Origin of the sequence: Neolewinella aurantiaca, assembly GCF_008014675.1 — a bacterium.
GTDB classification, from domain to species: Bacteria; Bacteroidota; Bacteroidia; order Chitinophagales; family Saprospiraceae; genus Neolewinella; species Neolewinella aurantiaca.
The window spans coordinates 57,414-115,084 of record NZ_VOXD01000002.1 but is presented as its reverse complement, the minus strand read 5'-3'; the positions used below and the strand labels follow the sequence as shown (position 1 = coordinate 115,084).

At 53.8% G+C, this 57,671-nt stretch carries 47 protein-coding genes (2 of these 47 cut by a window edge); 21 read left to right on the top strand and 26 right to left on the bottom strand.

What is annotated here, in order from left to right; translation table 11 throughout:
* A protein-coding gene (locus tag FUA23_RS01695) for an endonuclease III domain-containing protein (protein ID WP_147928975.1) crosses the window boundary here: on the bottom strand, nucleotides 1–557 show its 5' portion. It extends 142 nt beyond the left edge of the window; 557 of the gene's 699 nt are visible here — the first part of the coding sequence; the start codon lies at nucleotides 555–557; its stop codon lies off the left edge, out of view.
* An 83-nt stretch (nucleotides 558–640) separates the two neighbouring features.
* Between FUA23_RS01695 and FUA23_RS01690 the strand changes: the two genes are divergently transcribed.
* Complete coding sequence (locus FUA23_RS01690; RefSeq protein ID WP_147928974.1) at nucleotides 641–1,414, top strand: DUF481 domain-containing protein; 774 nt, start codon at nucleotides 641–643, stop codon at nucleotides 1,412–1,414.
* Here the strand turns inward: FUA23_RS01690 and FUA23_RS01685 are convergent.
* The 3 genes from FUA23_RS01685 to FUA23_RS01675 all read right to left on the bottom strand — a co-directional run bounded on the left by FUA23_RS01685 (nucleotide 1,404) and on the right by FUA23_RS01675 (nucleotide 3,894).
* Nucleotides 1,404–1,760: a hypothetical protein gene (locus FUA23_RS01685; protein WP_147928973.1), complete on the bottom strand. Its 357-nt coding sequence runs from the start codon at nucleotides 1,758–1,760 to the stop codon at nucleotides 1,404–1,406. The genes FUA23_RS01690 and FUA23_RS01685 overlap by 11 nt on opposite strands.
* Before the next feature lie 286 nt (nucleotides 1,761–2,046).
* Nucleotides 2,047–2,868, bottom strand: coding sequence for a type 1 glutamine amidotransferase (locus FUA23_RS01680; protein ID WP_246143987.1), 822 nt, complete (start codon nucleotides 2,866–2,868; stop codon nucleotides 2,047–2,049).
* 162 nt (nucleotides 2,869–3,030) lie between these two features.
* Complete coding sequence (locus FUA23_RS01675; protein WP_147928972.1) at nucleotides 3,031–3,894, bottom strand: CPBP family intramembrane glutamic endopeptidase; 864 nt, start codon at nucleotides 3,892–3,894, stop codon at nucleotides 3,031–3,033.
* Between the two features lie 203 nt (nucleotides 3,895–4,097).
* Between FUA23_RS01675 and FUA23_RS01670 the strand changes: the two genes are divergently transcribed.
* Both FUA23_RS01670 and FUA23_RS01665 read left to right on the top strand, forming a co-directional pair.
* Nucleotides 4,098–4,679 carry a Dps family protein gene (locus FUA23_RS01670; protein ID WP_147928971.1) on the top strand — a complete coding sequence of 194 codons (582 nt, stop codon included), beginning with the start codon at nucleotides 4,098–4,100 and terminating at the stop codon, nucleotides 4,677–4,679.
* A 254-nt stretch (nucleotides 4,680–4,933) separates the two neighbouring features.
* On the top strand, nucleotides 4,934–5,809 hold the full coding sequence (locus tag FUA23_RS01665) for a DUF6503 family protein (RefSeq protein WP_147928970.1): 876 nt from the start codon (nucleotides 4,934–4,936) through the stop codon (nucleotides 5,807–5,809).
* Nucleotides 5,810–5,880: 71 nt separating this feature from the next.
* On the opposite strand, the gene FUA23_RS01660 is transcribed toward FUA23_RS01665, so the two are convergent.
* Nucleotides 5,881–7,029: an NAD(P)/FAD-dependent oxidoreductase gene (locus FUA23_RS01660; RefSeq protein ID WP_147928969.1), complete on the bottom strand. Its 1,149-nt coding sequence runs from the start codon at nucleotides 7,027–7,029 to the stop codon at nucleotides 5,881–5,883.
* Between the two features lie 129 nt (nucleotides 7,030–7,158).
* Here FUA23_RS01660 and FUA23_RS01655 point away from each other — a divergent pair, with 129 nt between their 5' ends.
* Nucleotides 7,159–7,425 carry a hypothetical protein gene (locus FUA23_RS01655; RefSeq protein ID WP_147928968.1) on the top strand — a complete coding sequence of 89 codons (267 nt, stop codon included), beginning with the start codon at nucleotides 7,159–7,161 and terminating at the stop codon, nucleotides 7,423–7,425.
* Nucleotides 7,426–7,431: 6 nt separating this feature from the next.
* Here the strand turns inward: FUA23_RS01655 and FUA23_RS01650 are convergent, their stop codons facing one another.
* From FUA23_RS01650 to hemL, 3 genes are all read right to left on the bottom strand, one after another.
* Nucleotides 7,432–8,604, bottom strand: a complete 1,173-nt coding sequence (locus FUA23_RS01650) for a PLP-dependent transferase (protein ID WP_147928967.1) — start codon at nucleotides 8,602–8,604, stop codon at nucleotides 7,432–7,434.
* A gap of 132 nt (nucleotides 8,605–8,736) precedes the next feature.
* Nucleotides 8,737–8,880 (bottom strand): DUF2614 family zinc ribbon-containing protein, encoded by a 144-nt coding sequence (locus FUA23_RS23030; protein WP_187270846.1) that lies wholly within the window; start codon nucleotides 8,878–8,880, stop codon nucleotides 8,737–8,739.
* A gap of 29 nt (nucleotides 8,881–8,909) precedes the next feature.
* Nucleotides 8,910–10,217 carry a glutamate-1-semialdehyde 2,1-aminomutase gene (gene hemL / locus FUA23_RS01640; protein WP_147928966.1) on the bottom strand — a complete coding sequence of 436 codons (1,308 nt, stop codon included), beginning with the start codon at nucleotides 10,215–10,217 and terminating at the stop codon, nucleotides 8,910–8,912.
* Between the two features lie 97 nt (nucleotides 10,218–10,314).
* On the opposite strand from hemL, the gene FUA23_RS01635 reads away from it, so the two are divergent.
* Nucleotides 10,315–10,692, top strand: coding sequence for a VOC family protein (locus tag FUA23_RS01635; protein ID WP_147928965.1), 378 nt, complete (start codon nucleotides 10,315–10,317; stop codon nucleotides 10,690–10,692).
* Here the strand turns inward: FUA23_RS01635 and FUA23_RS01630 are convergent.
* The 5 genes from FUA23_RS01630 to FUA23_RS01610 all read right to left on the bottom strand — a co-directional run bounded on the left by FUA23_RS01630 (nucleotide 10,684) and on the right by FUA23_RS01610 (nucleotide 21,035).
* Nucleotides 10,684–11,079, bottom strand: a complete 396-nt coding sequence (locus FUA23_RS01630) for an HIT family protein (protein WP_147928964.1) — start codon at nucleotides 11,077–11,079, stop codon at nucleotides 10,684–10,686. The two genes, FUA23_RS01635 and FUA23_RS01630, sit on opposite strands and share 9 nt — an antisense overlap.
* Before the next feature lie 71 nt (nucleotides 11,080–11,150).
* A complete protein-coding gene (greA, locus tag FUA23_RS01625; RefSeq protein WP_147928963.1) occupies nucleotides 11,151–11,624 on the bottom strand; it encodes a transcription elongation factor GreA in 474 nt (157 codons plus the stop codon).
* 286 nt (nucleotides 11,625–11,910) lie between these two features.
* Nucleotides 11,911–12,957 carry a PorV/PorQ family protein gene (locus FUA23_RS01620; RefSeq protein ID WP_147928962.1) on the bottom strand — a complete coding sequence of 349 codons (1,047 nt, stop codon included), beginning with the start codon at nucleotides 12,955–12,957 and terminating at the stop codon, nucleotides 11,911–11,913.
* Nucleotides 12,958–13,226: 269 nt separating this feature from the next.
* On the bottom strand, nucleotides 13,227–17,315 hold the full coding sequence (locus tag FUA23_RS01615; protein ID WP_147928961.1) for a hypothetical protein: 4,089 nt from the start codon (nucleotides 17,313–17,315) through the stop codon (nucleotides 13,227–13,229).
* 33 nt (nucleotides 17,316–17,348) lie between these two features.
* The gene (locus tag FUA23_RS01610; RefSeq protein ID WP_147928960.1) at nucleotides 17,349–21,035 is read right to left on the bottom strand and encodes a carboxypeptidase regulatory-like domain-containing protein; all 3,687 of its coding nucleotides are present in this window, start codon (nucleotides 21,033–21,035) and stop codon (nucleotides 17,349–17,351) included.
* Nucleotides 21,036–21,233: 198 nt separating this feature from the next.
* Between FUA23_RS01610 and FUA23_RS01605 the strand changes: the two genes are divergently transcribed.
* Both FUA23_RS01605 and FUA23_RS01600 read left to right on the top strand, forming a co-directional pair.
* On the top strand, nucleotides 21,234–22,262 hold the full coding sequence (locus FUA23_RS01605) for a LacI family DNA-binding transcriptional regulator (protein ID WP_147928959.1): 1,029 nt from the start codon (nucleotides 21,234–21,236) through the stop codon (nucleotides 22,260–22,262).
* 13 nt (nucleotides 22,263–22,275) lie between these two features.
* The gene (locus FUA23_RS01600; protein ID WP_147928958.1) at nucleotides 22,276–23,382 is read left to right on the top strand and encodes an NAD(P)/FAD-dependent oxidoreductase; all 1,107 of its coding nucleotides are present in this window, start codon (nucleotides 22,276–22,278) and stop codon (nucleotides 23,380–23,382) included.
* A 95-nt stretch (nucleotides 23,383–23,477) separates the two neighbouring features.
* On the opposite strand, the gene FUA23_RS01595 is transcribed toward FUA23_RS01600, so the two are convergent.
* The 3 genes from FUA23_RS01595 to FUA23_RS01585 form a co-directional block, all read right to left on the bottom strand.
* Nucleotides 23,478–25,031 (bottom strand): ABC transporter substrate-binding protein, encoded by a 1,554-nt coding sequence (locus FUA23_RS01595; RefSeq protein WP_147928957.1) that lies wholly within the window; start codon nucleotides 25,029–25,031, stop codon nucleotides 23,478–23,480.
* Complete coding sequence (gene guaA, locus FUA23_RS01590) at nucleotides 24,988–26,529, bottom strand: glutamine-hydrolyzing GMP synthase (RefSeq protein WP_147928956.1); 1,542 nt, start codon at nucleotides 26,527–26,529, stop codon at nucleotides 24,988–24,990. Before guaA ends, FUA23_RS01595 begins: the two co-directional genes overlap by 44 nt.
* 112 nt (nucleotides 26,530–26,641) lie before the next feature.
* Nucleotides 26,642–27,508, bottom strand: a complete 867-nt coding sequence (locus FUA23_RS01585; RefSeq protein ID WP_147928955.1) for a DUF6089 family protein — start codon at nucleotides 27,506–27,508, stop codon at nucleotides 26,642–26,644.
* A gap of 124 nt (nucleotides 27,509–27,632) precedes the next feature.
* Here FUA23_RS01585 and FUA23_RS01580 point away from each other — a divergent pair, with 124 nt between their 5' ends.
* Nucleotides 27,633–29,465: an ABC transporter ATP-binding protein gene (locus FUA23_RS01580; protein ID WP_147928954.1), complete on the top strand. Its 1,833-nt coding sequence runs from the start codon at nucleotides 27,633–27,635 to the stop codon at nucleotides 29,463–29,465.
* Nucleotides 29,466–29,545: 80 nt separating this feature from the next.
* On the top strand, nucleotides 29,546–30,562 hold the full coding sequence (gene murB, locus FUA23_RS01575) for a UDP-N-acetylmuramate dehydrogenase (RefSeq protein WP_147928953.1): 1,017 nt from the start codon (nucleotides 29,546–29,548) through the stop codon (nucleotides 30,560–30,562).
* Between the two features lie 117 nt (nucleotides 30,563–30,679).
* Here the strand turns inward: murB and FUA23_RS01570 are convergent, their stop codons facing one another.
* Nucleotides 30,680–31,306, bottom strand: coding sequence for a hypothetical protein (locus FUA23_RS01570; RefSeq protein WP_147928952.1), 627 nt, complete (start codon nucleotides 31,304–31,306; stop codon nucleotides 30,680–30,682).
* Between the two features lie 186 nt (nucleotides 31,307–31,492).
* Between FUA23_RS01570 and FUA23_RS01565 the strand changes: the two genes are divergently transcribed.
* From FUA23_RS01565 to FUA23_RS01550, 4 genes are all read left to right on the top strand, one after another.
* Complete coding sequence (locus FUA23_RS01565) at nucleotides 31,493–32,902, top strand: phosphohexomutase domain-containing protein (RefSeq protein ID WP_147928951.1); 1,410 nt, start codon at nucleotides 31,493–31,495, stop codon at nucleotides 32,900–32,902.
* Nucleotides 32,903–33,104: 202 nt separating this feature from the next.
* Nucleotides 33,105–34,559, top strand: coding sequence for a pyridoxal phosphate-dependent decarboxylase family protein (locus FUA23_RS01560; protein ID WP_187270845.1), 1,455 nt, complete (start codon nucleotides 33,105–33,107; stop codon nucleotides 34,557–34,559).
* Nucleotides 34,560–34,656: 97 nt separating this feature from the next.
* Nucleotides 34,657–35,319, top strand: coding sequence for a phosphatidylserine decarboxylase family protein (locus FUA23_RS01555; RefSeq protein WP_147928949.1), 663 nt, complete (start codon nucleotides 34,657–34,659; stop codon nucleotides 35,317–35,319).
* Between the two features lie 103 nt (nucleotides 35,320–35,422).
* Nucleotides 35,423–35,797: a 2TM domain-containing protein gene (locus FUA23_RS01550; RefSeq protein ID WP_147928948.1), complete on the top strand. Its 375-nt coding sequence runs from the start codon at nucleotides 35,423–35,425 to the stop codon at nucleotides 35,795–35,797.
* Between the two features lie 65 nt (nucleotides 35,798–35,862).
* On the opposite strand, the gene FUA23_RS01545 is transcribed toward FUA23_RS01550, so the two are convergent.
* Nucleotides 35,863–37,071 (bottom strand): C40 family peptidase, encoded by a 1,209-nt coding sequence (locus tag FUA23_RS01545; RefSeq protein ID WP_147928947.1) that lies wholly within the window; start codon nucleotides 37,069–37,071, stop codon nucleotides 35,863–35,865.
* A gap of 352 nt (nucleotides 37,072–37,423) precedes the next feature.
* Between FUA23_RS01545 and FUA23_RS01540 the strand changes: the two genes are divergently transcribed.
* The 3 genes from FUA23_RS01540 (at nucleotide 37,424) to FUA23_RS01530 (ending at nucleotide 41,930) form a co-directional block, all read left to right on the top strand.
* On the top strand, nucleotides 37,424–38,074 hold the full coding sequence (locus FUA23_RS01540; RefSeq protein WP_147928946.1) for an RNA recognition motif domain-containing protein: 651 nt from the start codon (nucleotides 37,424–37,426) through the stop codon (nucleotides 38,072–38,074).
* Nucleotides 38,075–38,246: 172 nt separating this feature from the next.
* Nucleotides 38,247–41,342, top strand: coding sequence for a DUF4961 domain-containing protein (locus tag FUA23_RS01535; RefSeq protein ID WP_147928945.1), 3,096 nt, complete (start codon nucleotides 38,247–38,249; stop codon nucleotides 41,340–41,342).
* 150 nt (nucleotides 41,343–41,492) lie between these two features.
* Nucleotides 41,493–41,930, top strand: coding sequence for a hypothetical protein (locus FUA23_RS01530; RefSeq protein ID WP_147928944.1), 438 nt, complete (start codon nucleotides 41,493–41,495; stop codon nucleotides 41,928–41,930).
* Nucleotides 41,931–42,156: 226 nt separating this feature from the next.
* Here the strand turns inward: FUA23_RS01530 and FUA23_RS01525 are convergent, their stop codons facing one another.
* A complete protein-coding gene (locus FUA23_RS01525; protein WP_147928943.1) occupies nucleotides 42,157–45,111 on the bottom strand; it encodes a proprotein convertase P-domain-containing protein in 2,955 nt (984 codons plus the stop codon).
* 486 nt (nucleotides 45,112–45,597) lie between these two features.
* Between FUA23_RS01525 and xseB the strand changes: the two genes are divergently transcribed.
* Complete coding sequence (gene xseB / locus FUA23_RS01520; protein ID WP_147928942.1) at nucleotides 45,598–45,783, top strand: exodeoxyribonuclease VII small subunit; 186 nt, start codon at nucleotides 45,598–45,600, stop codon at nucleotides 45,781–45,783.
* 118 nt (nucleotides 45,784–45,901) lie between these two features.
* Nucleotides 45,902–46,759: an SDR family NAD(P)-dependent oxidoreductase gene (locus FUA23_RS01515; protein WP_147928941.1), complete on the top strand. Its 858-nt coding sequence runs from the start codon at nucleotides 45,902–45,904 to the stop codon at nucleotides 46,757–46,759.
* Between the two features lie 8 nt (nucleotides 46,760–46,767).
* Here the strand turns inward: FUA23_RS01515 and FUA23_RS01510 are convergent, their stop codons facing one another.
* The 7 genes from FUA23_RS01510 to FUA23_RS01480 form a co-directional block, all read right to left on the bottom strand.
* Nucleotides 46,768–47,685, bottom strand: coding sequence for a carbon-nitrogen hydrolase family protein (locus tag FUA23_RS01510; RefSeq protein WP_147928940.1), 918 nt, complete (start codon nucleotides 47,683–47,685; stop codon nucleotides 46,768–46,770).
* 62 nt (nucleotides 47,686–47,747) lie between these two features.
* Entirely contained in the window at nucleotides 47,748–48,596 is an 849-nt protein-coding gene (locus tag FUA23_RS01505; protein WP_147928939.1) for an SDR family NAD(P)-dependent oxidoreductase, read from the bottom strand.
* Between the two features lie 115 nt (nucleotides 48,597–48,711).
* A complete protein-coding gene (locus FUA23_RS01500; protein WP_187270844.1) occupies nucleotides 48,712–49,803 on the bottom strand; it encodes a flavin-containing monooxygenase in 1,092 nt (363 codons plus the stop codon).
* Nucleotides 49,804–49,879: 76 nt separating this feature from the next.
* Nucleotides 49,880–51,985 carry a 3-hydroxyacyl-CoA dehydrogenase NAD-binding domain-containing protein gene (locus tag FUA23_RS01495; RefSeq protein WP_147928937.1) on the bottom strand — a complete coding sequence of 702 codons (2,106 nt, stop codon included), beginning with the start codon at nucleotides 51,983–51,985 and terminating at the stop codon, nucleotides 49,880–49,882.
* Nucleotides 51,986–52,053: 68 nt separating this feature from the next.
* The gene (locus tag FUA23_RS01490; protein ID WP_246143985.1) at nucleotides 52,054–53,286 is read right to left on the bottom strand and encodes an acetyl-CoA C-acyltransferase; all 1,233 of its coding nucleotides are present in this window, start codon (nucleotides 53,284–53,286) and stop codon (nucleotides 52,054–52,056) included.
* A 398-nt stretch (nucleotides 53,287–53,684) separates the two neighbouring features.
* Nucleotides 53,685–54,221, bottom strand: a complete 537-nt coding sequence (locus tag FUA23_RS01485) for an RDD family protein (protein ID WP_147928936.1) — start codon at nucleotides 54,219–54,221, stop codon at nucleotides 53,685–53,687.
* 30 nt (nucleotides 54,222–54,251) lie between these two features.
* On the bottom strand, nucleotides 54,252–55,154 hold the full coding sequence (locus tag FUA23_RS01480; RefSeq protein ID WP_147928935.1) for a DUF3137 domain-containing protein: 903 nt from the start codon (nucleotides 55,152–55,154) through the stop codon (nucleotides 54,252–54,254).
* Between the two features lie 345 nt (nucleotides 55,155–55,499).
* On the opposite strand from FUA23_RS01480, the gene FUA23_RS01475 reads away from it, so the two are divergent.
* The 3 genes from FUA23_RS01475 to FUA23_RS01465 all read left to right on the top strand — a co-directional run.
* Nucleotides 55,500–56,333 (top strand): outer membrane protein assembly factor BamD, encoded by an 834-nt coding sequence (locus tag FUA23_RS01475; RefSeq protein ID WP_147928934.1) that lies wholly within the window; start codon nucleotides 55,500–55,502, stop codon nucleotides 56,331–56,333.
* Nucleotides 56,299–56,643, top strand: coding sequence for a DNA-directed RNA polymerase subunit omega (locus tag FUA23_RS01470; RefSeq protein ID WP_147928933.1), 345 nt, complete (start codon nucleotides 56,299–56,301; stop codon nucleotides 56,641–56,643). The genes FUA23_RS01475 and FUA23_RS01470 overlap by 35 nt, the downstream gene beginning before the upstream one ends.
* A 126-nt stretch (nucleotides 56,644–56,769) precedes the next feature.
* Nucleotides 56,770–57,671: the 5' portion of a bifunctional phosphopantothenoylcysteine decarboxylase/phosphopantothenate synthase gene (locus tag FUA23_RS01465; protein ID WP_147928932.1), read on the top strand. It continues 373 nt past the right edge of the window; only the first 902 of its 1,275 coding nucleotides appear in the window; the start codon lies at nucleotides 56,770–56,772; the stop codon falls past the right edge of the window.

Below are 57,671 nucleotides of genomic sequence, written 5' to 3'. Positions count from 1 at the left end.
CCGTCCCAATCTTCGGGGATGAAAGCCTGCAGGATGCGGGCTGTTTTGTCCAGGCTTGATTTTGCCGGCACCAGGCCCAGCCGCAGGGCTACCCGATGGTGGTGGGTATCGACCACCAGAGCTGGCATTCTGAGGTGGCTGAAGCTCAATACTGCCGCACTGGTTTTAGCGCCAACACCGGGAATGGCCTCGAGCCACGAACGGGCTTCCTCCACGCTCACTTCGTGCAGTCCTTCAAGGCTGAGTTCCCCCATGTTGCGGGCTGCGACTTCGCGCAGCGCCTGCTGAATTCGCGGCGCTTTTACCTCCGGGAAGGTGACGCCCCTGATGGCTTCCTCAACTTCGTCGGTCGGAGCTTCGATTACCTCCTCCCAGGTAGCAAACCGCTCTTTCAGGTTCAGATAAGCCACTCGGGTTACGGCGTTCCTGGTGCGGTGCGACAGCATTGCGCTGACCAACTCACTCAGCGGGTCGCGGTAGCTGAAAGGAATGAAGGGCGCGCCGTAATGCGCGGCAAGAATTTCATCAATAAGCAAGGTTTTTTCCTGGGGCGTCACTTTTTTAGAGTTATAAAGCGAGCCCGCGCAGCTGCGTTCGTTACGCCGCTGCCATTTATCTTGTGTTTTAATACTGAATACTTATGATTTTCTTTATCCGTGCTTTTGTTCTTGCATTGCTCTCTGTTCTGACACCCTGCACCTGCGCCCGCGCCCAAATCGTGAATATCGAAGACAAGCGTAAGGCCCTGGACTCCCTGGGCTGGTTCGGGCAGCTGGACGTAAACGGAAGCCTCACCAAAAACAACAACACCGTTATCACCGTAGGCGGGGCTTTACGCCTCGACCGGCTGGGGCAGCGGGGTAATGTCCTTTTTCTCAGCGATTATAAACTCGTACAGGTCAGCGGTGATAACGCAACCAACGCCGGGTTCCTGCACGCGCGGTACGGCTGGGAGATAAAGGATGGATGGCGCTGGGAGACTTTCACCCAGGTGCAGTACAACGAGCAGCTACGCCTCAATCTCCGCTTTCTGGTGGGAAGCGGCATCCGGAGGAGGCTCTACCGTAACGGACAATCGCGCGCCTACCTCGGCGTCCTATACATGCACGAATACGATGAAATGACCGATTCTGAAATCGTGTACCGCGACCACCGGATGAGCAATTACTTCACCATCCGGGCCCAGCTGACGCCCACAATTTCGCTGGCGAGCACCAGCTATTATCAGCCGCGCCTTCCCGATTTTACCGTCCCCCGTATTTCTTCGGTGGCTAGTGTTGCCGTGACTTTCAGCAATTCCCTGCGGTTCACATCAAATTTCTCCCTGACCTACGATGAGCGCGTGAACCGGGATTTCCCCGAGGTTCCGGCAACGGTTTTCACGTGGCTAAATGGTCTGCGGATTATTTTCTGACCGGCTCCCCGGCAGTATCATGGCCTTCGGCATCCGAAGGTGCGACCGGCTTTTTCTTCTCTTCCACCCGCTGCGCAGCGATAGCCATCAGCTCGTCGATGCCTTCGGCGGGATCTGCCACCGGCCTGCGTTCCATTTTGCGAACTGCACGGGCGCTTCGCCACTCTTTCCTGGCGAGAAAGAACAGGAAGAAAGCCGGGACTCCCGGAGCGAAAGACTCAATGGTCATGTTCTTTCCGTCGGTGAAGTAATAATAAGCTGCAACCGCCAGAAAGGAGGCGAAAGTCAGGCTGAAAAGACCGAAAATAGCGAAGTTGATGTAATGCTTGCGGGAGGATCTTGCCACGGGATGATAGTATGGTTAGCGATGCATTTATACCGGAAACGAAGTGGTTTGGGACAATTAGCGCGCCGTTAGCGTGGTGGCTGGTAAGGCGCTGAAAGCCGCGCCTGGCCTGAGCCAGGTAAGGTTTTCAGCAACGCCGCCAGGCGCCGCGATAACAAGCGATAAAGTCCCAAACCACTTTGGTTCCGGTATATACAGGCAAACAATACGGGAAACCACTTTGGTCGACCGCTTGGGGGCTTAAATTTCAGTGAATCAGAATACCCCCGCTCTCCTGCTGTCGGCATTACATGGTAGAGACCTCTTTTTCTTCGAGCAGTGCGGAGGTTGCCCGCTCGAGGAATCCCGGAATAATTGCGTCGTGGGTGCGGCGGATGGCCTCAGGGTTGCTGAGGTCTTCCATCAGTTGCATCCACTTTTCGCGGCCGTGATCGGCAATGATCTCAGCTTTGATTTCGGGGCGGCTGAAGTGCACCAGCATCCCGTCGGCATCCGCCTCGGGGTGAAACTGAACACCGACAACTTCTTTGCTCCAACGTACGGCCATCAGGGCCCGCTCGAGGTCTACGTGCGGCCGTATTTTTTCTTTAGCCAGGAAGACAGCCCCAACTTCTTCCAGTTTCTCGTCGTCGGGCTGGATGGCCTGGAAGTGACGGAAATCGGCAGCGACGAAGGGATTGTCGAGCCCGCGGAAGATTGGATCTTCTTTACCCTCTTTGGTCATATGAATCGGGAAAGTTCCGAAGCTGATGCTTTTACGGGCGGTCACCTCGGCGAGCTGAAAATGGTGAACGGCCATCTGGAAGCTGTGGCAGATGAAGAAAACGTACTTCTTGCGGTCGTTTTCAGCGTTGAAGGCCATCACGTTGTCTAACCAGTCAGTCCATGCTTTGTACCATGCTCCGTCGACTTCGCGCGGATCACCGGGTCCTCCGGAGCTGATGAATATGTCGAAATCCATCCCGGGGGTAACGCCGTCTACCCTGACGTCGAAGACTTCGTAGTCAACGCGGTCAGCGAAGCGGCCCACCAGTTCACGGATGCAGCGCATTCCCTGGTTAGGGATGCCGTTGTAGAGGTCGAGGATAGCAAGGCGGAGACGGCTCATAACTGATTTGGTTTCGTGAGGTCGGGGGAAAGGATCACGGCTTAAAAGACGTTAAACCGGCGGTAAAGTAACCCGGTTTACCTGAAAACCAGGAATAATAGGATGTTAACGTTTTGGCCAGACTAAATGCTGCCTGCCTCGTAACCTCCTCCGGTTCGGTCTCTAAAGCTCCGCCAGGGCCGGAGCATCTTTCGGTTCCAGGTCTTCAGGCGGAGGAGGGGCCAGCGGATAATTCCGGGCCAGAAACCAGAGTAAACCAACTCCCGCCAGCGTCAGTACGGCAGCCATACCCAACACGCCCAACGGGCCGGTGCCCAACAACTCTTCGCTGCTTTCCGGTGCGTCGGCCTGCATGCCGTAGTAGTAGCTTATCGCATTATTGATGAAGTGAATCAGAATCACCAACCCCAGCGAGCGGGTCCGGTAGTAAACGTACCCGAGACAGAACCCCATGATGCTCGCGAAAAAGACATGCACAGGATAGATGTGCATCACCCCGAAAATCAGACCAGAAAAGAGAATAGACTTAAAGGGTGTTGTTTTACGCAGGTAGCCGCGCATTATCAGGCCCCGCAGCAAAACTTCTTCAAATATTGGCGCTACCACCACAACGGCAAGTGCAATGCCAATTCCGGGAACCATCATATCCTCCATCATTTCGGCAAAGCCTTCGTAACCGGGCAGGTATTCGGCCGTAGCGGAAACTCCGTTAGAGACCAGCAGCGTACCGAAAATACTGAGCAACGCCGTAACGACCGTAACGTTTTCGAAACCAAGTGACCAACGGGGCTTACCCATCTTCTTCCAGGCGTAAAGGATGCAAAGCACCAGCGGAGTACCGGAGGCGATGAAAGCCCAGCGGCTCATGCTAGCGCTCATGTCGAGCCCCTGCGCCAGGTCTTCCATATTCACCCCACTGGCCATCGTATCGATGATTAACGGGATGGCTCCCAGGATGGAGCCGCCGATGAAAATGAGAGCAAGGATTACAATGTGGTTCCAGTCCGGGAATTTAGGGTCGCGCATCAGCTTAGGCGTTTTAAGGTTTCAAAAAGTGGTTAAATATAAAGGCGCGGGCGCGGGTGCAAGGTGTGTTTAAGGTCTGCCCGTGGCTACAATCTCTCCATTTCCCCTTGCGGCAAGGCTCTTGTTGCAACAGTTTTTTCGGCCAAACCGAACTCTGAAAAGCGGGCTCCCGTTGCAACAAAGAACCAAAAAACCATTATACAATGCAAAAGCTTAGAAAAAAATCTGCTTACGAAGGAAACCCCGTTGGTCTTAGTGATAAAGCCTGTAAGGCCATCGCTGCCGATCTCGACAAACACCTTGCTTCACTCTGGATCATGTACGCGCAGTACCACAAGCACCACTGGTTGGTGGAGGGGCCACAGTTCCGCGACATCCACCTGTTCCTGCAGGGCCACTACGAGGAAGTAAACCTCCAACTCGACGCAGTAGCAGAAAGAATGACGCTGTTGGGTTACACTCCAACCACCCGTCTTGAAAACTACGTAAAACTCGCCTACATCGAGCAGGAACCAGCCGATGTTTACCACATCCGTGACGGTTTCGAGAACAACATGAAGAACGAGCGGAAGATCGCCGTTGAGTTCCGTAAAACCATCGAACTCTGTATCAAGCACGGAGACTACGGTACGAAATCTATGCTCGAAGGCTTCCTGTTCAAAATCGAAGACCGTTGTCACCACCTCGAACACTTCCTGGGCGAAGACAGCATGGCCGTTGGCTTGCTGCACAAGCCAGAAGAAATTGACGAGGAAGAGAACAGCAAGAAAAAGAAGAAAAAATAATTTTCTTCCTTTCCTCTTTCTGAACCGAAAGACACAATCGCCGCCGTTGCCATTAATTTGGCAGCGGCGGCTTTTTAGTCTTCGATTGTTTTGTGCCTGCCCCGCAAAAAAAAGCAATGACCTGAATCCGGACCAGGTGACGTCCGGGATTTCACATGACGCAAATCCGTGTAAAAGTCCTGAGCCGACACTTTCAGGGTTGCCAGCCAAACAATCGCCTTTCAAAAGACCTATTTAAAGCAAACCTCCAACAAATGAAAAATTTTTTCTTCCTTCTTCTCGCCGTAGCCTTCATGGCTTGCGGTAACGAAACTGCCGTTGAGTCAGCAGAACCTACTCCTTCAACTGAGCCTGCACCTGCGCCCTTCGCCCAACGAATCGAAGCTGCAACCGAACGTCTCAGCGGAACCGACGCAGGTAAGCTCGTACTCGCCAGCATCGACGCTCACGGCGGACTCGACAAATGGTACAGCCAGAGCCCACTCTACTACCACTTCCAGTACCTCCCCACCGACGACAAAACGATCCGCGACTCCTACATCCTCAACGATTATGTCAACGCCCGCGCCGTACATACCTCGGCCAATCAGGAAGGCGTCACCTACGGCTTTGATGGCCAGGATGCATGGCACGCCCCCGCCGACGTGAAGCCCACCGTCAGCCCCCGCTTCTGGTCGCTTACGCCCTACTACTTCGTTGGCCTGCCGTTTGTTCTTGCTGACGAAGGCATCAACTTTGAGCAACTTCCCGACGCTGAATGGGAAGGAACCACTTACAACAAGATAAAGGTGACCTACGAGCAGGGAACCGGCGATGCCGACGGTGATTACTACGTACTCTGGATCAATCCTGAAACCAAGCAGATGGACGCACTCAACTACATCGTCTCCTACCCCGGTTTTTTCAAGGACGAAGGTCATTCTCCGGAAAAGTTGATGGTCCTCAGTGGCAAAACCACCGTAGACGGCATTACCCTACCGACGGGTTACACCACCCGCTGGTCTGATAAGCCAACCGAAGTAATCACCAACATTTACGTCAAAGACTACGAGTTCCGTCCGGACACCGAGGATGAAGCTTTTGCTAAGCCCGCAGGAGCAAAGGTTACAACCGATCTTCCGGGTAAGTAATCATCTTTTTCTTACGCTATAAAAGAATAGCGCCCGGAGGCTCTCCGGGCGCTATTTTTCATGGCGCAAATTCAGGATTCACTTATCATTTTTGCAGCCCGGCTGGCAAGGGCCGCACTGAGCGCAACTCCCATTCCGGCAAGGCGTCCGGCAACCAGCACATTATTGTTGGCGTACCGGAGCACCGGCGATTTACCGTCTCCCTGGGCAATGATGCCACTCCAGCGGGTTGGGAAATCGGCATCGGTCCATTTGCGTTCAGGGAACCATTCGTTCAGTTTATCGATCAGAAACGCTTCGGGGACTCCGTTCGGGCCAAAAACATCCGTTTCCGAAGCTTCACCAGCCCGGTGCCGGGCACCACCAATCAACATACGGTCTTTACCGACGTTGCGGAAGTACACGTATCCCTCGTGGTAATGGTAGCAACCGCGCAGCTTAAAGTCCGGCAAGGAATCACTCAGCAAAATCTGGTTGCGGACTGGCCGGATGCTTTCGGGAAACTCAGCGGGGAGCAGATCACGGGCGAAAGCATTTACGGTTACCAGTGCCTGTTTAGCATCTACTCTACCCCATCCTGCTCCTTCAACCGTCACCGCACCCGCGGTCGCGCCCACATGATCCACCTGGCAACCGAAAAGGAAACGCACCCCCGCACGATGACAATCTTCCAGCAACAACGACACCAATTTACCTGGGTGCAACTGAGCCTCGAGCCGGTTATGAAGGCTCAGTTTTATACTTCCTGACCAGCCAGAATCCGCAACGACCGACCAGGTATCTTTCAGTTCCGTCACCTCCGCTAAGAGCGCATTCAGTTCCGGCAGGCGCTCACTGACCATCTCCGCCGTTTTCTTATCATCGATAACTTCGTAGCCACCGTGCTTGCGCCAACCGATGTTCCGCTGCGAGTAGTCACGTTCCAGCGCGAGAATGCCCGCAAACCGCTCGCGGACCGTAGCCAGGGTAGATGCTGCACCGTAGGCATCCATATCGGCTAAGAGTTCGGTAGGCCCGCCAAAGCAGGCGAAACCAGCATTGCGCGTGCTTGCTCCGCGCGGAACGGCAGCACGTTCAACCACGAGAACATCGCACTTCGGATTTGCCTGCTTCAGGGCGAGTGCCGCCTGCAGGCCGGTCAGCCCCGCTCCGATTACGACTACATCTGGCGAGCGAAAGAAAGTTGTTTGCTCCCAGTAAGAAGGGCGGAACATATTCATAGCATGATCTTTATTGGGATGAAGTGCATCAGGTAACGAATACACGAAAGTGGCCGCCGAAGTCCAGAAACCGAAGGACAAACCGAACTCCGATGGTGCTTACTCCCGTTTTAGCGAAAAATACAAATTATGATCCTGCAACCGACCATCGACGCCGCTCTTTTCGAAATTGCCGAAGACTCCGGCCGCCACGAACTACGTTCCGCCATTTGGGAAGATTACCTCCGCCCGGTGTTCCTCAAGAATGACCCGGCGGAAGGAGCCAGGATTTTTGCGGAAGTAAAGCAAAGCCCAAACGAACACATTGATCTCATCAAAACTACCCTGCGGGATCATTTGCGGGACAAGCCTGAAGCACTCCATAAACTTCAGCACCTGTTGGAGATCAGTGAATAGAAAGCGCTACATCTCCCCTACCAGCTTCAGGTCATTCTGAATGTCTACGACAGCTTCCAGTCCTACGCTCATCCGTACAAGGCCATCGGTGATGCCCACCCGCGCGCGTTCTTCGGCGGTCAGTTTGGAATGTGTTGTGGTGGCCGGATGTGTCAGGATGGTCCGCGTATCGCCGAGATTGGAACTGCGGGTGCACAACTCTGCGGAGTTGAGCAGCCGTTGCGCTGCTTCGATACCGCCTTTGAGCTCGAAGGTTACGATGCCTCCGCCGGCCGACATCTGTCGCTGCGCCAACTCGTACTGCGGATGGCTCGGGAGGTAAGGGTAATGCACCCTGGCAACGCCACTCTGTTTCCCCAGCCATTCGGCCATCACGAGCGCTGAACGACAGTGCGCATCCATTCGCAGGTGAAGCGTCTCGAGGCTTTTGCTGACCGTCCAGGCGTTGAAAGGTGACATGGCCGGACCCGTATGCCGGCAGAAGGCAGTAACCTTTTCCATCACTTCCTCAGTACCCAACAGCAGGCCGCCGAGTACGCGGCCCTGACCGTCCATCCATTTAGTAACCGAATGGGTAATCAGATCCGCACCGAATTCAGCAGGTCGCTGTATCACTGGAGTAGCAAAGCAATTATCAACTACGAATAAGAGGCCATGCTCTTTGCAGAGTCTGCCCGCGGCTTCGAGGTCTACCAGCTTCAACCCCGGGTTAGATGGCGTTTCGGTGCAGAAGAGCACCGTATTGTCCTGTACCGCGGCCGACCATGTTTCGGGCTGATCGGGCTCAACGTAGGTAAAAGTCACCCCCCATTTGGGCAGAAAATTGGTCAGTAGTTGGTGAGTGCTGCCGAAGAGCGCGCGGGTTGCAACAATGTGGTCGCCCTGCTTTACAAGCGCAGCCAGGCTGGCAAAAACGGCAGCCATGCCGGAGGCAGTGGCGAAACCGGCCTGGGTTCCTTCCAGAGCGCAGGCTTTTGCAATCAGTTCATCTACTCCCGGATTGCTGTAGCGGGAATAAATCAGTCCTTCCTGTTCTCCGGCAAAGACAGCGGCCATTTCTTCGGCGGAGCCGAAGGTGAAACTGCTCGTCAGGAACAGCGGCGTAGAGTGCTCGCCGTATTGCGTTTTGTCCATCTGTCCGCGGATAGCGCGGGTCTGGGGCTGCCAGTTTTTATTCATTAGGCAAAGGTAATTGGTTCGTTGGTATTTGGGTTCGTTGGAGCGTTGGTTCGCTCCCCAAAAGGTTTTCAGAGGCGACATTTGCAAGCACCTCGATAATTTCAAATACACGTAGAGGGTCTCGAAGCGCGCTTAAAACGCAGCGGAGCGGAGCATTTTAAGCGTCTTCGAGCGCCCGGGACAACAGACCTTCACGTCACGACGAACCAACAGGCCAACGATCCAAAATACTAATGCAGACGCGGTCGCAGGTGCACAGATTCGGATAAAGAGCAACGATTGAACCTCGGCTTGCCGCGCGGTCCTTACCCGAAAGCTACATCCATGGCCGCACAGATTTTACGAACCGCTTCTTCCAGGTCGGCAACGGAGTGCGCCCCCGATACGAAACCTACCTCGTAGCCGCTTGGCCCAAGGTAAACGCCCGTTTGGAGCAGCTCGTGGTGAATCACCTTGAAGTACTCCATGTTAGCCGGGTCGATCTGATCTGAGCGGGTAATACGCTCGTTGCCGAAGGCCAACCAAAAAATAGAGCCGATGTGGGGAACGTGGAGAGGATATCCCTTCTCTTTGGCGTAAGCTTCGATGGCGGTAGCCATCGCGTGAGTCTTCTTGGCCTGTAGTTCGTAGAAGCCTGGTGTAAGACATAACTCCAGCGCTGCCAGTCCTGCCGCCATGGCAACGGGGTTGGCGCTGAGTGTACCTGCCTGGTAAACCGGGCCTACCGGCGAAATATGATCCATGATCTCCGCGCTGGCAGCGTAGGCTCCTACGGGGAAGCCACCACCGATCACCTTACCGAAGGTAATGATGTCTGGCTTCACGTCGTAATAGCCTGCTGCGCCGGTGAAGCCTACCCGAAAGCCAGAAATCACTTCGTCAAAGATCAACAGCACGTTGTGCTTGTCTGCTTTGGCGCGCAGGCATTCCAGCCATTCCTTGTCCTGAATAAGGAGGCCGTTGTTAGCGGGAACGGGTTCTACGATGATGCATGCAATGTCATCGGCGTACTTGCCGAGCGTTTCTTCCAGCAATTCAGGCTTATTGAGCGGTAGAATGAGCGTATCCTTTGCTACCGCCTCAGGGACGCCCGCAGAGGAACTTGTTCCGAAGGTGGCCAGCCCTGAACCGGCCTTCACCAGCAAACTGTCCACGTGGCCGTGGTAACAGCCATCGAACTTCAAAATCTTGGTTTTGCCCGTCACCCCACGGGCCAGGCGTATTGCGCTCATCACAGCCTCCGTACCGGAGCTCACAAAGCGGATGCGTTCTATGTAGGGATGGTTGTCCAGGATGAGCTTACCGAGGCGGTTACCCATCCGGTTGGGTGTACCGAAGCTGGTGCCCTTGCGGACCGTTTCGATCACCTTTCCTTCGATGTAATCGTTGGCGTGGCCGTGGATGAGTGGCCCCCAGGAACAACAGAAGTCGAGAAAAACGTTGTCGTCTTCGTCCGTCATCCGGCTTCCTTTACCTTCCTTGATGAAAAGTGGCGGGCCACTTACACTTCGGAAAGCACGCACCGGACTATTGACACCACCCGGAAAGTATTCCTTAGCTTCGGTAAAGAGATCGGCGGAGGTCTGGCGGGGAATGCGTTGTTCGAACTTCATGGGGCAAATATTTTGTTGCGCGAAGGTAAGCCGTTGTTAAGCTAGGAATCGTCAGGGCAGTTTAATCTTTAGTAGCTGCCGTACAGTTTTATTTTCAATGAATCTCAATCAAGTAACCTTACCCACCCTCGATCTTGCCCAAAGCATAAGCTTTTACGAGACCCTTGGCCTCCGGCTGATCGTTCATGCGCCGCCGCGTTATGCCCGCTTTGAATGCCCCAACGGAGACTCCACCTTTTCCCTCCACCTGGTCGACGAGCTTCCTTCGGGAGAAGGCAGTTATACATACTTTGAATGTGAGGACCTCGACGAAAGAGTGGTCGCCCTCCAAGCCGCAGGCCTGGATTTTGACACCCAGCCTACCGATGAAACATGGCGCTGGCGTGAAGCACGCCTCCGTGACCCGGACAATAACCGGTTGATTTTGTTTTGGGCCGGAGAAGACCGCAAGAACCCACCCTGGCGCTTAGGCTGAATAAGCGGCAGCAATAGCGTCCCTGATTTCTGCCATCCGCTCAGCGGAAACCTCGACGGACTTCCCGAAGCGGAAGTCTCCTTCAGCAGTAACGGGCACAAGGTGAACGTGAGCGTGGGGAACTTCCAGCCCAAGTACTCCAACCGCAACGCGGTTGCAATCGATCACTTCTTTTATGGCCTTGGCAACGGCCTTAGAGAACAGCGTTAGTCCGGTAATTTCTTCATCCGTCAGGTCGAAGTAATAGTCTACTTCTCGTTTAGGAACACAGAGGATATGGCCTTCTTTCATCGGCCGAACGTCAAGAAACGCAATAAACTCCTCTGTTTCTGCCACTTTGTGGCTGGGGATTTCCCCGTCAATAATTTTTGTAAAAATACTTGGCATGATGCTGGTGTTGTACCGCTGGCCTGAACCAGCGTGGTGCCGGTTCAAGCCGGCGCTACAGGTTCCGGTTTTTAAATGCTAATCGAGACGATCTCAAACTGAATTGTTCCGTTCGGCGTCACCACTTCAGCGATGTCGCCGGGCTCTTTGCCCAACAGGCCAGCCCCCATTGGGCTGTTGACTGAAATTTTCTTTGCCTTCAGGTCTGCTTCAGATTCGGCTACCAGCATATAGGTCATTTCTTTCTTGACCTTAACGTTGCGGATGGTGACTTTACTCATCACCGTTACCTTACTGGTGTCTAACTGGCTGGCATCGAGAACGCGCGCGTTGGCCATTACTTTTTCCAGCTCGTTGATCTTCATTTCCAGAAGGCCCTGGGCATCCTTGGCTGCATCGTACTCGGCATTTTCGGAGAGGTCTCCCTTCTCCCTTGCCTCGGCGATGGCTTTAGCTACGTTCTGCCGGCCAGTGGTTTTGAGCTCTTCGAGTTCAGCGGTAAGTTTGTCGAAACCTTCCTGTGACAGATAGTGGGTTTTGGACATAGTAGAATTGTTTGGGGCAGAGGCTAAAGTCCTCCTTTCTTCCCCGGGAGGGGAAGCAGTAAAGACCCGGCTTGCCGTTCATTTAATGGTTCCCTACGAAACAGGTTCGGAGGGTTAAGGGTAAAAACAAAGACGTTCCTACCTCATGGTAGAAACGTCTTTGTTCCGATCTTAGTTCCAAAGATAATTAAATAGTAGATAGTTAGGTAGCCGGTCGTGCACGAAGCGCTGTTAAATACTGCTGCCTTTTGTTAGACACGCTCTTAGCTTACTTAACGGTAGAATACTAAATATTTATCCCGATACCGATGTTATGTGTACCGTTGAATACACGGGTATTTCTCCACGCGTAATCGATGCTGAAGCTACGGCTGGGGTCACCTTTTTTGAAAGGTACGCGGATGCTGGCACCAGCACTGAGGCCATCGTACAGCGGTACTTCCGTAAGCTCGCTCTGCTCGATGTCTGAACGATAGCCCACACGTGCAATGAACTGTTCTTTGAAGGCGTACTCTGCGGCAACACCTAACTGATCACGGCCAAAGGAGTTGGCGGTGAAGTTACCCATCAACGTCAGGCGGTTCTTGGATCCTTCGGCTTTCGTGAGCAGATCATAGGATGCACCTACGTTGAGCAGGGTTGGCATTTCGAAAGCGAAAGAGCGCTCCTGCAGGGCGCGGGAATCACCTTCTGATGCCTGAGCGGTAACGGTGATGCCCTGGCCACCGTAGCTCATGCGAGAGCCGATGTTGCGCAGCGACAGACCAAATTTAAACTCATCGTTTTCGCCAGCCACGTACTGCACACCGGCGTCGACAGCAAACCCAAACGAAGATACATCGCTGGTTCCTTCGCTGACACCGCGGAGGGTAACACCTACCGATACCGCTTCTTCGAAAGTATAGCTGTAAGTAAGGCCGATGTTGAGGAAGTTGATGTTGAGGTCACCACCGGTACCTTCCGGCTGTGCGGTAGTAGTAACCGGGATATCGCCAAAGTCGAGGCTCATAATACTAAAGCCGATAGCGCCACCTTTTCCGTTGGAGCTGGCAACACCAATCGCCTGCATGGCGATGTCGGTTCCCTGCAGGTAGTTGGCGTATCCGAGTTTCACCTCGGTACCGTTGAAGCGGGAAACGCCTGCGGGGTTGATCCGCATAGCTTCCACACCGAAGACACTTGAGGTATTCATTGAATGAAGACCAGCAGAGGTAGCCCATGGGTTCATCAGCAATTGTGCTGCCCCGGCTTCGCCCTGGCGGTCAGGGTTTCCGGCAAAGGCGACGGAGGTCGCCAGACCGAAACATAATGCGAGTAGGTAGATTTTCTTCATGCTACTTGAGTGGTTAGTTGTCTCCCTGGTATTTACAGGGGAGAAGATTTTATGTGAAGCGACTAATCGCTGATAGTTGATTTGGGCGCTGACGCAGGTACAGGGTGTGTTTTTTAAGAGCAATGTTTCCGGTGCGGATATACTTCACCGGATGTTCTTGCCTGCTTAAAACCTTCATTGCACCTGCGGCCTCGCCCCTTTTCGGGGCCGAGATAAATGCACCGCCCGTTCCGAATTTCGTATTCGGAACGGGCGGCAGCAAAGGCCGTTTAGAGGCCGGTAGGATCGAACTGGCGCTGAACGCCGAAGAATTTCAGCGTACGCTCACCAAGTCCCGGAGCTTCAACGTGGATGAGATAAACACCACCTGAAACCGGAATCTGCTTGAAGTTCTTAAGGTCCCATTCCAGTGCCGGAGTAACCTGACGTGTACCGATCGGGCGGCTGTCGGAACGACGCAGTGCCGTCGGCGCTTCATCACGCTCGTATTTGCGGATGAATTTACCGTCGAGCGAGTAGATCGTCACCGTAGCCTTAGCGGGCAGGTTGGTGATCTTCACGATGGTCTCCAGAGCACTGTCTTCGTAGCTGCTGAAGCCATAGTACGGGTTAGGAACGATGTTGATCATGTCCAACTCGCGCTCATTGGCAGCAGCATCGTTGTCGTCAGCGGCTTTACCGTCGATGCTGAAGCGGTACGTTGGGTAACCAGTTGCGTCTTCGGTGCCTTCGCGGAAGTCGTACTTATTGTTAACCCGCAGTTTGATGGTTGCGTCGTTCGGGACGATACCGTCCTCGTAAGACAGAAGCTCGGAACCAGGAGACAGCAGCGGGAATCCTGCCCAAATGATTTCACGGATACCGTTCACCTTACGGCTGGCGGATGGGTGAGGGTTGAGGCGGCTTTCTAGGTACTCACCACCATCGTAAGGTAGTTTGGTCACGTAGAAGTAATGCTGACCACCACCAACAAAAGTGTAGGCGTTCAGGTCAGATTCCGGTACTGGCTCCAGAATTACGTCTGAAGGGTTCCAGATCATATCGTTACCGTTGCTTTGCGCGGTGAAGTCTCCGCTACCGATGCTGCGACCGTCGTAGAGACTGTTCTCACCCCAGAAGATTTCGAGGCGCTGACCGGTTTCCACATCAACAGCATAGCCGGGGAACCAACCCATTCCTGTTTCCATTGCAGGGTCAATGTCTGTGTCTACTTCAGGTAAACCATCGCTGCCTGCGTTCTTCGTGACGCTTGGTGCGTCACGGGTGTCGAACATAGGGCGGTCGTCGTCAGTCTTCACTGGTGTTCCGTTGATGATGGCGTCCTCATAGAAGATGTTGGACGTTTCGATTACCGGACAACGAGACCAGAGGTCTTTGTTGGAAGTCAGGACGATGTCTACGTTGGTGAGGTCCTCCAAAGACATCCGGGTGTTAGCCGTACCGTTGGTACGGTTGAGCCAAACCGGAGAGAAGAACGGGAATCCGCTCGCGCGTTCCTCCCAGTTCATCAGGCGGTACGGGTAAATACCGGGGAACAGGTTGTTGAAGTCCTGGTTCGGATCATCTTCTTCAAATTGTTCCATCACGCCGTTATTGACGTAGTTGAATAGTTCGTCCCGCAGTTGAACCGGAAGGTTCAGGCCGATGTCGAGACCGTCGGGCAGGAAGCCCAACCATTTGTCTCCGTCCGGGTCGTCGTAGGAGATACTACCACCAATGACACCATTGCCTTGTTCTGCAAGGGCAGGATCACTTGGTTCTTCCACGTCACCGATGTTCACAGAGAAACCGTATTCACCAATAATTTGCTCGTTGCGCTGGCTGATAGGGCGTTCGCTCATCACAGTCATCGCACCGGGGTCAGAGAGGTTGCGAAGAATCCAGTTGACGGGTTCGTCGAAGTTTTCATCGCTCATGTCTGCGTCAACGAAAGTAAGTTCGTAATCTCCATCTACAACTCCAAGTGGGTTGACAACGAATACATCGATAGGAGCTGCTCCGGTTTCGTAGGTGATTTCGGGGAAGACAGTTTCACCGGCAGCGAAAGCGTTTTCCATCTCTTCGCGTGTCTCGTCGTTAATGTCCAGGAAAGTACCGTTGTTACCCTCACCTGCGATACGGGTAACGATGGCTCCGTCACCGTAATCTGCCATCAGTTGACGGTCCAGGATCGGACGCGGGATTACCTGGTAGAAAGGACTTCCTGTGAGGTTGTCTCCAATATTCCGGCTGGAAGCCTTGTATTGCTGCGGCTGGCCCGGGAGATCGGTATTCAGCGGATCGTACTCTTTGTAATTGTTGTAACCATAGGCGACTACGGTAAAGTAGTAACGCCGGTGGTTGATCAGGCGCGTGTCACCACTACTTGCAAAGGCATCCTGCGTGATCCGGAGGCTGTGGCGGATACCGTTATCGGTTCCGGTAGCGACCAGCTCGGGTGCCAGGTAGGGCTCAAGCAGCGGGTTGTCGTCTTCGTTAATCGGATTCCAGTTGAAGACTTTGGTAATGCCGTTGTTAAGGTCGAACTGTGCGATTTCGCGCACACGCTCAACGTTTCCTTCTTCTGCGAGGGATACGTTAGGCCCAGAGAATTGGTACACACGGTAGCCTTCGAAGCGGTAAAGGCTGTCGAAACCTTCGGGAACACCAAGACCCGGTTCTACGTAAGCTTCTTCGTAATTGTTGCTGGCGATGTTGTTGCTCAACAGGAGGATAACCTCACGGTCGAGTTCGATAACGTCAACATCCGGTGCATCCGGTCCGTCACAAATGTCGAAACAGTTGTCGAAGAGGCTCTGAGCGAGGTCATCGGCCTGCTGCAGACGCTGGATGGAAGGGTTAGGGTAAGTTTGGTCCGGAACCCAGACCACACCAATAATAAGTTCGTTTACCGCACCAGGCTGAAGGGTAAAGGGGCCAGAAGCCTGCAGAGTACGAGGGTCACGAGGGCCGAGATCGGCGGTAACCATGTTGAAGCCATTCGTTACGTTGGGAGCGTCAGAGAAAACGTAGCGTGTCTCTTCTGCACCTGCTTCGTCATAGCCGTCACCGGTATTTTGCAGTGTACTACCATCGAGCCAGCGGCCCTGCAGGTAGTTGTAGTATTCCTGAGCCGTGTTAGGGTCCGTAGTACCCGGATCCGGGCTACCCGGAGAAGAGTTGTAAATGGTGATGAAAGAACTCATTCCGAGTTCTTCTTCACCAATCTGGTTGCCATCTTCATCAAAGATCGGCTTCCGTGGGCCACGGAAGTAATCAACACCCAGAATTGGAATTTCATCACAGTAGGTGTTCGCGCCGTCACAGTCACAACCGGTACCAATACCATCGAGAACATCGGAGTTGTAAACGTAGGCTAAAGAGCGCGTAGTGTCGGTACCCACGTAGTCATCCTGAGAGCAACCAAGGTCAGCATCCACCCACATCGCGAAGTAAGTATCAAAAATGTCCTCCGTCGCACGGTTGATCAGCTTGTAGCGCTGAAAAGTCATGCTGTTGATGTCGTCAGAAGTAGTGTAAGCGAAAGCCTGCACCTGAACTTCCATCTGAATCTGCTGGGGAATATTAGACTCACGGTGAGTGTTACCCGCATCGTTATAGATCCAGAAGGTCATTTCCTCCGGGAACTGTGGTGTTTCGCCACAGCCACGGATTTCGATGATTGGGTAATCTCCCAGGGTAGGATCGTATATACCATCTAAGTCTTCGTCCCAGAAACCGGCGAGTCCCTGTGTGGTGTTAGGGAGTTCAAAGCGGTGTACATCGAAGAAGTACTGGTTTCCGGTTGCCGGCCAACCGAGAATTTCGTCGGGGAGAGTAGAGGGGTCCAGTCGCCCGTTGGGGTCTTCACGAACAAGCTCGTAAGCAGCACGCAGTTCCCGGATTGCTTCACCGCTAACGGTAAAGAAACGGTCCCAGCGGGCACAAGTGTCTTTTGATGTCAAACCTTCATCAGTAAGCGGGCCGGTGTAAAAATCGAAGTTACCACTTCCACGGCCGTACTGCTGGGCGGCAACTTTCAGTCCACCCCCCGGGTCTTTACCACCCAGCCAGACTGCTCCGGCAAAGATTGAGCTTACCTCATCTACGCCGGTTGGCACTTTAGGTACTACATAGCGGCCGGCAGATCCGTTCCACCATACGTCACCGCCTGTGGTCAGGCGGGCGCGTACATTGTTAACGTCCATATCGGTTTGGGCCGTCGCGTTGTCACAGGCAGCCCGGAAATCAATCTGTTGCTGCTGAGAGGCCGTCATTGCTGGTCGGCCTCGATCGGGGCCTTCCTTGGCCCACAACGCTGTAGGGGCAGCAAACCCCACCAGCGCGATCAGAGAAAGTATGAGTTGATTAACTCGCATAACTTAAATTTTATTAATTGGCGGAAGTAAGGTTTAAAGGCTGAACTGAGCACCGAGGTACATACGACGCGGCAGCGTGTAAAAACCAGGATTGATCACGTTCCACTGGTAGGCAGCAAGGAAGCTTTCCAGGGAACGGCTACCGGCTTCGATGTTTTCGATTTCATCACGGCCGAAGCTCGACTGCAAGTACCCAGGGTCTGAATCAGAACCCGTAGAAGAGTAAACGTTCAGTACGTTACGACGATCCAGAATATTGGAAACCCGGAAGTAAACGTTCATTCTTGAGTTGTTACCGATTTTGAAGTCTTTGTTGATCTGGCCATTCATCGTGAAGTTGAATGGTTTGCGGGCACCGTTGATCGCGCCTTCGGTGTTCGAACCGCCGAACTGGGTAGGAATAGAAGTAGCAGTGTAAGGACGGCCGGATACAGCGGAAGTCTGCAGGTTGATACCGAGATCTTTAAAGAATCCGGGGAGGCCGGTATTGCGCCCTACACGGTAATCAAGAACAAGGTTTACACGGTGACGCTCATCGAAGCTGAGGGGGAAGAGCGTACGGAGGTTACCACGGTTGGTCAGACCTGCCTGAGAGGTAGACCCAGATCCTGTACCATCAGCAAACTGAAGGGTGTAGTTGGCGTTAACCGTGAAGTTAGCGGTGCGACGCAGATCGTACGTAAGGCTGAAACCTTTAACCGTACCGAAATCCTGGTTGTCGTAGGTAGTGTAGGAACTTACAGTAGGTACCGGTAGGTAAGTGCGCAGCTGGATCATGTCTCGCATCTCTTTGTAGTAAGAAGCAATCGTAAGCGCTGAAGACTCGGAAAGACGGGTTTTGAATCCTACTTCGTAATCTACCGTACGCTCAGGGAGCAAAGACGGGTTGTTGAACGTGCTGCTCGTAGAACGGTCATTGAAGAAGTAGTAATCCAGTGGTGTTGCGTAACTATTGCTCGGCGGCCGCTGGAGCAGTACATCGTAGTGCGCGAAGAAGTTGGCATCCTCTGAAATAGGGAAAGAGAAAGCCAGACGTGGCATCACGTTGAACTGTACCTCGTAGTCTTTGAAAGAGTCATCAACAGAGAAGGCATCGTCTTTGATGAAGTCAGCCACTTCATGGACAGCAGGGTTGACGTACTTAGGGGTAGGAAGCAGGCCACGCAATGCATCGATTTCCAAAGGGCTGTTGGTTGGTGTACCGTCAGGGCGGAACCAGTCATCACCACGGCGGTAAGCAACTACGTCGGTACCGTTGTTAACGTCGGTGTATACTTTGTAATCTTCACCAATGCTACCGGGGCGTTCACCGCCGAAGTTGGTGTGGAAGTCTTCTGCTCCCATGATCTCGTAAAGGCTGTAAGGGTCCTTCAGAACCTTAGTGTTGGCGTCGTAACGGTCTACACGTACACCAAGACGGAAAATCATCTTATTGATGGTAAATTTATCCTGCAGGTAAGCAGACGCGTAAATCGGGCGGAACGGCGCAACGTCGAATGAACGCTCTCCATCGGCCCCTACCGTAAAGAAGTCATCAAAAGTTCCGTCGTACTCGTTACCCAGGTAGTCGTAACCGAAGTAGTCCACAAGACCGTCGAAGGTCAGTTCGCGGGCGCTGAACAGGTCGAGGCTCAGTTGGTCTGGGCTCAGGCCATCAACGTTAACGAATTCATCCAGCGGGACACCAAGGCGCTCACGGATCGCCTGGTAAAACTGACCATCGTTGTCTTGAATAGTAGGAGCGAGCACCGCTACGTTGCCCTCAAATCCTCCGATTGCGCTAGGTTCACTTACGAATACTGAATCAACGACCCGGTTAGTGCCGTCGACAGATACCAGGTGCTGGTTTGCGCGGCTGCGCGCGGCAGTCCAGAGACCTCGTGGAGCTACGCTATAGCTACGGTTGGTCCGTTGCTCGTAAATAACACCAAGCTGAATGCTGTGGCGGCTTTTGTCTGAACTACCAGGAACGATTTCGAAGGAAGCGTTCGCCTGGAAGGTATAAGTATCGTTATCTCCTTTGTTGAAGACGTTGTATACGGCGCCGACATTGCTGTCGAACCAGGTATTGACGTAGGCACTGTTGGTACGACCGTTGATCGTGTAGAAACGGTCAAGGCTAATCGGGACAACACCACCTGCGCGGAAATCGAAAAAGGTAGAAGCGTTCGGATCTCCCTGAATACCGTATGCCCCCATAGTGAGGATCTGGTCTTCAGACAGATCGAGAATATTGTTGTAGTTGGAAAGAATCGGGTTGCTGGAGGTAGTCGCATCAAAAGAGCGGATTACTTCACGGTAATCTGTCTGAAAGGCAGAATCCAGGGTTTCGTTGAAGTCGAATACAGGGATGTAGTCAATATCAAACGTTCCTACGTGTCCGTAAGCAAACAGGTTGTCTCCGTGGATAGGGTCTTCCAGGTCGCTCCGCGTGTTCTCTGCTGTAAATTGGAGCGTGTAGCTGGCATTACGAATGATGCTGCTGCTGCCGGTACCACCATCTGCAACACCTGAACCGCCGAGGCGGTGACGGAAGCGGAAGTTACCACGGTAGTTTTGGCTGTTCTGGGTTGGGTTACGAGCAGCGTTCAGCAACTGCCAGTTGCCCGGAGTGAACTGGTTCTCAAACTTTCCGTAAGCGCCGGAAAAAGAGATGTCGATGGCATCACTGAGACGGGCATCGATCTTACCGTTGAGGTTAATGCCGCTCGATTCCTCGAAGGGGCGTGTTTTTAGTGCATCAACATCATCATTGTTGATGAAGTCAGCAGAAACGAATTCGATCAGGTTGGTTCCCGAGTTAACAATTCGCAGTGGGTCAGCCTCCAGGGCAGCGATTACATCGTCCTTAGCCCGGTAAGCTGGAATTCCGGATGGGCTGTCATCTTCGCTGTAAGAGTAACGACCACTAAAACGGTAACCAAGGATGGAACTTCCTTCGCTGTTCTTAAGGATGGGCCCATTCACAGAAAGGCCAACCAGGCTCTGTCCGTAGTTGTCCAATCCTTCGCTTGTTTCTGCTTCGGCATTTACACTGAAGTTATTTGCGGGGCCTTTGGTCGTAATCGAGATGATACCACCCGTTACATCACCGTACCGTGCTTCAACACCACCCGTAATTACCTGGAGTGCTTCGATTTCAGAGTCAGGAATGCTTGTTGCACTTACCCGTACACCATCAACGTAGTAGTTCGTCGCATTGGAGCGGGAACCACGCATGTTGATCGCACCACCTTCATCTGCAGAAGATGCACCAGCCGCAATCGAGGCAATCTGGTTAATATTACGGGTCGGCAGGTTTCGGATTTCTTCCGAGGTAACCGTCTGGCCCGAGGTAGTATTATCTTGCTCGATCAGTGGCTTGCGGAAGGCCTTAACCACAACTTCTTCAAGAATAACACCTCCATCGTTGGTCATTTCAACATCGGCAACGTTCGTTTTACCGGGAGTTACAACGATACCCGTGAGGCGAATACCCTGGTAGCCGGTGAAGTCTGCCTGAATATCGTAAGTACCCGGGTCAATATTAGAGAAGTAATAGTTGCCTTCAAAGTCTGTGGTAACGCCGTTAACAAAAGCGCCTTCTTTGAAAAGCTGAATCGTGGCGAACGGAAGTTCTTCTCCCGAATCCGGATCTGTCACCTTACCCTTAAGGGCAGTCTGAGCAAAAGCGGAAATGGAAATAAACACGAGTAAAAAGAGGAGTAGCGTTCTTTTCATACCTGGTGAGTTTAATCTGAATGGTGCCGAGAAACCGAAGATGGCTGGCCTGACTACAAAAGTGGTGCACTAAGTTGGATTATTTCCCGTTGATCGTATCGGAGTAATTCAGCCGACAAAAAAGAACCCTTGTGTGCTATTTCCGCAAATGTAAACAAGTTTACCTAAAGCCGGAGCAAAAGTGGCTACCTTAGCATCATGGCCAAAAAAACCGGTAAAACAACTATTCATGATATTGCTTTTGCACTTGGACTCAACGCCAGCACTGTTAGTCGTGCCCTGGCCAACAACCCTGTAGTCAGTAAAAAAACCAGGGATTTAGTCCAGGAGAAAGCAACTGAACTCAATTATCAACCCAACCATATTGCCGCAGCACTGCGTCGCGGCCGGTCAGATATTCTGGGGGTTATTGTTCCCGCCATCGACCGGGCTTTCTTCTCCAGCGTCATCAGAGGGATCGAAGAAAAAGCTGACGAAGAAGGATACCATATTATGGTCTGCCAGAGCTACGACTCTTCCGAACGAGAGCAAATCATGGTAAAGACCCTCCGCCGCGTACAGGTCGACGGGGTCCTCATCTCCCTCGCTAAAGATGGAAAAACCGACAAGGATTTTTACCGCAAACTCATCGAAGGTGGCTTACCTATCCAGTTCTTCGACAACATCCCCGAGGACATCGGGGCCCCTGCGGTCGTGATCGACGACGAAAAAGGGGCCTATGAGGCAACCAAACACCTCATCAGCAAAGGCTACCGGCGCATCGCCCATCTCAACGGACCAAGGTACCTGCATATTTACCGGGACCGGTACAAAGGCTACCTGCGCGCACTAACCGAAGCAGGCCTCCCCGTCAACGACGACTATGTCGTCCAGATCGAAAACCACTTCGATAGTGGAGAAGAGGCATTCCATAAGTTATGGCAACTCCCCGAAAGGCCTGACGCCATCTTCGCCGCCAGCGATTTCAGCGCAGCAGGGGGTGTCCGCGCTGCTCAAAGCCTGGGCCTGCGTGTTCCTCAGGATATCGCCTTCATCGGCTTCGCAAATGAGCCTTTCACCGAAATCATCACTCCAAAGATATCCACTGTCGATCAGCAGACCCTCGAAATGGGCCGCCGCTCGGCGGAAAGACTAATGGCCGCCTTGAACGATGACTCTTCCGCCATCGATGCCGACCCCAAGCTGGTCCTTTCTCCCCGCGTAATCGTACGGGGAAGCAGTGAGTAAAAGCCCCCAAACAATGAAATTTCTGATTATCGGCCAGGGGCTGGCCGGCACCCTTACCGGCCGGCGCCTTGAACTGGCCGGCCATACAGTCCACTACATCGACGCTCCGGAACAAACCGCCTCCAGTTCCGTAGCTGCCGGAATCATCAACCCTATCACCGGTCGGCGCTTCGTAAAGAGCTGGCGCATCGACGAACTTATTCCCGAAGCAAAATCGTGCTACCTGGAATTCGAAAAGTTGCTTGGCCTCACTTTCTGGCACGAACAACCGCTGATTCGTACACTCTATAACCGCGGAGACCTCAACGACTGGCAGGCCCGGTCAGCAGACGCCGGTTACCCCGAATATATGGACGATAACCCCGCCCCGGGGCGTATTCCGGTGCTTACTGTTCCGGTCTTTGCTTACGCCGGCGTTCGTCATGCAGCAAGGGTCGATGTGGCGGGTTTGGTTGCTGCATTCCGGGAAAGAATCACTTCCGGCGACCAGTTGAAGACGGATAGATTCGACTATTCCGGCGTACCACGACTACTCGGTGCAGAACCCGCATCAGGTGAGGGGCGCCGCAGCGCAGGTGCAACGAAAGGACAAAAGAGCAGCGCTACCTACGACCATATTATTTGTTGCGAGGGGTGGCGCGCGCGCTTCAACCCTTATTTCAGCTACCTGCCGCACGGCGGAAATAAAGGCGAGGTCCTCATCGTCAAAACCGAAGCACCGGTCCTCGACCGAATGTTCAAGCACCGGGTTTTTCTGGTACCGCTCTCCGACGATACCTACTGGGTGGGAGCTACCAGCGAGAATAAATTCCCCGACGACTCCCCTACCCCGGCTAACCGAAAGTTTCTTGAAGACCGGCTGGCCGAAGTCCTTACCGGCACGAAATACGAAATCATCGACCACCGGGCAGCGGTGCGCCCTACTGTCCGTGACCGAAGAATGTTCATTGGTCAGCACCCCGAGCTCCCCCGCCTCTGGATCTTCAACGGACTGGGCACCAAAGGTGGCTCACTCGCTCCTCTCGGGTCACGCTGGTTGGCGGAGGCAATCCTGAACGGCAGCCCTATTCCTGCCGAAGTAAACATCGACCGGTTTTCTCCCAAAAAGGAAGGCCTGTAACCTGGATGCTGACCAGCGACTATCAGCCGATTCCAACATCCGGGTTACAAGCCTTTGCTTTTAAACCTGCTTTGCACCTGCGCTCGCGCCGCGTATTAATTCACTCTTTTGAACGAGTAATCACGGAACCGCAGGATATTGACAAATTTGTTCTCGAAGCGATCCAGGGTAGCCTGCTCGAAATTCGTTGCTCCTGCCGGAACCACGGCCACCGGCTGGAAGCGGAAGCGCGTATGCATGAGATCTTCCGGATTAGCTTCCAGAGCGTACTGGAAACGGGTGCCGTGCTCGGCTGCCATCCGCAGGAAATAACGGGTAACATCGTACCCCACGTACGCCTCGTCGCGCGGCAGCGCTGCGTAACGCTCGAAAAACTTGCGGCGGAACTCACGAACGGCAGGGTTCAGTTTGTCGATAAACACACTGCTCGACACATGAACATTTGTCCCTTCGTAATAATCGAAATTGATCCGCGTGAAATCGATCCACTGCGGAAGACCGTAAACGGCTACGTTCTGGCCGAAATCATCGCGTGTTTCGGAATACAGGACACGTAGGAAGTTGGCAACGAAAGATTCGTCCTCGTAAATAGGTACAATGAATACCGTTTTGCGGCCCCTGAGGTAATCCCGCAGGCTGGTATTCGCGTCATTCATATCCACCTGCACTTCTTCGAGTGGTTCAATCTGGGCGTTACCCGTCAGAATTTTGTACTCGTCCTGAATATAGCCGAGGCGGGTTTTCTGGTTGGGGTCCATGCCGGTCACCAAAACGATGCGGTCGGCTCCCTGGGTTTTGTAGGCGTGTTGCAACAACGACCGCATGTGCGTTTCGAGGGTCGGGTTTACCTGGACGTAATTAGGGTTCTTCTCGGTAATGCCTCCGCTTGCGCTGTAGGGTGAGATCAGAACGGTCTCTTTGCCACGAGCGGCTTCCGCCAGGGCAGAAACATTGTTCTTGAGGTACGGGCCGATCACAACCTGAGACTGGCTGAACTCAGGACTGGCGGCAATTGACTGCACCCTGGCTTCGCTGGCCCTGCTGTCCTGTACGTTCACGTTATAGTTTACGTTAGCTGCGCCCCGCATATCATCGAGAGCGAGTTTAGCTCCGCTGTAAAAATGGAGCGACCACTGCGAGTTTGCGTCTACTTTATCCTCGCTACCGAGGTAACGATCCGTGAGGAAGGGCAGGACGAAGTCTACGTTATAGCCATTCAAAAGGCGAGAGCCTTCGGGCGTTGTTCCTACCTGAGAAACGGGCGTCATGCCGGTTTCACCGTTAGTATCGACGCCGGTTTGGTTGTCGGGGATGTAATCATTACCCCCTTCTTCAACGATAGGAGGGTTACGGTCTTCGGAGACGGTCGTCCAGCGAACGGTATCCATTTTATCGGTCGGCGCGTTGGCAACGTAGATGTACGTTCCCGTAGCCGGGTCATAAACGCGGCGGCTCTGTACGGGATCGAGGTCTTCGCCCTCTTGTTCCCGCCGGGACTCATCGGTACCGGTTGTCTGGCCGGTTCCGGGATCCACGGCTGGCTTGAAGAGTTCACATGAAGAAACGAAGACCAGCAACAGAGCTAGTGCAACGAAAGTGCTCAGGTTATTCCCACTCAATGGTGGCCGGCGGTTTGGTACTGATATCATATACGACGCGGTTAATCCCTTTTACATTATTGATGATCGAACTACTGACGGCGGCCAGGAAGTCGTACGGCAGGTGGCTCCATTCTGCCGTCATGCCGTCGGTACTGTTTACTGCGCGTAACGCGACGGCCTGCTCGTAGGTGCGCTCGTCTCCCATTACGCCAACGGATTGTACGGGCAGGAGAATGGTACCTGCCTGCCACACCTGGTCGTAAAGTCCGTATTCGCGGAGTTTGTTGATGTAGATGGCGTCTGCCTTCTGCAGCAGGTCCACTTTCTCAGGAGTGATGTCTCCCAGAATGCGGATAGCGAGGCCCGGGCCGGGGAACGGGTGGCGCTTAATCAGGTGATCGGCCATGCCGAGTTCGGTTCCGACCCTGCGGACCTCATCCTTGAACAGGAACCGCAACGGTTCCACGATCTTGAGTCCCATTTTGGCGGGTAACCCGCCAACGTTGTGGTGGCTCTTGATGGTAACCGACGGGCCGTGAACGGATACGCTCTCGATCACATCGGGGTAAATTGTACCCTGGGCGAGGTACTTGATGTTAGTTAGCTTCTTGGCTTCACGGTCGAAGACGTCAATGAAGGTCTTACCGATGGCTTTACGTTTCAACTCCGGGTCGGAGATTTCGGCCAGGGCGTCATAAAACTCCTGTTTGGCGTCAATACCTTTTACGTTGAGGCCCATGCCGTCATAGCTTTTCAGCACCTGCTCGAACTCATCTTTACGGAGAAGACCGTTGTCAATGAAAAAGCAGAAGAGTCGATCGCCGATGGCGCGGTGCAACAGCATTGCGGCAACAGAGCTGTCTACTCCCCCCGAAAGGCCGAGCAGTACACGGTCATCACCAATTTTTGCCTGAAGTGCAGCAACGGTATCATCGATGAAGTGGGCTGGCGTCCAGTTTCCGGTGCATCCTGCGACATCGATCACAAAGTTCTTAAGCAAAGCTTTACCGTCCAGGCTATGATATACCTCCGGGTGGAACTGGATACAGAACACCGGTTCGCTGAATGCTCCTGGTTTACTGCCATAGGCCGCAACTTCTACGTCTGCGGTGCTGGCTAACAGCTCAAACTGTTCCGGTATTTCCTTGATGGTATCGCCGTGGCTCATCCATACCTGACTTCCGGCTTCAATGCCAGTCATCAGTCCCTCGGGTTTATGGATGGTAGCGAGGTTAGCTTTACCGTACTCTCTAGTTTCGCTACGTTCTACGCGCCCACCAAAGTGCTGGGCCACATACTGTGCTCCGTAGCAAATACCGAGCACCGGTCGCTTACCGATCAGGGGCTCAAGATTTGGGTGCAGCGCACGTTCTTCCCTTACCGAAAAGGGGCTTCCGCTCAGGATCACCGCTTTGATGGTATCATCCAGCTCAGGTACCTTATTGAAAGGTACAATTTCGCTGTATACGTTCAACTCGCGAATGCGGCGGGCAATCAGCTGGGTATATTGGCTGCCAAAGTCGAGGATTAGCACTTTCTCCGTCATGGGGGCGAAGGTAATGGATTAGTTTGTAAATGCAATTAGCATTTAGTCTTTAGCCGGGGATTGGCTAAGTTCTAAATGCTAATTACCAAAATCGATGATCGTTGAAGGCTGACTAGAATTTGTAGCAGCCTGACTTATTACTTCCTGATGCTCCGATGGTGATTCCGACCGTAAGGCTACCGATGAAGTAGTAGTCTTCGGCATCGCCACCACGTGAGTAAGAGAGATCACCTACTTCCGCGGGGTCCTGTACTGCTGGGTTCGAGAACCGGGCGGCCAAACCTCCGTTGTCACCCTGAAGTACATCGAGGTAGTTTACGCGGGTATCGGAAATGTCGTCCAGGTAGTCGGTTCCTGTTTTACGCCCGCCAAGCTCGAGGCCAACCACAATACGGTCCGCAAAACGAACCCTTACACCTCCTCCAAACACACCAACGACAGTTGTCAGTTCGTAGGGTGTTGCATCGTAGGCCGGGCTCAGGCCACTCCCCTGGCCTTCAGTGGCCAGCGGTTGAAGCTCAGTGTAAACGCCATCCATTTCTCCTTCCGGGTTGAAGCTGAGTACACCGACACCACCAAAGATGTAAGGCGCGAAGTAGTTACCATCTCGGTTACCAAGGTAAAACAGGTCATATTCGAGCACAGCATTGAACTCAGTAATCGAAGAGCGGAAATTACGGGTCACGTCCAAAAAAACGCCCATTTCGTTCGGGGCTCTCATGTCGTCCCGTTCAGCACTGATCCGGCCGAAGTCTCCGTTTACCCGGATACCAAACCGCCCACCGGGGCGGTAGCGCAGGTACAGCCCACCCGCAAAATTGAGGTCATCGGGGTAGAGTCCGAACTCCTTTGGGCTAAGGTCTCCACTGTAAAGTGCGGTACCAGCCTTGAGACCGAACTCCAGCTCTTGTGCCTGGGCGGCAGAAATGCCTCCAATCACGAAGAGGATGGAAAGAAGAAAGGAAAAACGAGTTTGCATAGCCTGTTAGATTTCAGTTTTTGGGGAGAAGTGCAATATTCCCGTAATAGAAAGCTCAAAGTTACGCCAAAAATTGTGCTGAACACCTCAAAATGCGGCGTAATGGGTTTCCTTTGCATTGCTTATGGCTAAAACAACTGACAAAACCGACCGCCCTGATTCAGGGCGCACCCAAAAGGAAAAGTTCAACCGGAGCTTACGCATCTTCGATTACGTCTGGCTTTACCGGTGGAAGTTTATTCTCAGCTTCATCATCCTTGCGATCAGCAGCCTGGTGTTCCTTGTGCTGTTGCAGTTGCCGGGGGAAGCCCTGAACGTGATCAGCGGCAAAGGGAAATACGATCTTACGGTGACCGAAATATTCACCCTCTTGGCTGTGCTCCTCATCATTCAGGCTCCACTGAGTTTCCTGCGCGTTCGCCTGCAGGCCGAAGTAAGCGAGAAAGCGATGGCTTCCCTGCGGAAAGACCTCTACGGCAAAATCCTTCATCTTCAGATTCCGTTCTTTGAACGGACCCGCGTGGGGGAAATTACCAGCCGGATAACTAACGACATCACCCAGATCCAGGGAATCTTCTCGCTCACCCTCGCCGAGTTCCTGCGCCAACTCATTATTCTGACCGGAGCGATCATTTTCATCCTCTGGACGATGACCAAGCTTGCGCTCGTCAGCCTGGCTATCTTTCCCGTGGTGGTGGTTGCGGCAATGTTCTTCGGTAAGTATGTGCGTAAAATGACAAAAGCCCGCCAGGAGCAACTGGCCGCGTCTAATGTCATCGTAGAGGAAAGCCTCAGCAGTATTACAACCGTTAAAGCTTATACCAACGAAGAGTTCGAACGCTCCCGCTACGGCCAAAGCATCGATGAAACCGTTCGGATTTCGCTGAAAACAGCCTCGGCCCGCGGCCTTTTCTCTTCGTTCATCGTCACGGTGATGTTCGGTTCGCTGTTCTACATCATTTACCGCGCCGTTTTACTTGTTCAGGCGGGTTCCCTTCCCGAAGGCGACTTGTTTTCGTTCGTCATCTTCACGGCGCTGATCGGAGGCTCTATCGCCAGCCTTGGCAATTTTTACGGTGAAATAGTTTCAGCACTCGGTGCTTCTGACCGGGTGGTCGACATCCTGGACAGTGAAGAAACTGAGGGCGCAAACGCCGGTGCAATGGAGGTTGAAACACGTAGTTCCTCCGTCAGCAACAGTTCCACCGCCAAAATCGAGGGAAACATTCACTACAGCAACGTCCATTTCAATTACCCGACCCGCCCCGACATTCAGGTCCTCAAGGGAATTGATCTCACCATCAAACCAGGAGAGAAGATCGCTCTCGTAGGAGCTTCCGGAAGCGGAAAGTCAACCATCATGAAATTGCTGCTTCGCTTCTACCCCATCAGCGACGGTAGTATCACGGTAGATGGTAAAAACGTGGAAGACTACGACCTTCATCACTTCCGCGACAACCTTGCACTTGTTCCTCAGGAAGTTCTCCTCTTCGGAGGTAGTATCCGCGAAAACATTGCTTACGGAGCTCTGAACGCTACCGAAGAAGCCATTCGTGAAGCCGCCCGCCAGGCCAACGCCCTGGAGTTCATCGAAAAATTCCCGGAAGGCTTTGACACCATAGTCGGAGATCGTGGCATCCAGCTGAGTGGCGGCCAGCGCCAGCGTGTAGCCATTGCGCGCGCCATACTTAAAAACCCGGCGATCCTCCTGCTCGACGAAGCCACCAGCAGCCTCGACGCCGAGAGCGAACGCGTTGTACAGGAAGCACTCGACCGGCTGATGGAGGGCCGAACATCCATCATCATTGCTCACCGCCTGGCCACCATCCGCGAAGTTGACCGTATCTATGTGATTGAAAACGGACGCATTGTAGAACAAGGCACCCACGACGAGCTCAACGCAGTTACCGACGGAGCCTACTCGGCGCTCGCAAGACTCCAGTTTCAGTTAGATTAACCTGGCCGGGCTGATTACGGGCCCAGCCGCTCCTCCCCCAGCGTAGCCGCAGGCTGCACCGATCAGGACAAACAACGGTCATGACCCAAAAAAACGTCTCCCTCTCCCGCCTCAACACCTTCAATTTGCCCGGTACCGCTGAGCGGTACCTCGCCCTGACGGACCTCCGGCAACTGGAAGGCAAGCCGTTTTTAAAAGCCCCGGAGTTAATCCTGGGCGGCGGCAGCAACATTCTCCTGCTCGATCACGTACCGGGGCTCACCGTTCATGTTTGCCTGGGCGGAATAAAGCTGCTCAGCGAAGCCAACCCGGCCGACCCCAAGGCCGATAAAATCATCAGGGTAGGCGCGGGTGTAGACTGGAACCAATTTGTCCGCTATACCCTCGATCAGGGATGGTACGGCTTCGAAAACCTGATCCTGATACCGGGCACGGTGGGCGCAGCTCCCGTACAAAACATCGGCGCCTACGGCGCCGAAGTCGCCGAACGGATCGAAGCCGTTCATGTCTGGGAATTTGGGGTCGGAGCCCGCATACTCAGCCCCGACGAGTGTGAGTTCGGTTACCGGGACAGCAGGTTCAAGCGCGAACCCGGCCGGTTTCTCATCACAGCAGTAGATCTGCGCCTCAACGGCAGACACGAATTAAAAACAGGTTACGGTGCCATTCAAAGTGAGTTAGCAAGACTTAACGTGGAAGACCCTACACCAAACGACGTTGCCCTTGCGGTCACCAACATTCGCCGGTCCAAACTTCCGGACTGGAAGTTTCTCGGCAACAGTGGCAGCTTCTTCAAAAACCCGGTGGTACCGATTTCCGATTTCCAACGCCTCAGGGCGGAGTACGATCAGATCCCCTCTTACCCCATCGACGAAACACAGGTGAAGCTACCCGCAGGGTGGCTGATCGACCAGGCCGGTTTGAAAGGGGCCCGCAGCGGCCCCGTGGGCACGTACGATAAGCAAGCCCTCGTAATGGTTAACCACGGAGGAGCAACCGGGCGGGAAATCCTGACCTTCAGTGAGCACGTGAAGGCCGAAGTACTGGCAAAATTTGGCGTGACGCTAGAACGGGAAGTACGTTTGATCGGAGAATAGCTTTTTCCGGCGCCCATCCCATGTCCCGGCACCCGTGCCTTGCACCTGCGTCTGCGCCCGGAGTATGAGCAACAGTACATCTCCCTGCAATCTTTCCCAGACCGAACTACCTGTCGGTTATTCGTACATCTGCACCGCCTGAAATATGGCCAGCAGAGCAAATAACCCGCCGATAAAGAAATTGATGTTCCGGGTAAACAGCGACATGTTCTTGTTGATCCAGCCGGAGAGGCGACCGTAGGCCACAAAAACCAACCAGGCCCCTAGCGCAGTGCCGGGGATGTAAAAAAGGCGCGGTAAAAACGCCCGGGAGAGAAATCCGTCGGCCATAAGAAAGCCGGCAATGGCGAACACGAAGGGGATGTTGAGAATGTTCATTGTACTCATCATCATACCCCTCCAGAAAGGGCCACCTTTATACGGTCGCTCCACGTGTGCCTTGCGGGCTGCGCGCGCACGAAAGCCCTTCCACGTAAACACCAGCGCGAGGATGAGAAATAAGGGGATTGCCCACTGCTTCATCGTGGGCACAACAGAGGGGTTGGAAGTAAGAAGGTTAGCGAACAAAACAGCCACCGTCGTTTGCGCACCGATGACCGTAGCCAGCCCAGCAGAGAACAGGTAAGCTTTCTGCCGGCCTACCCGCACAGCCGTGCCCACCACCTGCATGTTCAGCATTCCCGGAAACCAGGTGATGAATACGCCAGTGCCCAGGCCAACCAGAAATGCGGTAATTATTTCCACGGTGCAAAGGTAAAAGGCAAGACAAAACTTTCCCTAGTTTATCGACCGGGGAATAAAAGCAACCAACGAAGTTGCCCATCTAATCGACTTTTTGGCCCTGTTTCGCGAATTCATCGCTTTATTTGCAAACAAATTTACCGAACCTGGTATCTCGTAAAGGAGATCATTCAGCAAAATAAATCTAACATGAACCCTGTAAAGATTAAATTCGGCACCGACGGTTGGCGCGCGATAATAGCAAGAGAGTACACCGAAGATAACGTTATGCGCGTTGCGGAGGGCACTGCTCTTTGGTTGAAGGAACAAGGCGGCACCCGCGTTGTGATTGGCTACGACTGCCGCTTTGGCGGAAAAATGTTTACCGAAGCCACCGCAAGAGTACTCGGCATGCACGGCATTACCAGCCTCGTTGCTCCTGGCTACATTTCCACCCCAATGGTGAGCCTTGGCGTTGTCAAAACCGGTGCAGATCTCGGCGTTGTCATCACGGCCAGCCACAACCCACCCAGCTACAATGGCTACAAGCTGAAGTCTAAACTCGGTGGCCCAAGCGTCCCCGCTGATGTTGCCGCAGTAGAAAACCTCATCCCCGATGCTGTCCCTGCCAATGTGCCCAGCTACGCCGAAATCAAAGAAAAAGGGCTCGTCGAAGAACACGACTTCGAGCAGATCTATCTCGACCACGTGAACCAGGGATTCGACATGGAACTCATCCGCAACTCCGGCATCGGGATTGCCTACGATGCCATGTACGGAGCCGGCCAGGGGGCGATGAAAAAACTACTTCCCAACGCCACGCATCTGCACTGTGAAGTCAACCCTGGCTTCGACGGCCAGGCCCCCGAGCCTATCGGCCGTAACCTGACCGAACTGGCCGAAACGATCAAGAATGATCCTTCCCTCGCTCTCGGTATCGCCAACGACGGAGATGCCGACCGCATCGGTCTGTTCGATGGCGACGGAGAGTTCGTCGACAGCCACCACATTCTGCTGTTGCTCTTGATGTACCAGCATGAGTACAAAGGGATCAACACCGGAGAGGTGATCCTTACCTTCTCCGTTACCGACAAGCTCAAAAAGCTTGCCGAGATGTACGGTCTTGAGTACGAAGTGACCAAGATAGGCTTTAAGTACATTGCCGAAATCATGGCGGAACGCGAAGTGATCGTAGGCGGAGAGGAATCCGGAGGGCTGGCCGTTTCCGGCCACATCCCCGAGCGGGATGGTATCTGGATTGGCCTAATGATCGCTGAATACATGGCTAAATCTGGCAAAACACTCAAAGAGCTTGTTGCGGACCTGTACGTCAAAGTTGGTAGCTTCAACTGCGACCGCGACGACGTACACGTCGAAAACGACCGCAAGTGGGAGATCGTTAAACAGGCCAAAGAGGCGCCCTTCACCAAGATTGGCCCCTACCAGGTTACCCGCGTCGCCCACGTAGACGGCAGCAAGTTCTACCTCGACGGTGACGACCGCTGGGTGATGGTTCGCCCGTCGGGTACAGAGCCCGTCCTGCGCGTTTACGCCCAGGGTGCTGATGCCGCCGAGGTACGCAAGATTCTCGATGCCGCACGGGCAGAGATGGGCATCTAAAACGCCATTTCGCTCCTCCCTTTTATTCATCAGGCTGTTCCGCTCCATGCGGGGCAGCCTGATGTGTTTCGGGGCGCGGCCGCCGGTGCAAAGAACGTTTTCGGGCAAGCTCCTCTGGTGCCCGGCCAACTACCCCCGAATTAAAAGGCGGTCTGTTCCGGAAGAGCAACAAAATAAGGGATCAACCAACTATCTTGCCCGCATGAAAAGCCTCCATGACCTCTATGATTCCGAAAACTTCCGCACCGTCGGGCATGCATTGATTGATCAACTGGCAGATTACCTCGCAGACGCCGACGGTCGTGATGCTAACCCACAGCATGAACCGGAAACGATGCTGGATGATTACCGGAATATCCTTGCCGGAGCACTTAATCCGAATAAATTTTTCGGACATCACATCGAGCATTCACTGCACCTCCACAGTCCGCGCTACATGGGGCACCAGGTGAACCCACCCGCTCCGTTAACAGCCCTGGCCGATCTCGCCAATGGCATCATCAACGGAAGCACCGCCGTCTTCGAAATGGGAAGCACCGGTGCCGTGATGGAACGCCTGGTGATTGAAAAATTCGTTGAATTACTGGAACTCGACGATTCTTCCGGCGGTTTCCTGACCAACGGCGGAACCCTCGCCAACCTGACGGCTTTACTTGCCGCCCGTGCGGCCAAATGGCCCGCCGGAGATGCCTGGAGCAACGGCAACGGTAATATCCGCCCCTGCATCCTCGTAAACGAAGAAGCGCACTATTGCGTAGACAGAGCCGTCAGAATAATGGGTTGGGGAACTGCGGGCATCGTTAACATCCCTGCTGACGAGAACTTCCGGATGCGGACAGACCTGATCGACGAAGCTGTCCTCAAGGCCGAAGCGGAAGGCCTGACACCGCTGGCCATCGTAGGCAGTGCCTGCACCACGAGTACAGGCTCATTCGATGACCTCTCTGCTATTGCAGACGCAGCTACCAGGCACAACCTCTGGTTTCACGTAGACGGAGCACACGGCGCTCCGGTCAGGCTTGACCCGGCCCGCAAACACCTTCTCGATGGCCTGGAAAAAGCTGACAGCCTCGTTATGGACTTCCACAAAATGCTGATGTGCCCGGGCCTGACCACAGGGCTCTTCTTCCGTAAAGGATCCGACGCTTACCGTACCTTCCACCAAAAGGCGGATTACCTCCTCAGTTTCGACACCAGCGAAGAAGACTGGTACAATATGGGCCGTCGAACCTTCGAGTGTACAAAAAACATGATGAGCCTGCGGGTCTTCAGCCTTTTGTCTTGTGCCGGCACCTCTGTTTTTCGCGACTACGTTGTCAGGGTAAACGAGACAGCACAGGTTTTTGCGACGGCTGTCAGGTCTAACCCTGATTTCGAACTTGCTCTTGAGCCTGATTGTAACATCGTCTGCTTTCGTTTTCGCCCTACCCGGGTTGCCCATTCCGCAGAAGAGCTCAATCATCTGAACACAATGCTCCGGTCTCAGTTGGTATCGGAAACTAAGTTCTACATCGTTCAAACCAAATTAAGAGGGAACGCGTACTTGCGGTGTACATTCACCAATCCGCTCACCGAGGAAGTTCACTGCAATGAATTGTTGGCCGAACTCACCCGATTAGGTACCGGCCTGACTGATTTCAGAACTCAGTTCATCTGATCTTAGCCCGCAGGGGCAGAAGTTGAAGGAATTCTTAAAGCACGGGGGGCACTTACGGCGCTTTATATTTGTGCGACCTAACCAAAGAAGATAAAACATGAACACACCTTTGCGCATCCATGCTGAAGGCCGGAAAATGCTGGTCATCACATTTGTCCTGCTCGCAGTAATAACTGCAGTTGCCTACTGGAAAATCCCGGCCTGGGGCTTTCCGGTCGCAATCATAGCGGTTATTTTTTTCCTGATTATCCTACAGTTCTTTCGCAATCCGCCCCGCCTTGTGCCTGAAGTCGACGACAATATCATATACGCTCCTGCTGACGGTAAGGTAGTGGTGATCGAGGAAGCGATGGAGCCCGAGTACTTCAAGGACAAGCGCTTGCAGGTGAGTATTTTCATGTCTCCGGTCAACGTTCACGTCAACCGGAATCCCGTAGGAGGAGAGGTAAAGTATAATGCTTACCATCCCGGCAAATACCTTGTTGCCTGGCACCCGAAATCGAGCACGGAGAACGAACGCACCACAATGGTTATCAATAATGGCAAAACAGAAATACTGCTTCGTCAGATTGCGGGAGCTTTAGCTAAGCGGATCAAGAATTACGCTACAGTAGGAGATACCGTAAAGCAGGGAGAAGATTTCGGTTTCATCAAATTTGGCAGTCGCGTAGACCTTTTTCTTCCACTGGGGACCAAGCTTGAAGTAGAACTGAACCAGAAAGTGAAGGGCAATAAGACGGTTATTGGCAGACTCAGCTAAAATAAACCTACTGTTTCCAGATCAGATTATCCGGTTTGACGTTAACTTTAGGTGACAGCCCCCATTAAGTACAATTGATCCCCTAAGTCAGAACCCAAGAAATATGGCTCGTAATCGCAAAACCAAATACGAAGAGAAAACCCTTCGCGAAAAGAAAACTGACTTTCGTCGTCACTTCCGGACCTATTTGGTGATGAGTGTGTTCTTCGTTTGTCTGAATTTCTTCGGGGGCTCCAACCATTTTTGGGCCATCTGGCCTATTCTCGGCTGGGGAATCGGCGTTGCGATGCAGGGGCTAAGTTTGTACGGTCCACTGGCAGATCCTGAAGATACGCATCCCGACGGACGAGATGCCAGCCATGAGTTTTCAGGCCCCCTCCCCGACATCACCGATGAGGACGTACGCCGCAGAAAAGAGGAGTTGGAGCTCAGGGAACTAGAAACCCGACGCCCTTACCGGGACGAAGACCTTGTATAATTACACCACCGTCGGTAAAGGGTAAACCACAGGATTTTCGTTTGCTTCTACACGATTGATTGAGTCTACTGCTTCAGAATATCCGTAAAGGCAGTTCCTACGGGTACCACCCCTTCAGTTCCGGGTTCCAACCGGCGAGCCTGCAGCAGCGATTTCAGCCGGTGCTCTGCAAAGTCTTCGTCTTCCGGCCGAAGGGATTGTTCAACAATCCGGCCATTGTCTGCGCCAGCGTGCAAAAACCGGCCTTCGCCGGTGTAAAAACCAACGTGGGTTATTTTTTCGGACCCATCCTCCCGGAAACGGCCGAAGAAAAGTAAATCTCCTGGTTTGAGGTTGTGAAAATCAGGCGTGAGCTCAACGACTTTGCCCGCAAGAACCTGCTGGCTGGCATCGCGGGGAATCACAAACCCATTTTCGTAAAAAGCAGTTTTTGTAAACCCGGAACAGTCCATCGCCTTCGGGCTTGTTCCACCCCACAGATACGGCCGACCGGCGTTGGCAAACGCCGACTCTAATAAGGCTTCTGTTCTTAGGATGCTGCTCTGCAGTAAAGGTGGAACAAGAAAGCTCCCCTTCACGTAGCCATGGGTTCCATCAGGCAATTCCACTAATACCATCTTGTCTTCCGCCCAATCAGTATCGGCGTACCTGAGCAAATTGCCGAAAACAAGATCGGTAACAATATCTCCTTCTTCCGACTTCATCACCGACGTTGGGCCTGTGTACATCCGCAGGTCTTCGTTGAACCACCCCTGTGCTTCCTGTGGCCTCATCGCTACGAATGCTCCCGGCTCCAACCATGCGAGGTACCGATCAGGAGTACGAACGAGATACCAACCATCCTTAAAATCGAGTACCTGTATTGGTGTACCCATCAGGGCCTGCGTTGCCAATTCCTGACTGTGGCCCGGTTTTGAACGGAGGTTAGCGACAGAAACGTTGATGATTCCCGCTGTTTTCCCTTCCAGTAATTTTGCATCAGGCAGTAAACGGAAATTGTTCTGAGCGACTACGAATCCCCCTTCGGAAAGTACCGCCTGAATGCTGTCATACACCTCGGGGATGGTAGTGTACCCTTTTACCAACAAGCCCTGAAAGGTTGATTTGTGCTCGATTTCCAAGCGGTCCACCCTGCTGTCTTCTACATAATGCTTGCTGATGCGGTCCGCCATTTGCTCGAAGCTCTTCGCCTTATTCACGTCCCGGCATGAATTCAAGAAGAGCAAACAAGGAATAAGCAGGAGATTAAAGAGATAAGGCTTCATGGTAGACATATGGTTGGTACTGTGCAAAGTAAAGAGAAAAGATAGTAATCAAACAGCGTCCTGCAGGTTGCCCCATGATCAAATCAACCTTCACAACAGGTTATAAATCAGTAAAATGTGTGGGTTCGTGCTCCTAATTGTTAAGAAAACCCTCTTTTTCCATCAAATTACCCCTATTTTTACCGCAGAGTCGAGAACAAATCGGTTCAATATTGTTACAACTAAGCTTTTACAGGCGAATTTTGAGTAGGCTTGACACGATTTAGAGATCTGAAGTGTTTTTTGCTTTTCTATTTAACGACTGCCTTAGTCATCCATTCGCTTTTCCATATCATCTTTTCTTTCATTTTCCTTTTTTGTTATGAACTTATTTGTTGCCCGGTTAAGCTGGGACACTGACGAGGACACCCTCCAAAATACCTTCAGCGCCTACGGTGAGGTCGAGTCAGTAAAAATTATCCTCGACCGGGAAACTGGTCGTTCGCGCGGTTTTGGTTTCGTAGAGATGCCAAACGAAGAAGAAGCCAAGGCTGCCATTGAAGCCCTGGACCAATCAGACCTTGACGGTCGCACTATTGTTGTCAAGGAGAACGATCGCCAAGGCGGCGGCGGCGGCGGTGGCGGTGGTTACCGTGGCGGCGGCGGTGGCGGCGGCTACGGCGGTGGCGGCGGCGGCTACGGCGGCGGCGGTGGCGGCGGCTACCGTGGCGGCGGCGGTGGCGGCGGCTACCGTGGCGGCGGCGGTGGCGGCGGCTACCGTGGCGGCGGCGGTGGCGGCGGCTACCGTGGCGGCGGCGGCGGCGGTTACGACCGTGGCGGCGGCGGCGGTTACGACCGCGGTGGTCGTGGCGGCGGCGGCGGCGGTTACGACCGTGGCGGTCGTGGCGGCGGCGGTTACGACCGCGGTGGTCGTGGCGGCGGATTCGACCGCGACGGCGGCGGCGGCGGACGTTACGATCGCGGCAACCGTGGCGGTGGCTACGACCGTGGTGGCGACGACGAGCGCTTCTAGCGCTACGCTACTCCCAGTAAAATAAAGAGCACCCATCAGCAGTAGCTGGTGGGTGCTTTTTTTGTGTTCCCCGCATTCAGTTTCACATTTGTTTTTTTAGCTAACTTTACCCTGCCCATTTTCCGAATTGAAAACGGGATTCATACGTTTTACTCGATTTAAAGTAGTGTACATGCAAATATTTTTCCAACGCGCGCAGCTGCTCGTGGGCTTTCTTATTTTGGCCTCCACTCTGACAGCTCAACTCATCACCACTGTCCCTGCTGCTCCTACAGACGACCAGGAAGTAACCCTGACCTTTGACGCGACCCAGGGTACCGCCGGCCTTGAAAACTGCGGCTGCGACATCTACCTCCACACCGGTGTAATCACTAATAACAGCACCAGCCTCAGTGACTGGAAATTCGTGCAAACGGAATGGGGAGTGGCCAACCCTGACTGGCAACTGACTCCCGTAGCAGGCCAACCGAACACCTATACCTACACTTTCACCCCGAGCGTCCGTGAATATTTCAGTGTTCCCGAAGGAACAGAAATCCAGCAAATTGCTTTTGTATTTCGTAATGCCGACGGATCCCTTGAAGGTAAGGCCACCGGGGGAGCTGACATCTATGTAGACATCTCCGCCGGAGGCGGAGCCCTCAGTCTCAACCTCGTTGGCGACCCCGGAGGAGTCGCTTACCCGCTCGGCAAACCTTTGCCAATCACTGTAGGCACCACCACCGAAGCAACCATTGAGGTCTACGATAACGAAACCCTTATTTACTCCGCGGTTGGTACTGAGCTAAGCGAAGAAATAAGCCTGCAAACCAGTGGTACACACGTTATCCGTGCAACTGCTACCGCCAACGGCGAGGAAGTCTCCGATGAGTTCACCGTAGAGGCCCGCCTGGAAGCACTCTTCACTTCCCCGGACCAGGAGGTAATCGAAGCAACCGAAGGAGAGCTTGTCTCCCTCTCGGGAACCTCCTACATTTCTTCGGATCTTACTGTCTCAGACGGGAGCCAGATCGTGTTCTCCGACGCAGGCACCGACTTTAACACCGACGTCACCCTACCCGCTGGAGCAGTCACGACCTACACCCTCACCAGCACGCTGGAAGGAGAGACCGCGACCGATTACGTCACCTTCATTACCGGGCAGCCCGAAGTCGCTGACCCTCCGGCCGGTTTCAGACCCGGTGCCAACAACATGGACAACGGCGACGTCCTTCTCCAGCTGCGGGCTCCGGGAAAAACCGACGTTTTTGTGCTCGGCAACTTCAATGCATGGTCTCCCACCGCAAGCGGCCGAATGAAAAAATCAGTCGATGGAGAGACATTCTGGTTATTGATTCCGGCAGCAGAGATCGACGGAGACCTCATCTACAATTACCTGATCGACGGTGAGATTCTGCAACCGGACCCCTACTCTACCCTCGTACTCGACCCTAACAACGATCGCTTCATCAGTGAAGAAACCTTCAGCGGAATCCCAACTTACCCTGCTGGTGCCTCTGGTATCCTCACCTGGCACCGGCGCTCCGTCGCCCCCTTCAACTGGCAGACCGAACCGGATTACGACCGTCCGGACCCTAAAAAAATGGTTGTCTACGAATTGCTCATTCGTGACTTCCTGGAAGACCACAGCTATAAATCACTGACCGATACGCTCGACTACCTCGAACGCCTCGGCGTGAACGCCATTGAGCTGATGCCCGTAACTGAGTTCGAGAACAACAACAGCTGGGGCTATAGCGTGAGCTTCCACATGGCTCTGGACAAATACTACGGCAACCCCGAAGACTTCAAAACTTTCGTCGACGCCTGCCACGCCCGCGGCATGGCGGTGATTATGGATGTAGTGTACAACCACGCTTTTGGGCAAAGCCCGCTGGCGCGCATGTGGTGGAACGATGCAGCCTCGCGGCCAGCTGACGACAACCCCTACCTCAACCCGGTCGCGCGTCATCCATTCAACGTTGGTTTCGACATGAACCACGAGCATCCGCTCACCAAAGAATACCTCAAGGTAACGACCCGGTACTGGCAGGAAGAGTTTCGTGTAGACGGCTTCCGTTTTGACCTAAGTAAAGGGTTCACACAGGTCTTTTCCGGCGACGATGTCAACATGTGGAACCAGTACGACGCCAGCCGGATTGCCATCATCAAAGACTATGCAGACCATCTTTGGTCCGTTGATGATGAGTGCTATGTCATCATGGAGCATCTCGCCGTGAGTGCTGAAGAAAACGAACTGGCCAATTACGGCAACGGCATGTACTTCTGGTCCGGATTTACGCCCCACGACGATTATACAGAGGCGTCTATGGGCTATACCAGTAACCTGCGCAACGTTCTGGCCGGCAACCGGGGCTTCACCGTCAACAACCTGGTTGCTTACATGGAAAGCCACGACGAAGAGCGTATGCAATACAAGAACGAAGCGTTTGCCAATTCTGCGGGCGATTACAACATTCAGGAAGAGGACACCGGGCTGGACCGGCTGAAACTCGCCAGCGCCTTCTTTTACACCGTTCCTGGCCCTAAAATGCTCTGGCAGTTTGGTGAACTGGGCTACGACTACAGCATCAATTACTGTCCTGGTGGCGGCATCAACACCAACTGCCGCGTTGACCCAAAACCAATTCGCTGGGACTACCGGAATGACTTTGACCGGGCCGAGGTTTATAACGTGATCTCTGACCTGTTGTACCTCCGTAATAACTTTGATTTCTTCCACGGCGAAGTGACTAAGCAGCAGCTCGCTGATTTCATTAAAATTTTCAACCTTAGCGGCGATGACGGTGAGGTAGCCATCGTGGGAAATTTCGGGGTAAGTGAACTTACCGCAACCGGTGTATTCCCCACCAGCGGAGACTGGTACGATTACTTCAGTGGAGAGACGATTTCGGTCAGTGATCCGAACTTAGAGATTAGTCTTCAACCTGGCGAGTTCCACCTCTACCTCGATCAGCCTATTGAGCGTATGGGTGGCCAGTTACCTACCGGCCTCAACGATCGCCAGGTGGCCCGGCTCGGCCTCAGCGTCAGCCCCAACCCTACTGAGGGCGCAGTGCAGGTTGAATTCCAGCTCGAATCATCCTCCAACGTCAACATTGATTTGCTGGACGTGAGTGGCCGGGTGATTCAACGAATGTTCAGCGGACGGCTCGGCAGCGGGGTGCAAAGTTTGGCTATGGAAGCAGGGCAGGTTACGGCCGGGCTTTACTTCCTCAGGGTCAGCGACGGAGCAGGAACCGCCGTCCGCCCCCTGGTCATCAGGTAAAAGCAACTTGCCGGTGGGGCAAAACCTCGCCGGCAAGTTAAATTCTCTTACCAATAGCCCTCAGGACGTTAAATCGGCCTTAAACAACATAATGCGGTGCAGCCATAATAAAGAGGCTTCAGACCTTAGGGTAAAGCAAAACCCTTTACCATGAAATACCTCTACACCATTATTTTATGCACCCTGTTTATTGCCTCGGGCTGTAGCATCGAAGACAGGCTCGATCGCAGGGAAGACCGGTTGTTGGGCACCTGGATAATAGAAAAAGCCACTTTTGATGAAGACGGAGCCCTCTTCAATGATAACATCACCGATGATTTCAGAGGCGACCGTATTACTTTTTTCCGCAACGGGCAGGTAGAATACCTTACCGGAGATGGCCGGTTCTTCGCCGGCACCTGGTTTCTTGACGCATTACGGGATCTCGACGACGACCTGGAATTCACCATGGACGCCGACTTTTATGACGCCAGTGGCCGGCTCGCTTTCCGCTGGCTCGGAACTATCGATCGCCTGACGAACAACAACTTCAACATCAGCATCGCGGAAGTAGACGGCAGGCTTCGCCTGAAGTGGGATAAGCTGTAAACTCAAAAGCATTCATCGTTCATCATTGAGACCGTCAACGAGGGCGCAAACCAGATTGTCGCTCAACCCCCTCCCAGCCTCCCCACACCGCTGCGCTGGGGAGGAGCAATTGCGACAATCTGGTTTGCGCCCGTCATCGAAGACTATCTGAATGGTGAACGGTGAATGCTTTTTTACTTGTCGTCAGGAAAATTACAGCCAAAGTCTCGGCCGACTCATCTCCTTCTTACATTTTCACGAACGAACGGACTTCTGCCTGTCCTCCGGAGACGATCCTGAGGTAGTAAGTCCCTGCGGGTAGTTCTCCCAATTCCAGAGAAGTGGAGCGGTTACCAATACCCGTAGCGGAGCGGTTGAACACTGCTCGCCCGTCGGCTCCAAATACCGTAAAGGAGGTACCGGTTGTCAGTGGGTTGTTGAAATCCAGTTGGAGCGTGTTGGCTTTGTCCACCGGGTTGGGGTACAACGAGATCAGGCTGTTCCGATTGCACTCCGTTTGGGCGGCCACCAGAGCTGAGTACGCGAAGGAGCCATCAAGGTCGATCAGTTTCAGGCGGTAGTACGCATGGCCCTGGGCCAGTTCGTCCACAAAAGTATACCTCTGCCGACCGCTTTCTACCTGGCCGATAAAAGAGAACGTACGACCGTCGGTACTTCGCTCAACTTCGTAATGGCTGAAGCCTTCTTCTCTTTCAACCGTCCAATCCAGCGTATAGCTACAATCTTTGCCAGTTCCGCCAAAGCTGATCAGTTCTACGGGCAGCGCAGCATCGGCCGTACAGATGGTCAGAGACCAGTTGTTGAGCGTACCGCCATCGCCATCAGCGAGGTCTTCTACCACCAGTTGCCATGTTCCGCTCACGGTTACTCCTGCGAAAACTGAGAGGGCGTCGACGGGCTGATAGGTGCCGCTGGCTGCAGGTTCGTTGTTGCAGGTAGCCTCCAGGGCTGCGGAGGTACTGGCTGCCATATCGCTGAAGGTGAGTACGAGGTTGTCTCCACCACAACCGAAACCAGTAGTGGTGCGGCCTATCCTGTCTACCAGTACCGCAGATGTTCCGTTGGGGCCTTCAAGGCTGATCCTCAGGTCTCCGACGTAGGTATGGCTTACATCCAGGCTAACTTCGATGGATTCGACCGTACTGTTTTGGTTCAAAACAAGGTCGGAAGTAGAGCTTGACGTTCCGTTCCCGGCAATTGTAACCGGTACATCTGCACTTTGCTGAGGGCCGCCGCAAGCGAGAACCAAAGTTGTGAATTCATGCACGATAGAAGCCTGTCCGGCCCCACATTCATTGACTTCCTGTACGATCCAGTAATAGGTCGTTGACTGTTCCAAAGGGCTCGCGGGGGTGAACTCTTCTGTAGTCAGCGTTCCGGTGAAGACGGTATTCGTAAATGAAGGATCCAAAGCGATTTCGAACAGGTAATCTCCCATTCCGGTCCCCGACCATTGAATCGTTGGTGTCAGCGAAACATCAGTTTCATTGTGGGCGGGTGTAATACCTGTAGGAGGGCCGGGAGTCGCCGCCGTCAGGGTCAGATTCAACGGCACAGAATCGTCGTTTGATCCGTCGGATGCCATAACCGTAAAATCGTACTCACCTGTTTGTGGCGTGTTAGCGCCGACGGTGAGGGTTACCGTACTGCCCGGAGCGGCGGGGTTTTGAGAATAGGAAGCCCCCAGGCCGGCCGGCAGGTCACCGATGGACAAAGTAACGTTGCTGGTAAAGCCACTACCGATAGCGAGCGAGTACTGAACCTGATCGGTACCACAGGCACTCTGCGCAGAAGGAGTCGCCACAATGGTTGAGGGGGCGACATTGACTTCCCGCCCGTCAATCGCTGACACACCGGTATTGTTGGGGTCTAACCAATCGCGCAGGCGGGTCGAGGAAGAGCCACCTCCTTCCCAACTACGGGCGACAGCGCCGTAGGTATCGAAAGAGTTATTACCGCAAGCCGCCTGGCCGCCGTGCAGTTGCCCGCGCACCCGGTGAAAACGATCGAAGATGGGTGAGCCGGAGGAGCCCGGCTCCGTGGTCCCGATGTCCCAGTCAGGAACTTCGAGGTGCGTACCGGTAGTGGGCGCGTTATTACCAGCGTAACCAGCGGTGAAGAACGTTTGCTGAAAGGTGAAGCTGATGCGTTTTTCGTCGGTACTCGGGTGGTGAATTGCGATCATAGTGTCGGTAGGCACGTCGTAAGAATTGTCCCATCCTGCCAGGAATGCGTTTGCGGCGGCGGGGATAGGATCATCGAGTTCGAGTAAGGTCATATCGCTTGCGGGGTTGCTCGCTCTGAAAATGGCTCCGGTGTTGTTTACCCCAAGCACACCATCACCGGCTCCACCGCTGGCGGCAGACCCTACCGGGCGGCAGGTACTGTTCTCGAAATTGTAGTACGTTACTAATGAGGGAGCATTCGCAGCAGTCATATTACAGTGATCTGCGGTCATAAAATAAGGCGTTCCGTCCTGAGAGGTGTTGTTCACCAGGAAGCCGGTACAAAAAGTCCCCCCTCCGATACTATACACCACTACTGACCGGATAATATCGCGGTACTTGTCAACGATGGCATATCCGTCGGCATCACCGCAGATTACATCTACGTTACATGAGCCTGACTTCTCGACATTCTCCGTGAACCCCAGAAAATCGTGGTTGACTTCCGTTAACCACAACCGGAGATTGCTCCGTTCTTCCTCTGGCAGGGTGACCTCCACAACCACCTCATCGCCATTGATGACAGGAGTCCAGAGTTGGTTATGGACCTCATTATCCGCAGGGGTATACGGGCCCCGGACCTCCCAGTTGTCTTTTTTGCCCGTGTGCAGGTAGAGTTCTCCGCCCCGGGGCATCGAAAATTCGGTAAAGCCCAGGTTGATGGATTCAGCATTGGGGCTGCTGATTCGCAGCCGCCAGGTGGTTGTTCCGTCGTTGTTTACTTGCCATACACCATCGGTCTCGGGGCGTACACTGACCTGCCGGACTTCAGCAAACCGGGGGGCGCGCCCTGGTTTACGAAGGCTCAACTCTTCTTGCAAAAGCCTGGTATTATCAAGAGCTGGCAGGGCCAGGGTCGGGACCGACGAAGGTCGGGTGACCGGCTGGGGCTGAGCCAAAAGTGTCGTTGCAGACAGCAAACTAAGTAAAGTAAAAAAAAGTAAAAGTGTACGCATTTATACCTGAGCTTATATTTACAAATCGGGCGTGTGTGCCGTAAAGATTTAAGATTAAAGAATCAGCATAGCAGGAACAACCGCCCCGGACAAGATTACATACGGCTCACACTCAATTGTTGGACGCTGTTTTGCCTGACTTCCTTCGGCCTGTCGCCCGTAAATCTGCAGCGGCTGCTCGTACCTTGCTATTTATAAACCAGTTCTGGCATCCTGCGGCCGCGCCTGCACCAAAACCTACTGCAACCCCGGGTTACTCACTTTAGTGCTAATCGACAATTCCCTACCTTCGTCTCCCGGATTTACAACAAGAACGTATGCTTCGGCATTAATCCGGAGTGTACCCTTGGTGCCCGGCGTTTTTCAGTTGAAGCGGGAACAGGAAACCTGCCCACAGCCCTACTGAGCGCCTGGCACGAAACTGCAACCACGGCTCCGGCAGTACAACCCGATTCTTCGCAGGCCGACACCAACGCTATTTTATTCATGACTTACCAAGAAGCCATAACCGAACTGGAAAGCCTGCTGGTTAAATTGCAGGAAGTACCCGCAGACATCGACCAACTCCACGCCCGGGTAGCCCGGGCTGAGGTACTCGTAGCCACCTGCCGCGCGCAACTCCGCGGCGTGGAAGAAGCGCTGAACAAACTCGATAAAACCACCGGAGAATAATTTTTCCTCTATCAAACCGATCTACAGCGAAGGTCGGATCGTTCAACCCCGCACACCGTGAGATTTTAAACATCGAATGGCATTACGTGAAGTAAATGAGTGTAGCGAAAACCAATACATGAAAACAGTACTTATAACCGGCGCAACCGGAGGCATAGGATTTGCCACAGCCCAGGAACTATCAAAACGCGGCTATGAAGTGATCCTTCACGGCCGTAACCGGCAAAAAGCCGAAGCGGCCCGTGATCACCTGCTCGCCAGCCAGCCCGATGCAAAACTTAAAATCGTGATGGCCGACCTCGGCAAGCTCAACGAGATCCACAGGCTTGCGGAAGAAGTTCGTGTACTTGCTCCAACACTCGACGTGCTCGTCAATAACGCCGGGATATGGAATTCCAACCAGGAACTAACCGAGGAAGGGGTAGAAAAAACCTTTGCCGTTAACCACCTGGCTTATTTCCTGCTGAGCCATTTGCTCCTGCCTTCGTTGCGTAACGCTCCGGACAACGGCCGCATCGTCTGCGTTGCATCAGACAGCCACAAACAGATCAAGGGGATGTTTTTCGACAACCTCAACCTCGACGGCAACTACCACGGTCTGCGGTCTTACGCTCAGAGTAAGTTGGCCAACGTACTCTTCTGCTACGAGTTTGATCGCCGCCGAAAAAGTACAGACCCCACCATTTACGCTATCCAACCCGGCCTCGTACAAACCGACATCGGACTGAAAGGAAATACTTGGCTCCATAGCCTGGCCTGGAAAGTGCGGCGGAAAATGAGTGGGAACAAAACCCCGGCTCAGGGAGCAGCGACCAGTATTTACCTTGCTTCCTCCCCGGAGGTTGCGGACCAATCAGGATTGTACTGGGATGATTGCGCACCAAAGAAATCTTACTCCAGTTCTTACGACAAGGATGAAGCGCGGATTCTTTGGGAAACCTCGGAGGAAATGACGGGAATTTCCCGATACTTCTAACCGCCGATTCAACGCCATTGGAACCGGAAAAGGTCCGGTCTGGCGTAATGCCCGACTACATCGAAATCGAGCCTCGCTCGGGGGATGTCATCGAGGTCAAGTTCGGCCACTAAAGCTCCTGCCTTACCCACCAGCGGACCTGCAATCACCTCCCCAAGCGGCGATACGATGATACTCCCTCCCGGGCACATCTCCTCCGGCTCGTCACGGGCCAGGGCCTGGTGTTCGGGGCTGTACATCGATTTGGTAAAATACTGGTTACACCCCAGCACGAAGCACCGGCCCTCCAGGGCGATGTGGCGAAGCGTCGAAGTCCACACCTCACGGGAATCTGCCGTAGGGGCCAGGTACAACTGTACTCCCTGTTCGTACAGCGCCATTCGGGCCAGGGGCATGTAGTTTTCCCAACAGATGAGACCGCCGATCTTTCCGAATCCGGTTTGTACGGCAGCCATGTTTGCACCTGCGCCCGCGCCCTTCTTACCGTACACCGGAGCCTCCCCCCAAATCAGGCGCTCACTTCCCGTCGGCTTTATTTTCCGGTGGACCGCCTCGAGGCCATTGTCGGGCGAGAGGTAAAGCATCGAGCAGTACAAAGAACCTCCTATGCGTTCAGTGACACCGATAACAATGTAAACCTCATTTTTCCGAGCGATGGCCTCCAGGCGTGACCGGTCCTCTGATTCAAGGTCGATGCTGTTGGCCAGATAATCGGCATACAACTGTCGCCCTTCGGCCGACCGGCTGCCGATAACGGCTCCGAAGCCAAAGCCACGCGGATAACCAGGAATAAAGGATTCGGGAAAAAGGATCAATTGAGTACCACCGGTGGCGTACTCACTTACGAGTTGTTCTGTTCTGGCCAGCGTAGCCTCCTTATCGAAAAAAACAGGAGGATACTGCAGAACGGCTACTTTTACTTTCATCGGCAGCCAAAATAGCGTTTTCCAGAACGAGAGCAGTAAAACCTGATAACTGCTCGGGGAATCTATTTTTTAATAGTCTCCATTTCCTCCACTTCTTCGGCTTCTTCGGTGCGGTATTTGGAGAACATTTTTTCGAGCACATTGAGCTTGACCCTCCGCGGGATAACGATCCCCAGAAAAGCCATAAACTTAACCAATACCCCCGGATGGATGATGTCTTTGCCTTTAATCATTCCGGAGATCGCTTCCGAAGCGAGGTCTTCGGGCATTGTTACGGCAATTTTGGCTAACGTACCCATCGCCTTGACCCGCTTCAGGCCGTCTTCGTTGGTAATGACCGGCCCGGGGCAGAGCGCAGTAACGGAAATATTGTGGTGCTTGAACTCCTGCCGCAGCGCTAAAGAGTAATTGAATACAAAAGCCTTGGTACCGGTATAAACAGATTTGTAGGGCAGCGGCAGTGTAGCCTCCACGCTGCTCATATTCAGGATACCTCCCTTGGTTTTCTTCAGAATTGGCAGCATCGCGTAGGTAAGATCTACCATTACCTGATTGTTGAGCTGCATCATGGTGCGGTACTCTTCCCAACGGGTATTTTCAAAGAGGCCTCCCCGGCCGAAGCCGGCATTATTGATGAGGTACTTTGGCCGGATGTTTCCCATTTCGAGCCAATCGATAACTTCCTCCACAGCTCCACCCTTAACGAGATTGACCCCGAAGGTGGCAAAAACGGCACCTTTGATCTGTGAAAGTTCGGTTTCCACGTTCCGGAGGTCGGCGTTGGGCAGCGCGACGATGACTACAGCAAATTGCCGGCGAATACACTCCAGTGCAAGCGCACGGCCAATGCCGTGGCTTCCTCCCGTGATGAGAACCCAGTCGCGAGAAGGTTGTTTGGGATTTTTTGTCATTGGTACGGCAGTACAAGATCTGAACGAAAACAGAGGGTTTGGATAGTAAAAAGCGGTCCAATTCAATGAAAGCCCTCTTAAGGTGTTGCAAAGTTACATACTTAATCTGGCAACATTATTTACTTAACAGAGCTTTTGCGTCCCTTCCCACGCCACCTACGAGGCTTGAACTGGGTCTTAACAGGTTAGGCTGGCCGATGAAAGTTACTTCCGGGTACTTTTCGCTGCGCCCGGAATCCAGCAACGGGCGGCCATCCTCGTCCATCATTTCTGTTGGTAACCAGGGATATAGGTTCTTGTAGCCGGTACACCACAGTACGACACCTTTTTTGCCGGATTTTGGCCATTCGATAGGGTCCGGTGCAGTTTTCTCGCACTTGCAACGGAGGCTCCCTTCACTGTAGCGTGCAATGTGGGTTTTTATCCGCCTGATTGCGGCGGGGAGCGGTGGCTCACCGACCGTAACATCACCGGCGCCATCGTTGAGCAGCAGCTTGCCGGGAAACTTATCGGTCCGTAAAGTAATCACCCCCGTGTTATAGAGCCACCAGTAAATGTCCTTACCCAAAAAGCTGCGGGGGAGGTTGCCCATCGTCGGGCCGGCCAGCGTAACGCTGGCCCCCGTATCGAGGAGCAAACGGCTGAGTTGCTGGCCGCTGGCTCCGGCACCCACCACGAGTACGTCGGTTTCCGCGTCAGCGATATCGGCTACGTTCCGGATTTCAGAGCTGTGCAATTGCCGGATATCAGCCGGGAAAGAATCAGCTATGGCTTCTGGCTTTGTGGGGGTACTGTAGGCTCCGGTAGCGACGATCAGGTTACGGGTCAGAAAGGTTCCGTCGTTCGTTGTGACTTCCCATGTCCTCTCACCAGTCTCAGGAGAATCATTTTTTATCCGGGCGCGGACGCAGGTGCAAAGATTGCGGACAGGGAGCCCGAAATGACGAGCATAATCTTCCAGATAATCCGCCAACTCAAGCCTCGACGGAAGATGCCATTCACCGAATGGCGGGGTAAGCCCCGGAAGCGCGTTATAGCGCTGAGGGCTGAACAACCTCAGGCCTTCCCAGCGTTTCCTCCAACTGTCTCCTACGCGCTCGTGGGCATCGAGAATCAAAAAATCCTCTCCGGCTTCCTTCAGGAAGTAGCCCGCTGCAAGACCTGCCTGACCTGCGCCGATTATTATGGTATGAAATATTGTGGGCACAGTTGAAGGTTTGTTCTGATTAACAGGCCTGAGCACAGAGTTACCGGCTCAGATAATTCTGACGACATCCTCACGCTTAAGGCCGGAGGGCTTTCGGCAACGTGAAGCGCTGTCCGTAGCGCTCAGACAACTCGGCGCAACGAGCGGCGAATTCCTCCCGGCCGTAGCTTTCCAGGTACCGAAGGACACCACCGGTATACCGCGGGAATCCCCAACCGTACACGCTCGCCAGGTTGGCGCCGGCAGGTTCAGTGATTACGTTTTCCTGAAGGCACCAGCCAGACTCTATGACCTGGCAGAAAAGAAAGCGGTCTTTCATGCGCCGGCGGTCGTAATCGTCTTTGGTAACCGGAAAGTGATCGCTGATCCCATTCCACAGACGGGCGGTTCCGTCGGCATCGTATTCGTAGAATCCGGCACGTTTGCTTTTCCCGCCCCGGCCCAGGTCGTCGAGCATTATTTTAAGGGCTGGTACAGCCGGGTGCTGCTTGTACTTGGTTCCGTAGTGAGATGCGGCTTGTTCTTCGTAGCGCATCACCAGGCTGAGCCCCAGCTCGTCCGCCAGGGCAAGCGGGCCTTTCTCCATCCCGGCCTGACGGCCCATGTTTTCCACCAGCGCAGCGGGGTAGCCTTCGTTGAGCATAGTAACCCCTTCCAGAATGTAGGTATTCAGTACCCTGGCGGTGAAGAAGCCCCAACTGTCTTTGACTACAACGGGGATCTTACGAATCGAGGTTGCAAAATCGAAGGCACGGGCGATGGTCTCATCGTTTGTCTGCTCACCTCTGATGACTTCAACTACGTAGGTCTTCTCTGCCGGAGAGAAGAAGTGGATCCCGACATAGTTCTCCGGCCGGAGGCTCCCCTTACCCAGCTCGGTAATCGGAATCGAGATCGTGTTGGTGGCGAACACCGCAAACTCATCCAGTTGTTCTTCGGCTTCCTTGGTTACCTTCAGTTTGATGGCTTTGTTCTCGAAGACCGCCTCCACCACAATATCGCAGTTCTCGAATTCTGCGCTCTGATCGGTGGTAATGATCCGGGAGAGCAACTCTTCCCGCTCCTCCGGTTGAAAGGTGCCCCGTTCGATGTACTCATCAATCCGTTCGATGACGTACTCGCGCCCGCGGTCTGCGATTGGCTGGCTTACATCCTTCAGCACCACCGTAAGGCCGTTGCGCAGGCACAGGAAGGCGATTCCTGACCCCATTCGTCCGGCACCTATGATGCCGACTTTGCGCGGCCGGAATTTGCCGTAGCCTTTCGGCCGCCCCAGACCGTTGGTCCGGATGGCTTGCTTGTCGAACCAGAAAGTTGAAATCATATTATTGCTCACCTGACCGGTGGCTACCCGGGCGTAGTACCTGCTATCGAGCCGACATGCGGTTTCGAAGTCGAGCTTAGAGCCTTCGGCCAGCAAATCCAGGATAGCCCGCTCTGCAGGGTACAGATCATTGTAAGTTGCGGAGAGTCGTGCGGTCAGCAACCTGATGCGGTGCCCCAGGTTTGGTTCAGCGGCTGTCCCTCCGGGGATTTCGCCGTCTTCCTCATCCCAGGGGCGCTGGGTGGGCGGGTCAGACAGCAGCCACGCTTTGGCTTTTCGCATCAGCCCCGTCTGGTCATCCGCCAGATCATCGATGATCCCCACTTTGAGTGCTTCCTGCGGGCTGTAGCGCCTGCCCTCCAGCAAGAGCGGATAGGCCCGTTCGATACCAAGGAGCCACATGAGCCGGATTACCGCACCACCACTGGGGATGAGCCCGATCTTCACTTCAGGGTGACCAAGCCTGGTTTTAGGATTGGCCAGCGCTATCCGGTGATGACAGGCCAGGGCCAGCTCAAAACCGGTACCGATGGCGTCACCGTTTATTGCCGCGACTACGGGTACTCCCGGCCGCTCGATGTCACGTAGAAACGTTTTCAACTTTTGGGCTGCGTTGAAGGCCTCTTCAGGATCTTTGAGTTCCCGGAGATAGGAAAGGTCTCCCCCCTGCAGGAAGTCCTTCTTTGCGGAGGTAATGATAATACCACTTACCCGGCCGGCGGCCTTCTCGCTTTGTAAATGTTTTATTACCGGCTGGAAGGCAGCAACCAGCTCGTGGTTCAACAGGTTGCTGCTCCTACCCTCCATGTCGAGGATCAGGGTAACAATATTGTCAGTGTCTTTGCGGTAGTGAATCATAGTCAGGAAGCTAGAAACTAAGCAATCAGAAGCCGGTTACCAGATCGCTGGCACCCAGCTTCAGATTGCTATACTCTTTCAATAATAGTTGAGACGGCCAGGCCGGCACCGGCATCGATAGTGAGGCTGCCAAGGGTAAGATCACGGCGCTCCATTTCATCGAGCAACTGGCAAAGCATCATTCCGCCAACCGCCCCGAGAGGCTCGCCCAGCGCAATAGCTCCGCCGAGGGCATTGAAGCAATCGTCTTCGATTTCAAAGTGCCGCTGAAACCGGATTGTCGGGGCAGCATAAGACTCGTTGAATTCCCAAAGGTCTATATCTTTCACCTCAAGCCCTGCTTTGGCCAGGGCCAACTCGGCAGCATTGCGACCGCCCGTCAACAAAGTCGCATCCACGGCGCTCATTGCAACGGCCCTGATCCGGGCCCGGGGGATGAGGCTGAGTTCTTTTCCGGCTTTCTCGCTGCCCAGCAAGACGAGGGCGCAGCCATCGGCCGCCTTGGAGGTGTTTCCGATTGTATGGCTGTGCTCAACATGGTCGACCAGCGGAAACCGGTGCAGGGCCATTTCGTCGAACCCCGCCAGCCCCATTTCTGTAAACCGGGGCGGCAGTTCTGCGAGGTCATCGGTATTCAGCCCTGGGCTACAGATGGTGTCTTCGGCGAGAATAACGAGGCCATTGGCGTCCGCTATTTGCTCGAGGCTCTTGCTGTAGCGCCCGGCCTTCTGAGCCGCCACCGCTTTGGCGTGAGACTTCAAGGCGTACGCATCGAGTTCTTCACGTGAAATATCGTTGGAGCCCGCCACAAGATCGGCCGCCACTCCCTGAGGGATGTAGTGACTATTGATGACCGTAGAGGGATCGTTGAGCATCGGGCCGCCATTGAGGTAAGTAGGTACGCGACTCATGCATTCGATGCCGCCGGCGATGATGACTTCGCCATACTCGGCCGTGATGCGGGCCGCAGCAAGGTTGACGGCTTCCAGGCCGGAGGTGTTGAAGCGGTTGATCTGTAAACCTCCCCGGGCACTCCCCCACCCTGCGTTGAGTAATGCAGCACGGGCGATGTTGTACCCCTGGTCTCCAACCGGAGTATTGCACCCGATGATCAGGTCGTCGATGCTAGCCGGTAATTCTTCGCGCCCGGACCTTCGCTGAAACGCACGAAGGCACTGGCTCAGCAAATCGATAGGCTTAACTTCGTAAAGATCGGCGTTACTGCCATCGGCCCGGCCACGGGGGCTGCGCAGGGCGTCGTAGATGTAGGCTTTGGTCGGCATATTCAGTCTGGTAATCACGTAGTCAATATATACCAGGCAGTTGCCACAGCAAGCAGACGCACGCGTGACTTATTCCTGGCATAACGGTATTCGCAAAGCTAGCATTTTTATGCGCGGTCGCAGGTGCAAAAGCTGCTTTTATGTGAATAACGGACCAAACAGCGGTGCCGGTAATGATGCCGGGGCTTCGCGCTAAGGCCTACAAAGTTTTACCGCCCCGGCGGCCTTCACCGCCGGTGAACAGCCGGGAAGATCAACTTCTGATCACGTAAATGATGTGTTGAGATTTGTCCGGGGCAGAACTTCACTAATGGGCCAACAAGCAAGGTAAGATGGGTTGCGACGTAAACTCACCCAGCGTGAAACGCCTCCGCCGGGTAGCTCTCTCAACCTACCCTTGCATCCTGCGTCCTCGCCTAATAAACGCCCTTACTCTGGTGGCGGTGTTTTTCGTCTACTACTTTTGTCTTTGTCCACTCGTCGTGCCAGCCACGATCCTTGCTCCCAAGAAAGCTCCATGCCTCAAAGGGGACCACCCGGCTTAGAGTACGCAGAAATACGTCCTGCATATCCACCTTTGTTCCATCCTGACGGACAGCACGGGTACCGGTCAAAAGTTTCCCGATGGACTTACCGCCCAACAAGCCCTCCGTAAGCGGGTAGTACACAAGCGCAATGAAGGCACCAAACAGGTAGTTGCCGATGGCTCCGCTGTTCAGCAGCCAGGTTTCATTTCCGTATGGATCTGCCAGCGCAATTGCTATCCCCGCCAAAAAACCGATTACCATCATGCATGTCTGGTCAATGAGGTAGTTCCAGAATCGCTTACCCTTGCTTGCGTCCGCCAGCGCAGCGTAGCGGCTTTCGGTGGAGAGGTTGTCGTCAAGAAGGTCATCAAATTCCATAGCTGTAAGGGTTTTAGGTTGTTTTTTTCGTTTAATGTCTGAAGACATTGAAGAAGTTTCCTACAGAAAATACAAAACTTAGTGCGTCTGGTCAAAATCGGAAATCACGCCGAGCATGAGCGTGATATCGGCGTAAAATTTACGGATAAGGGCAAAACTGAGGTTAGACTTAAAGAACCTCGGTTCCAGCATATCATAATCGTGCGCCACCCCGATAAACAGGTCTTGGTTGTGGACAGCAAAGAAAAGATCCTGGTCCTGGTCGCGGGCAAACTCCAGCAGAGCATCCTGCATTGGCGGAGTCAGGATGCCCGCCACGTGGGTTCCCGGCTTTGCGTAAACGGTAAATTCCTCGCGGAAGCCCGGGTTCATCACCTCAATATCGGCGTTGATGCCGCTGTCCGATACATAAGCATCTACCGCCCGCTTGAGGCGACGAATGTTCCTGCGGGGCCAAACGGCGATCTGCCCTGTGGTCGGCTCGTTGAAAATAGCATGGACGAACAGGCCGCTGAACACCACCTCCAGCCGGTTGCTTGCCGCGCTGATTTCCCGGACATAGGCCTCGCCCATCTCGAAGGCCATTTCGCCCACAAGGCCTTTTATGTAGTCCTCGGCGTGGTAAGCATCCGGCGAGGGACGAAACAGGCCACTGCGTTCAAACCGGTCACGGCCGATCGGGTGTTTCGGGTCATAGGTCAGTGACCGGTAATTAGGCGCATCATTGAGGAACTCCATCAGCAGCGTCATGATCGCCGGTTTGAAGGCCTGGCGAAATTTTTCAATACGGTAGTACAATGCCCCCATGTAAAAAACGATCGGCATCGCCAGCAGGAAAATCAGGAAGCCCAGGTCGAAAACGACAAAACTGATGAGCAAAAGCACTACCGCCAAAACGGACGCAAATATTCCGCGGACCAGGCGCAGGCGCATCCGTTCGAGCCGGTACAGCTCGGGGCGGATGGTGGTGTTGTAAAACATCCGAAGTTCATCGATGCGCGGTGGAGATGGAATTGGTGCCAGATACTTTAGTTCGCAGGGTGCAAGGTAATGGTTTACTTCTACAACCTTTCCGTGCTTTTACTCCTCTTTACGGTGCTACCCCATTATCATACCCTGAAATCCTCAGAACACGGGTTGGGGCTCCTGCCTGAAACGCCAGCGGAAAAGCCCTTTCACTCTCCGCCCCCGGCGGGACATCACATGCCAAAATACTGCAAGTTGGCTCTCCTGTGAGCTGAAACAGTTTTTATCCCTTCTCCCCCGCCCACACGAACGACAAACAAAAGAACCAACTTACTAATTTTCCTTACCTTTGCGTGCTATATGAAATTCAGCCACTTTCTATCCCTCCTCTTTGTTGCCCTTATCGCCTTTGGCTGTAAGTCGGAATTTGAGTCTGTCCGTACCAGCGGAGACCCTGCGCTGTGGTTAGCTAAAGCCGGCGACTACTACGAACAGGGTGAATACCAGCGGGCACAGACGCTCTACGAGCTTACCATTGGCCCTTACCGTGGCAAGGCTGAAGCTGAAGAAATTGCCTACCGCTACGCCTACACCTACTACTACACCAGGCAGTACGTACTGGCCAGCTACTACTTCAAAAATTTTGCCACCACATACGGTGGCTCCCCGCTGAAGGAAGAGGCCGACTTCATGGCTGCCTACTCCAACTACGAGCTCAGCCCCGTTTACCGCCTCGATCAAAGCTACAGCGTTAAAGCCATCGAGGGCTTCGAAGAATTCGCCAACCGCTACCCCAATAGTGAGCGCGTATCGGAAGCAAACCTGCTCATCGACGAAATGCGGGCCAAAATGGAAAAGAAGGATTTCGAATCCGCGAAACTCTACGTAGACCTTTCGCGTTTTGAATCTGCACAGCGAAGTTTCGAGAATGTCCTGAAAGACTATCCCGAAACCGCCCGTGCCGAGGAGATTCGTTTCCTCATGGCCAAAAGCCAATACGAGTACGCCCGCCAAAGCTACGTAACCCGCCAACAGGAGCGTTTCGAAAAAGCGGTCGATCTCACCAACTCCTTCCTGGAACGCTACGACACGAGCGAATACCGTGACGAGCTTCAGGACATCCTCACAAAATCTCAAGCCAAACTAAAAGAACTCGAAAATGTCAGATATCAAAGCACGGGCTCAAGGCCTTAGTCCCGACGTTAGTGCCCGCGACATCCAGAATGTAGTGAAAGACACGGGTAACATCTACGAAACCCTCGCCATTGTCAGCCGCCGCGCCCGTCAGCTCGCTGTCGACCTCAAACACGAGCTCGACCAGAAACTCGAAGAGTTTGCTGAAGTGACCGACACCATCGAGGAAGTAGTTGAGAACAAGGAGCAGATCGAAATCTCCAAGTTTTACGAAAAGCTCCCCAATCCGGTACTGATCGCTATGCGCGAATACCTTGACGACGAGCTGTACCACCGCTACAACGCTGCCCGCGAAGAAGAGGAGGTATAAACCGAACAAAAAACCAGAAGTCAGAAACTGGGAGCAGGTGTAACCGGCTCCTGGTTTCTCGTTTTTAAGGGCACTACCATTGCCTTTTGCTTTACGCTCCGGCACCACGCCCGTCAACCGTCCCCTATGTCTTTAGAAGGAAAAAAAATCATCCTTGGCGTATCAGGTTCAATCGCTGCCTACAAGGCAGCCCTCATCGTTCGCGGGCTGGTGAAACAGGGCGCCGAAGTACGGGTATTGATGACCAGGGCGGCGACAGACTTCATTTCGCCCCTGACTATGGCTACCCTCTCAAAGCACGAAGTCACCTCTTCCGTGCACGATGGCAGCAGCTGGAACAACCATGTTGAACTCGGTTTATGGGCGGATGCAATGCTGGTAGCCCCGGCTACAGCGACGACACTGGGGAAGATGGCCAACGGCATTTGTGACAGCGCAATTGTAGCCGTCTACCTCTCGGCCCGGTGCCCGGTCTTTTTTGCTCCGGCAATGGACCTCGACATGTGGGCCCACCCCGCCACCCAACGCAACGTGCAGCTCCTCACCAGCTACGGCAACCACCTGATCGATGTAGGTACGGGAGAGTTGGCCTCCGGTCTTTCCGGAGCCGGCCGCCTGGCCGAGCCCGACGAGATCATCAAAACCCTGAGTGATTTTCTGGCCGGGCAACCAAATTCAGGAGAGGCGCGACCGCAGGATGCAAAGAATGTTAACGGTGAGCAGGGCGGGACACCTCCGGCCACCATTGCGGTGCAAGACCTTGCCGGCAAAGCAATTCTCATAACAGCCGGCCCCACCTACGAAGACCTCGACCCGGTGCGCTACCTCGGCAACCGCAGTACGGGCCGGATGGGCATCGCGTTGGCCGAAGCCGCAGCAGCACGCGGTGCCAGAGTCGACCTCGTATTGGGCCCTACCAAGCTGACTACGGACCAAAATGGCATAACCATCCATAACGTCCGGTCTGCCCGCGAGATGCACGCCGTATCGGTCCTGAAATGGCGGCAGGCTGATGCCGCGATCCTCGC

Bases quoted from the DNA above. Each gene is read 5' to 3' on its own strand.
- FUA23_RS01690 (WP_147928974.1), top strand. From the start codon at position 641: ATGATTTTCTTTATCCGTGCTTTTGTTCTTGCATTGCTCTCTGTTCTG.
- FUA23_RS01680 (WP_246143987.1), bottom strand. From the start codon at position 2,868: ATGAGCCGTCTCCGCCTTGCTATCCTCGACCTCTACAACGGCATCCCT.
- FUA23_RS01675 (WP_147928972.1), bottom strand. From the start codon at position 3,894: ATGCGCGACCCTAAATTCCCGGACTGGAACCACATTGTAATCCTTGCT.
- FUA23_RS01670 (WP_147928971.1), top strand. From the start codon at position 4,098: ATGCAAAAGCTTAGAAAAAAATCTGCTTACGAAGGAAACCCCGTTGGT.
- FUA23_RS01665 (WP_147928970.1), top strand. From the start codon at position 4,934: ATGAAAAATTTTTTCTTCCTTCTTCTCGCCGTAGCCTTCATGGCTTGC.
- FUA23_RS01660 (WP_147928969.1), bottom strand. From the start codon at position 7,029: ATGAATATGTTCCGCCCTTCTTACTGGGAGCAAACAACTTTCTTTCGC.
- FUA23_RS01655 (WP_147928968.1), top strand. From the start codon at position 7,159: ATGATCCTGCAACCGACCATCGACGCCGCTCTTTTCGAAATTGCCGAA.
- FUA23_RS01650 (WP_147928967.1), bottom strand. From the start codon at position 8,604: ATGAATAAAAACTGGCAGCCCCAGACCCGCGCTATCCGCGGACAGATG.
- hemL (WP_147928966.1), bottom strand. From the start codon at position 10,217: ATGAAGTTCGAACAACGCATTCCCCGCCAGACCTCCGCCGATCTCTTT.
- FUA23_RS01635 (WP_147928965.1), top strand. From the start codon at position 10,315: ATGAATCTCAATCAAGTAACCTTACCCACCCTCGATCTTGCCCAAAGC.
- FUA23_RS01630 (WP_147928964.1), bottom strand. From the start codon at position 11,079: ATGCCAAGTATTTTTACAAAAATTATTGACGGGGAAATCCCCAGCCAC.
- greA (WP_147928963.1), bottom strand. From the start codon at position 11,624: ATGTCCAAAACCCACTATCTGTCACAGGAAGGTTTCGACAAACTTACC.
- FUA23_RS01620 (WP_147928962.1), bottom strand. From the start codon at position 12,957: ATGAAGAAAATCTACCTACTCGCATTATGTTTCGGTCTGGCGACCTCC.
- FUA23_RS01615 (WP_147928961.1), bottom strand. From the start codon at position 17,315: ATGCGAGTTAATCAACTCATACTTTCTCTGATCGCGCTGGTGGGGTTT.
- FUA23_RS01610 (WP_147928960.1), bottom strand. From the start codon at position 21,035: ATGAAAAGAACGCTACTCCTCTTTTTACTCGTGTTTATTTCCATTTCC.
- FUA23_RS01605 (WP_147928959.1), top strand. From the start codon at position 21,234: ATGGCCAAAAAAACCGGTAAAACAACTATTCATGATATTGCTTTTGCA.
- FUA23_RS01600 (WP_147928958.1), top strand. From the start codon at position 22,276: ATGAAATTTCTGATTATCGGCCAGGGGCTGGCCGGCACCCTTACCGGC.
- FUA23_RS01595 (WP_147928957.1), bottom strand. From the start codon at position 25,031: ATGATATCAGTACCAAACCGCCGGCCACCATTGAGTGGGAATAACCTG.
- guaA (WP_147928956.1), bottom strand. From the start codon at position 26,529: ATGACGGAGAAAGTGCTAATCCTCGACTTTGGCAGCCAATATACCCAG.
- FUA23_RS01585 (WP_147928955.1), bottom strand. From the start codon at position 27,508: ATGCAAACTCGTTTTTCCTTTCTTCTTTCCATCCTCTTCGTGATTGGA.
- FUA23_RS01580 (WP_147928954.1), top strand. From the start codon at position 27,633: ATGGCTAAAACAACTGACAAAACCGACCGCCCTGATTCAGGGCGCACC.
- murB (WP_147928953.1), top strand. From the start codon at position 29,546: ATGACCCAAAAAAACGTCTCCCTCTCCCGCCTCAACACCTTCAATTTG.
- FUA23_RS01565 (WP_147928951.1), top strand. From the start codon at position 31,493: ATGAACCCTGTAAAGATTAAATTCGGCACCGACGGTTGGCGCGCGATA.
- FUA23_RS01560 (WP_187270845.1), top strand. From the start codon at position 33,105: ATGAAAAGCCTCCATGACCTCTATGATTCCGAAAACTTCCGCACCGTC.
- FUA23_RS01555 (WP_147928949.1), top strand. From the start codon at position 34,657: ATGAACACACCTTTGCGCATCCATGCTGAAGGCCGGAAAATGCTGGTC.
- FUA23_RS01550 (WP_147928948.1), top strand. From the start codon at position 35,423: ATGGCTCGTAATCGCAAAACCAAATACGAAGAGAAAACCCTTCGCGAA.
- FUA23_RS01545 (WP_147928947.1), bottom strand. From the start codon at position 37,071: ATGTCTACCATGAAGCCTTATCTCTTTAATCTCCTGCTTATTCCTTGT.
- FUA23_RS01540 (WP_147928946.1), top strand. From the start codon at position 37,424: ATGAACTTATTTGTTGCCCGGTTAAGCTGGGACACTGACGAGGACACC.
- FUA23_RS01535 (WP_147928945.1), top strand. From the start codon at position 38,247: ATGCAAATATTTTTCCAACGCGCGCAGCTGCTCGTGGGCTTTCTTATT.
- FUA23_RS01530 (WP_147928944.1), top strand. From the start codon at position 41,493: ATGAAATACCTCTACACCATTATTTTATGCACCCTGTTTATTGCCTCG.
- FUA23_RS01525 (WP_147928943.1), bottom strand. From the start codon at position 45,111: ATGCGTACACTTTTACTTTTTTTTACTTTACTTAGTTTGCTGTCTGCA.
- xseB (WP_147928942.1), top strand. From the start codon at position 45,598: ATGACTTACCAAGAAGCCATAACCGAACTGGAAAGCCTGCTGGTTAAA.
- FUA23_RS01515 (WP_147928941.1), top strand. From the start codon at position 45,902: ATGAAAACAGTACTTATAACCGGCGCAACCGGAGGCATAGGATTTGCC.
- FUA23_RS01510 (WP_147928940.1), bottom strand. From the start codon at position 47,685: ATGAAAGTAAAAGTAGCCGTTCTGCAGTATCCTCCTGTTTTTTTCGAT.
- FUA23_RS01505 (WP_147928939.1), bottom strand. From the start codon at position 48,596: ATGACAAAAAATCCCAAACAACCTTCTCGCGACTGGGTTCTCATCACG.
- FUA23_RS01495 (WP_147928937.1), bottom strand. From the start codon at position 51,985: ATGATTCACTACCGCAAAGACACTGACAATATTGTTACCCTGATCCTC.
- FUA23_RS01485 (WP_147928936.1), bottom strand. From the start codon at position 54,221: ATGTCTTCAGACATTAAACGAAAAAAACAACCTAAAACCCTTACAGCT.
- FUA23_RS01480 (WP_147928935.1), bottom strand. From the start codon at position 55,154: ATGTTTTACAACACCACCATCCGCCCCGAGCTGTACCGGCTCGAACGG.
- FUA23_RS01475 (WP_147928934.1), top strand. From the start codon at position 55,500: ATGAAATTCAGCCACTTTCTATCCCTCCTCTTTGTTGCCCTTATCGCC.
- FUA23_RS01470 (WP_147928933.1), top strand. From the start codon at position 56,299: ATGTCAGATATCAAAGCACGGGCTCAAGGCCTTAGTCCCGACGTTAGT.